The 56,084-nt window shown below is 74.6% G+C and carries 54 protein-coding genes (1 of these 54 running past the window's edge); 30 read left to right on the forward strand and 24 right to left on the reverse strand.

The window, feature by feature from the left end; genetic code table 11:
• Nucleotides 1-88: 88 nt before the first annotated feature.
• Genes ACI795_RS10390 through ACI795_RS10425 form a run of 8 tightly spaced genes read right to left on the reverse strand, consistent with a single transcriptional unit; the run spans nt 89 to nt 6,296 of the window.
• Nucleotides 89-1,030: an SDR family NAD(P)-dependent oxidoreductase gene (locus ACI795_RS10390; RefSeq protein WP_457075418.1), complete on the reverse strand. Its 942-nt coding sequence runs from the start codon at nt 1,028-1,030 to the stop codon at nt 89-91.
• A 2-nt stretch (nt 1,031-1,032) separates the two neighbouring features.
• A complete protein-coding gene (locus tag ACI795_RS10395; protein WP_457075419.1) occupies nt 1,033-1,263 on the reverse strand; it encodes a hypothetical protein in 231 nt (76 codons plus the stop codon).
• On the reverse strand, nt 1,260-2,336 hold the full coding sequence (locus ACI795_RS10400; RefSeq protein WP_457075420.1) for a hypothetical protein: 1,077 nt from the start codon (nt 2,334-2,336) through the stop codon (nt 1,260-1,262). The genes ACI795_RS10395 and ACI795_RS10400 overlap by 4 nt, the downstream gene beginning before the upstream one ends.
• Nucleotides 2,333-2,893, reverse strand: coding sequence for a UGSC family (seleno)protein (locus tag ACI795_RS10405; protein ID WP_457075421.1), 561 nt, complete (start codon nt 2,891-2,893; stop codon nt 2,333-2,335). The genes ACI795_RS10400 and ACI795_RS10405 overlap by 4 nt, the downstream gene beginning before the upstream one ends.
• Nucleotides 2,894-2,909: 16 nt before the next feature.
• Nucleotides 2,910-3,767 (reverse strand): SDR family NAD(P)-dependent oxidoreductase, encoded by an 858-nt coding sequence (locus ACI795_RS10410; RefSeq protein ID WP_457075422.1) that lies wholly within the window; start codon nt 3,765-3,767, stop codon nt 2,910-2,912.
• A complete protein-coding gene (locus tag ACI795_RS10415) occupies nt 3,764-4,639 on the reverse strand; it encodes an SDR family NAD(P)-dependent oxidoreductase (protein ID WP_457075423.1) in 876 nt (291 codons plus the stop codon). The genes ACI795_RS10410 and ACI795_RS10415 overlap by 4 nt, the downstream gene beginning before the upstream one ends.
• Complete coding sequence (locus ACI795_RS10420) at nt 4,636-5,727, reverse strand: hypothetical protein (protein ID WP_457075424.1); 1,092 nt, start codon at nt 5,725-5,727, stop codon at nt 4,636-4,638. Before ACI795_RS10420 ends, ACI795_RS10415 begins: the two co-directional genes overlap by 4 nt.
• A complete protein-coding gene (locus tag ACI795_RS10425; protein WP_457075425.1) occupies nt 5,724-6,296 on the reverse strand; it encodes a UGSC family (seleno)protein in 573 nt (190 codons plus the stop codon). Before ACI795_RS10425 ends, ACI795_RS10420 begins: the two co-directional genes overlap by 4 nt.
• A 336-nt stretch (nt 6,297-6,632) precedes the next feature.
• On the opposite strand from ACI795_RS10425, the gene ACI795_RS10430 reads away from it, so the two are divergent.
• Nucleotides 6,633-7,541, forward strand: coding sequence for an IclR family transcriptional regulator (locus ACI795_RS10430; protein ID WP_457075426.1), 909 nt, complete (start codon nt 6,633-6,635; stop codon nt 7,539-7,541).
• 150 nt (nt 7,542-7,691) lie between these two features.
• On the opposite strand, the gene ACI795_RS10435 is transcribed toward ACI795_RS10430, so the two are convergent.
• Nucleotides 7,692-8,435 (reverse strand): SIR2 family NAD-dependent protein deacylase, encoded by a 744-nt coding sequence (locus ACI795_RS10435; RefSeq protein ID WP_457075427.1) that lies wholly within the window; start codon nt 8,433-8,435, stop codon nt 7,692-7,694.
• A 161-nt stretch (nt 8,436-8,596) separates the two neighbouring features.
• On the opposite strand from ACI795_RS10435, the gene ACI795_RS10440 reads away from it, so the two are divergent.
• The 14 genes from ACI795_RS10440 to ACI795_RS10505 all read left to right on the forward strand — a co-directional run bounded on the left by ACI795_RS10440 (nt 8,597) and on the right by ACI795_RS10505 (nt 26,329).
• On the forward strand, nt 8,597-11,446 hold the full coding sequence (locus ACI795_RS10440) for an aconitate hydratase (protein WP_457075428.1): 2,850 nt from the start codon (nt 8,597-8,599) through the stop codon (nt 11,444-11,446).
• 7 nt (nt 11,447-11,453) lie between these two features.
• Complete coding sequence (locus ACI795_RS10445) at nt 11,454-12,215, forward strand: SDR family oxidoreductase (RefSeq protein WP_457075429.1); 762 nt, start codon at nt 11,454-11,456, stop codon at nt 12,213-12,215.
• A gap of 46 nt (nt 12,216-12,261) precedes the next feature.
• Nucleotides 12,262-12,987 carry a sirohydrochlorin chelatase gene (locus ACI795_RS10450; protein WP_457075430.1) on the forward strand — a complete coding sequence of 242 codons (726 nt, stop codon included), beginning with the start codon at nt 12,262-12,264 and terminating at the stop codon, nt 12,985-12,987.
• 107 nt (nt 12,988-13,094) lie between these two features.
• Nucleotides 13,095-13,577, forward strand: coding sequence for a hypothetical protein (locus tag ACI795_RS10455; RefSeq protein WP_457075431.1), 483 nt, complete (start codon nt 13,095-13,097; stop codon nt 13,575-13,577).
• Nucleotides 13,578-14,160: 583 nt separating this feature from the next.
• A complete protein-coding gene (locus tag ACI795_RS10460; RefSeq protein WP_457075432.1) occupies nt 14,161-14,667 on the forward strand; it encodes an FBP domain-containing protein in 507 nt (168 codons plus the stop codon).
• Nucleotides 14,668-14,827: 160 nt separating this feature from the next.
• The gene (gene treZ / locus ACI795_RS10465) at nt 14,828-16,582 is read left to right on the forward strand and encodes a malto-oligosyltrehalose trehalohydrolase (RefSeq protein ID WP_457075433.1); all 1,755 of its coding nucleotides are present in this window, start codon (nt 14,828-14,830) and stop codon (nt 16,580-16,582) included.
• Between the two features lie 2 nt (nt 16,583-16,584).
• Nucleotides 16,585-17,295, forward strand: coding sequence for a dihydrofolate reductase family protein (locus ACI795_RS10470; protein WP_457075434.1), 711 nt, complete (start codon nt 16,585-16,587; stop codon nt 17,293-17,295).
• Between the two features lie 149 nt (nt 17,296-17,444).
• Nucleotides 17,445-19,106 (forward strand): DUF222 domain-containing protein, encoded by a 1,662-nt coding sequence (locus tag ACI795_RS10475; RefSeq protein WP_457075435.1) that lies wholly within the window; start codon nt 17,445-17,447, stop codon nt 19,104-19,106.
• Between the two features lie 302 nt (nt 19,107-19,408).
• Nucleotides 19,409-20,497 (forward strand): ATP-dependent DNA ligase, encoded by a 1,089-nt coding sequence (locus ACI795_RS10480; protein ID WP_457075436.1) that lies wholly within the window; start codon nt 19,409-19,411, stop codon nt 20,495-20,497.
• A gap of 98 nt (nt 20,498-20,595) precedes the next feature.
• Complete coding sequence (locus tag ACI795_RS10485; protein WP_457075437.1) at nt 20,596-22,155, forward strand: alpha/beta hydrolase; 1,560 nt, start codon at nt 20,596-20,598, stop codon at nt 22,153-22,155.
• Nucleotides 22,156-22,231: 76 nt separating this feature from the next.
• Nucleotides 22,232-23,293 carry a DNA polymerase domain-containing protein gene (locus tag ACI795_RS10490; protein ID WP_457075438.1) on the forward strand — a complete coding sequence of 354 codons (1,062 nt, stop codon included), beginning with the start codon at nt 22,232-22,234 and terminating at the stop codon, nt 23,291-23,293.
• A gap of 49 nt (nt 23,294-23,342) precedes the next feature.
• Nucleotides 23,343-23,990 (forward strand): cyclodeaminase/cyclohydrolase family protein, encoded by a 648-nt coding sequence (locus tag ACI795_RS10495; RefSeq protein WP_457075439.1) that lies wholly within the window; start codon nt 23,343-23,345, stop codon nt 23,988-23,990.
• On the forward strand, nt 23,990-24,616 hold the full coding sequence (locus ACI795_RS10500; RefSeq protein ID WP_457075440.1) for a 5-formyltetrahydrofolate cyclo-ligase: 627 nt from the start codon (nt 23,990-23,992) through the stop codon (nt 24,614-24,616). Before ACI795_RS10495 ends, ACI795_RS10500 begins: the two co-directional genes overlap by 1 nt.
• Before the next feature lie 111 nt (nt 24,617-24,727).
• Complete coding sequence (locus tag ACI795_RS10505) at nt 24,728-26,329, forward strand: peptide chain release factor 3 (protein WP_457075441.1); 1,602 nt, start codon at nt 24,728-24,730, stop codon at nt 26,327-26,329.
• Here the strand turns inward: ACI795_RS10505 and ACI795_RS10510 are convergent.
• Complete coding sequence (locus tag ACI795_RS10510) at nt 26,322-26,468, reverse strand: hypothetical protein (RefSeq protein WP_457075442.1); 147 nt, start codon at nt 26,466-26,468, stop codon at nt 26,322-26,324. The two genes, ACI795_RS10505 and ACI795_RS10510, sit on opposite strands and share 8 nt — an antisense overlap.
• A 222-nt stretch (nt 26,469-26,690) precedes the next feature.
• Between ACI795_RS10510 and ACI795_RS10515 the strand changes: the two genes are divergently transcribed.
• From ACI795_RS10515 to ACI795_RS10525, 3 genes are all read left to right on the forward strand, one after another.
• Complete coding sequence (locus ACI795_RS10515; protein ID WP_457075443.1) at nt 26,691-27,788, forward strand: hypothetical protein; 1,098 nt, start codon at nt 26,691-26,693, stop codon at nt 27,786-27,788.
• Between the two features lie 131 nt (nt 27,789-27,919).
• Nucleotides 27,920-28,360 (forward strand): hypothetical protein, encoded by a 441-nt coding sequence (locus ACI795_RS10520; protein WP_457075444.1) that lies wholly within the window; start codon nt 27,920-27,922, stop codon nt 28,358-28,360.
• A gap of 140 nt (nt 28,361-28,500) precedes the next feature.
• Complete coding sequence (locus ACI795_RS10525) at nt 28,501-28,704, forward strand: cold-shock protein (RefSeq protein ID WP_093582180.1); 204 nt, start codon at nt 28,501-28,503, stop codon at nt 28,702-28,704.
• Between the two features lie 95 nt (nt 28,705-28,799).
• Here the strand turns inward: ACI795_RS10525 and ACI795_RS10530 are convergent, their stop codons facing one another.
• Complete coding sequence (locus ACI795_RS10530) at nt 28,800-29,282, reverse strand: hypothetical protein (protein ID WP_457075445.1); 483 nt, start codon at nt 29,280-29,282, stop codon at nt 28,800-28,802.
• Between the two features lie 88 nt (nt 29,283-29,370).
• On the opposite strand from ACI795_RS10530, the gene msrB reads away from it, so the two are divergent.
• Nucleotides 29,371-29,811 carry a peptide-methionine (R)-S-oxide reductase MsrB gene (msrB, locus tag ACI795_RS10535; protein ID WP_457075446.1) on the forward strand — a complete coding sequence of 147 codons (441 nt, stop codon included), beginning with the start codon at nt 29,371-29,373 and terminating at the stop codon, nt 29,809-29,811.
• A gap of 70 nt (nt 29,812-29,881) precedes the next feature.
• Here the strand turns inward: msrB and ACI795_RS10540 are convergent, their stop codons facing one another.
• Nucleotides 29,882-30,535 (reverse strand): hypothetical protein, encoded by a 654-nt coding sequence (locus tag ACI795_RS10540; RefSeq protein WP_457075447.1) that lies wholly within the window; start codon nt 30,533-30,535, stop codon nt 29,882-29,884.
• Nucleotides 30,536-30,712: 177 nt separating this feature from the next.
• On the opposite strand from ACI795_RS10540, the gene ACI795_RS10545 reads away from it, so the two are divergent.
• On the forward strand, nt 30,713-32,881 hold the full coding sequence (locus tag ACI795_RS10545) for a histidine kinase (RefSeq protein ID WP_457075448.1): 2,169 nt from the start codon (nt 30,713-30,715) through the stop codon (nt 32,879-32,881).
• Nucleotides 32,874-33,536 (forward strand): response regulator, encoded by a 663-nt coding sequence (locus ACI795_RS10550; RefSeq protein WP_457075449.1) that lies wholly within the window; start codon nt 32,874-32,876, stop codon nt 33,534-33,536. Before ACI795_RS10545 ends, ACI795_RS10550 begins: the two co-directional genes overlap by 8 nt.
• An 81-nt stretch (nt 33,537-33,617) precedes the next feature.
• Here the strand turns inward: ACI795_RS10550 and hemQ are convergent, their stop codons facing one another.
• Complete coding sequence (hemQ, locus tag ACI795_RS10555) at nt 33,618-34,334, reverse strand: hydrogen peroxide-dependent heme synthase (protein WP_457075450.1); 717 nt, start codon at nt 34,332-34,334, stop codon at nt 33,618-33,620.
• A 157-nt stretch (nt 34,335-34,491) separates the two neighbouring features.
• Here hemQ and ACI795_RS10560 point away from each other — a divergent pair, with 157 nt between their 5' ends.
• Nucleotides 34,492-34,962, forward strand: a complete 471-nt coding sequence (locus tag ACI795_RS10560) for a Dps family protein (protein ID WP_457075451.1) — start codon at nt 34,492-34,494, stop codon at nt 34,960-34,962.
• Between the two features lie 85 nt (nt 34,963-35,047).
• Here ACI795_RS10560 and hemG read toward each other — a convergent pair whose 3' ends face one another.
• Entirely contained in the window at nt 35,048-36,436 is a 1,389-nt protein-coding gene (gene hemG / locus ACI795_RS10565) for a protoporphyrinogen oxidase (RefSeq protein WP_457075452.1), read from the reverse strand.
• Nucleotides 36,433-37,479, reverse strand: coding sequence for a uroporphyrinogen decarboxylase (gene hemE / locus ACI795_RS10570; RefSeq protein WP_457075453.1), 1,047 nt, complete (start codon nt 37,477-37,479; stop codon nt 36,433-36,435). Before hemE ends, hemG begins: the two co-directional genes overlap by 4 nt.
• 138 nt (nt 37,480-37,617) lie before the next feature.
• Here hemE and ACI795_RS10575 point away from each other — a divergent pair, with 138 nt between their 5' ends.
• The 3 genes from ACI795_RS10575 to ACI795_RS10585 all read left to right on the forward strand — a co-directional run bounded on the left by ACI795_RS10575 (nt 37,618) and on the right by ACI795_RS10585 (nt 40,270).
• Complete coding sequence (locus tag ACI795_RS10575; RefSeq protein WP_457075454.1) at nt 37,618-38,244, forward strand: DUF3000 domain-containing protein; 627 nt, start codon at nt 37,618-37,620, stop codon at nt 38,242-38,244.
• A gap of 68 nt (nt 38,245-38,312) precedes the next feature.
• Nucleotides 38,313-39,023 (forward strand): LuxR C-terminal-related transcriptional regulator, encoded by a 711-nt coding sequence (locus ACI795_RS10580; protein WP_457075455.1) that lies wholly within the window; start codon nt 38,313-38,315, stop codon nt 39,021-39,023.
• Between the two features lie 50 nt (nt 39,024-39,073).
• Complete coding sequence (locus ACI795_RS10585) at nt 39,074-40,270, forward strand: HRDC domain-containing protein (protein ID WP_457075553.1); 1,197 nt, start codon at nt 39,074-39,076, stop codon at nt 40,268-40,270.
• Nucleotides 40,271-40,291: 21 nt separating this feature from the next.
• Here the strand turns inward: ACI795_RS10585 and ACI795_RS10590 are convergent, their stop codons facing one another.
• The 4 genes from ACI795_RS10590 to ACI795_RS10605 all read right to left on the reverse strand — a co-directional run bounded on the left by ACI795_RS10590 (nt 40,292) and on the right by ACI795_RS10605 (nt 44,492).
• Complete coding sequence (locus tag ACI795_RS10590; protein ID WP_457075456.1) at nt 40,292-41,122, reverse strand: hypothetical protein; 831 nt, start codon at nt 41,120-41,122, stop codon at nt 40,292-40,294.
• Nucleotides 41,123-41,255: 133 nt separating this feature from the next.
• Nucleotides 41,256-42,542, reverse strand: a complete 1,287-nt coding sequence (locus ACI795_RS10595) for a sugar ABC transporter permease (protein ID WP_457075457.1) — start codon at nt 42,540-42,542, stop codon at nt 41,256-41,258.
• A 1-nt stretch (nt 42,543) separates the two neighbouring features.
• Nucleotides 42,544-43,338, reverse strand: coding sequence for an ATP-binding cassette domain-containing protein (locus ACI795_RS10600; RefSeq protein WP_457075458.1), 795 nt, complete (start codon nt 43,336-43,338; stop codon nt 42,544-42,546).
• Nucleotides 43,339-43,409: 71 nt separating this feature from the next.
• The gene (locus tag ACI795_RS10605) at nt 43,410-44,492 is read right to left on the reverse strand and encodes a sugar ABC transporter substrate-binding protein (RefSeq protein WP_457075459.1); all 1,083 of its coding nucleotides are present in this window, start codon (nt 44,490-44,492) and stop codon (nt 43,410-43,412) included.
• Nucleotides 44,493-44,744: 252 nt separating this feature from the next.
• Between ACI795_RS10605 and ACI795_RS10610 the strand changes: the two genes are divergently transcribed.
• From ACI795_RS10610 to ACI795_RS10620, 3 genes are all read left to right on the forward strand, one after another.
• Complete coding sequence (locus tag ACI795_RS10610; RefSeq protein ID WP_457075460.1) at nt 44,745-45,968, forward strand: thiolase family protein; 1,224 nt, start codon at nt 44,745-44,747, stop codon at nt 45,966-45,968.
• Nucleotides 45,965-48,037 (forward strand): 3-hydroxyacyl-CoA dehydrogenase NAD-binding domain-containing protein, encoded by a 2,073-nt coding sequence (locus ACI795_RS10615; protein WP_457075461.1) that lies wholly within the window; start codon nt 45,965-45,967, stop codon nt 48,035-48,037. The genes ACI795_RS10610 and ACI795_RS10615 overlap by 4 nt, the downstream gene beginning before the upstream one ends.
• Nucleotides 48,038-48,151: 114 nt before the next feature.
• Nucleotides 48,152-48,445: a hypothetical protein gene (locus ACI795_RS10620; protein ID WP_457075462.1), complete on the forward strand. Its 294-nt coding sequence runs from the start codon at nt 48,152-48,154 to the stop codon at nt 48,443-48,445.
• Between the two features lie 25 nt (nt 48,446-48,470).
• Here the strand turns inward: ACI795_RS10620 and ACI795_RS10625 are convergent, their stop codons facing one another.
• From ACI795_RS10625 to ACI795_RS10635, 3 genes are all read right to left on the reverse strand, one after another.
• Nucleotides 48,471-48,773 carry a thiamine-binding protein gene (locus tag ACI795_RS10625; RefSeq protein WP_457075463.1) on the reverse strand — a complete coding sequence of 101 codons (303 nt, stop codon included), beginning with the start codon at nt 48,771-48,773 and terminating at the stop codon, nt 48,471-48,473.
• Nucleotides 48,770-50,692 carry a 1-deoxy-D-xylulose-5-phosphate synthase gene (gene dxs / locus ACI795_RS10630; RefSeq protein WP_457075464.1) on the reverse strand — a complete coding sequence of 641 codons (1,923 nt, stop codon included), beginning with the start codon at nt 50,690-50,692 and terminating at the stop codon, nt 48,770-48,772. The genes ACI795_RS10625 and dxs overlap by 4 nt, the downstream gene beginning before the upstream one ends.
• Nucleotides 50,693-50,805: 113 nt before the next feature.
• Nucleotides 50,806-51,174, reverse strand: a complete 369-nt coding sequence (locus ACI795_RS10635) for a hypothetical protein (RefSeq protein ID WP_457075465.1) — start codon at nt 51,172-51,174, stop codon at nt 50,806-50,808.
• A gap of 96 nt (nt 51,175-51,270) precedes the next feature.
• Here ACI795_RS10635 and ACI795_RS10640 point away from each other — a divergent pair, with 96 nt between their 5' ends.
• On the forward strand, nt 51,271-51,921 hold the full coding sequence (locus ACI795_RS10640; protein ID WP_457075466.1) for a class I SAM-dependent DNA methyltransferase: 651 nt from the start codon (nt 51,271-51,273) through the stop codon (nt 51,919-51,921).
• A gap of 1 nt (nt 51,922) precedes the next feature.
• On the opposite strand, the gene ACI795_RS10645 is transcribed toward ACI795_RS10640, so the two are convergent.
• Both ACI795_RS10645 and ACI795_RS10650 read right to left on the reverse strand, forming a co-directional pair.
• Nucleotides 51,923-53,212 (reverse strand): class I SAM-dependent RNA methyltransferase, encoded by a 1,290-nt coding sequence (locus ACI795_RS10645; RefSeq protein WP_457075467.1) that lies wholly within the window; start codon nt 53,210-53,212, stop codon nt 51,923-51,925.
• Nucleotides 53,205-55,193 (reverse strand): APC family permease, encoded by a 1,989-nt coding sequence (locus tag ACI795_RS10650; RefSeq protein WP_457075468.1) that lies wholly within the window; start codon nt 55,191-55,193, stop codon nt 53,205-53,207. The genes ACI795_RS10645 and ACI795_RS10650 overlap by 8 nt, the downstream gene beginning before the upstream one ends.
• Nucleotides 55,194-55,441: 248 nt before the next feature.
• On the opposite strand from ACI795_RS10650, the gene ACI795_RS10655 reads away from it, so the two are divergent.
• Nucleotides 55,442-56,084 carry the 5' portion of a potassium channel family protein gene (locus tag ACI795_RS10655; protein ID WP_457075469.1) on the forward strand. It continues 29 nt past the right edge of the window, so 643 of the gene's 672 nt are visible here — the first part of the coding sequence; it begins with the start codon at nt 55,442-55,444; the stop codon falls past the right edge of the window.

The following is a 56,084-nucleotide window of genomic DNA, read 5'->3' on the forward strand; positions in this document are numbered from 1 at the left end:
CGCCGCCCCGCCCGCCCCCCCGCCCCCCCCCCCCCCCCCCCCCCCCCCCCCCCCCCCGCCCCGTCGTGCGCCCGCGGGCTGCGGCAGGTCAGCCGGCGGGGGTCTGGTCCAGCGGGATGAGCGGGACCGGGCCGGCGAGCTCCTCGGGGTCGGCCGGGAAGTAGGCGAAGTTCTTCGCCCGCGCGCCCCCGTCGACGACCAGGTCGGTGCCGGTGATCAGCCGCGCGTAGTCCGAGCACAGCCAGGCGACGGCGTGGCCGATGTCGGTCGGCGTGCCGGTGCTGCCCATCGGCACCAGCGGCGGCCGCTCCCCGGTCCACCGCGCCGGACGACGCCACGGCTCCTCCCCCGCGCCGCCGCCGAGGCCACCACCGCCGCCGCCCTTGCGGCCGGCGTTGAGCATGTCGGCGGGGATGCCCCGCGCGGCCAGCTCGGCGAGCAGCTCCGGGTTGTCGATGGTCGGCGCGGTCGGCGTGTAGCTGTTGACCCGGATGCCGTAGGGCGCGAGGTCCATCGCGGCGGCGCGGACGAAGTTGTTCACCCCGCCCTTGTTGAACGCGTAGGCGATCACCCCGGCCGAGCCGTTCCAGCCGTTGGAGGAGGAGATGCACACGATCGACCCGCGGATGCCGCGCTCGGCCATCGCCCGGCCGACGATCTTGGTGTTCAGGAAGTAGCCGAGCCCGGAGACCTTGATCGACCGCTCGAAGGTGCCGGCGTCCTCGTCGAGCACGCCCTTGCCGCCGAGCATCGCGGCGTTGTTGACCAGGATGTCGATCCGGCCCCACCGCGCCAGGACGGCGTCGACGTACCCCTGCACCGCGGCCTCGTCGGTGACGTCGCCGGGAGCGGCCATCGCCTCCCCGCCGTTGCGCTCGATCCGGGCCATCGCGGTCTTGATGACGTCGTCGTTGACGTCGTTGCACGCCACCTTCGCGCCGTACCGGGACAACGCCAGCGCGATGCCGCTGCCGATGTTCGGCCCGACGCCGGTGACCAGCGCGACCTTGCCCTCGAGGCTGACCTCCACGCTCAGTGCCCGTCGACCGGGTAGGTGAGCTCGATGCTGGCCGGGTCGACACCGAGCACGGGGGCCAGCATCTGCTGCATGAGCGGCTTGGGTACCAGGCACTCCTCGCAGGCGTCCGGCCCGGCGACGATCCGGACGTCGGCCCGGTCGCCGGCCACGTCGACGTCGAGCCGGTAGTCGTCGGCCTGCAGCGTCTGCCGCAGCTGGTCCAGTTGCTTCTCGTCGACGGTCACGGGGCGCTCTCCTCGGTACGGCTGGGGCTCGGGCAGGACACGGGGACGGGGACGGGGACGGACCGGCCGGACCAGGTGGCCCAGCCGAAGGGGCGGAAGACCGCGGAGATGGCCGCGTTGGCCGCGCCGGCGACGATGATCGGGATCTCCGCCGGCGAGGGCAGCATCGGCATCGGGTCCGGGCCGGGGTCGACGTCGTGCGACTCCTTGCCGGCGGCGACCAGGTCGGCCTGCGGGCGGACGGCGCGCTCGAAGAGCCACTGCTGGACGTCGGCCCGCGAGTACCCGGCGGCGGCGAGCACCTGCGCGTGCTCGGGCCCCAGCAGCAGCCCGCCGGTGGAGTGCTTCATGCCCAGGTAGGCGCCGGTGCGGGCGAGGGTGTCGGCGAAGTCGCGCAGCAGCGCCTCGACGTCCTCGGTGTGCCGGTTGTCGACGTACTCGACGTCCCGGATGAGCATCGCCGACACCGCGGAGGTGCCGGCCGGCACGCCGCCGGCGACGCTGAACGGCTCCCACGGGGAGAGCTCCTCGTTCTCCCCGACGCACAGCGTCCAGCGGCCGGGCACCCCCTGGGTGGCCTGCTCCAGCTCCTGCGGCTTGATCCCGTACCCGTTGCGCACCAGCAGCCCGAGCGCCCGGGCGACGGTGGCGTTGGCCCGGAAGCCCGGGCCCAGCACGCCGCCGGCGCAGTTGACGCCCAGCTCGGTGCGGATCGGCCCGTTGACCACCAGCAGCGGCGCCGGTCCGCTGGTCGACTGCCAGGCGCCACCGCGGGACGACGGCTCCTCGCGGACCGCCTCCCAGGCGGCGAGCACCAGCGGGAAGTACGCGGGCAGGCAGCCGGCCATCACCGCGTTGACCGCGGCCTGGGCGACGGTGACCCGGCGGTCCAGGTGCTCCTGGGCGCCGATCACCTCATCGGGGTCCCGGTCGACGGTGGCGAGGAACTCCGCGACGTCGGCGGAGGTGGCCGGCACGACGGGCAGGCCGTCGCTCCAGCCCTGGGCGTAGCAGTGCTCGATCGCCTGCCGCACGACCTGCAGGCCGGCGGGGGCCTCCGGGGCGGCGGTCACGACGCGGCCGCCACGACCGGGCGGGTGAGCAGGGTGACGATCTCCGGGACGGCGCGCTCGGCGCGGGCGCGCACGCCCTCGCGGGACAGGCTGGCCACCGGGTGCGGAGTGGTCACGTACTCGTAGCCGGCGGTGCCCTGCAGCGCGGCCATCGCGTCGGCGCTGACCCGGAAGGCGTCGCTGACCAGCACGACGGCGGGGATGCCGGCGGCCTCCAGCTGCAGCCCGTCGGCGACGGCGGAGGCGCTGCACGAGCCGCAGTCGCCCACCCCCACGACGACGACGTCGGCCTCGGCCCGCAGCTCGGCGAGCATCTCCTCCGGCGCCGGGTGCACGATGCTCGGCTTCGTGCGCTGGATCGCGATGCGGGCGCCGTGCTGGGACTCCAGCAGCGCGGCGACCTCCTGCACGAACGCCTCGGCGTTGCGCTTGGTGTTCACCAGCAGCCCGACGCGCAGTCCGGCGAGGTCACCGGGGCGGGCGGCGAGCGTCGTCCGGCCCTTGACGCTGCCGGCGGGGCCGCGGGTGGGGTCGACGATGTCGTCGAAGAGGGACACGGGTGCCTCCAGGGGGTCAGCTGCCGGCGACGGCCGGCTCGGGGCGGCGCAGCGGGAACGGCGTCATCCCGCCGCCGTCGATGGGGATCGCCTGGGCGGTGATGTAGCCGGCCTCGGGCGAGGCGAGGAAGGCGACGGCGGCCGCGATGTCCTCGGCCTGCCCGGTGCGGCCGACCGGGATGTTGCGGCCGCGCTGCTCGAGCAGCGCCGCTTCGTCGACGTCCGGCGAGGCCGAGAGGAAGGCGCGGCTGGTGCCGACCAGCCCGGGGCACAGCGCGTTGACGGTGATCCCCCACGGCCCCAGGTCCATCGCCAGCGCGCGGGTCAGCCCGATCACCCCGGCCTTGGAGGCGGAGTAGGCGCCGGAGAACGGGGCGGCGGTCAGCCCCGCCATCGAGGAGATGTTCACGATCCGGCCCGAGCGCTGCGCGCGCATGACCGGTACCGCGGCGGAGCTCATCAGCCAGGGGCCGCGCAGGTTGACCGCGAGAACCCGGTCGAACACCTCGATGGGCACGTCGGCGACGTCGGCCCGGTCGGGGCCCTGCGGGGCGGCCGCGTTGTTGACCAGGACGTCGAGCCGGCCGTGCCGGTCGACCGCCGCGGCCACCATGGCCGCGGCGTCGTCGGGGTCGCTGACGTCGCCGAGCACGGCGAGGGCGTCCCCGCCGGCGGCGGTGATCTCCGCGGCCAGCGCCTCCACCCCGCCCCAGCCGGCGCCGCGCTGCTCCTGCCGGGCGTTGGGCACGCCGGCCGGCTGCAGGTCGGTGACGACGACGGCGTGCCCGGAGGCGGCGAGCCGGCGGGCGATGGCCTGGCCCATCCCGTCCGGCTTGCCGCAGCCGGTGACCAGGGCGACCCGGTCGGCGCTCACGCCTGCGCCACCGGCACGGCCTCGGGGGTGACGGTCGCCGGCACCTCGGGCGCGCGCGGCCGGGGCGGCTTGCCGACGGCGGGGCCGCCGTCGACCGAGAGGATCTGCCCGGAGACCCAGCGGGCGTGGTCGCTGGCCAGGAACAGCACGGCCTGGGCGATGTCCCAGGGGGTGCCCTCGGTGCCCAGCGCGGAGAAGCCCTTGCGGATCTCGCGCATGTCCTCGCTCATGTTGGCCGCGGCGAAGGCGCCCCAGATCGCGCCGACCTGCACGCAGTTGACCCGCACCCCCTGGTCGCCCAGGGTGTTCGCGGCGCCGACGGTGAGGTTCTCCAGCCCGGCCTTGGCCAGGTTGTAGACCATCGCCGGGCCGCGGGCGCGCACCCCGACGGAGCTGATGTTCACGATCGCCCCGCCGCGCGGGATCCGGGGCGCGGCGTGCCGGGTCATCTGCCAGGCGGTGGTCAGGTTGAGGTCCATCAGCTGGTGGAACCGCTCGGGGGTCACCTCGAAGACGCCGGCGCGGTCGCCGACGGCCACGTTGTTCACCAGGGTGTCGACCGCGCCGAACGCGGCCACCGTCTCCTCCACGGCACGGCGGCAGTCGTCGTCGTCCAGCAGGTCGGCGACGACGACCACCGCCTCCCCGCCGTCGGCGGTGATCCGGTCGACGGTGCGCTGGGCCGCCGCGGCGTCCCGGTCCAGGACGGCGATCCGGGCACCGTGCGCGGCGAGCACCCGGCTGATCGCGAAGCCGACGCCGGGCTGCTCGGTGCTGGTCTGGCCGCCACCGGTGACCAGCGCGGTGCGGCCGGTCATCCAGCGGTCGCCGGCGGCGCCGAACGGGTCCTGCAACGGGTCGGGCTGGGTCACGAGCTGCTCCCTGGTGCGGTGGTGGTGCCGACGACCGGTACCGAGCTGGCCGACCACCCGGAGAAGACCCGGACGACCATCGAGATGCCCGCGTTGCGGGCACCGGCGACGGCGATGGGCAGGACCTCGGGTCCGGCGGCGGCGAAGAGGGGGTCGAAGGCCTCGGGGTCGGTGGTGCCGTCGGCGAAGCGGACGCCGTTGTCGCCCACGCCGTCCTTGCCGACCCGGGCGAGGTCGGCCTTGGTGCGGCCGCACCGCTCGACCAGCCAGGCGCGGACGTCGGCGCGGCTCATCCCGGCGCCGGCGAGCAGCTGGGCGTGCTCGGGGCAGAAGACGATCCCGGCGGGGGCGTGCGCGAAGATCAGCGCCCCGCTGCGGGAGAGGGTGTCGGCGAAGTCGGCGAGCAGCTGCTCGGGGTCGGCGGTGTGCCGGTTGTCGACGTACTCGACGGTGCGGGTGAGCATCGCGGAGACCGCGCTGGTGCCGGCGGGCACGCCGCCCTCGACCGACATCGGCTCCCAGGGGCTCTCCTCCTCGTTCTCCCCCAGGCAGACCTGCCAGCGCCCGGGCAGCCCCTGGGTCGCCTGCTCGAACCCGTGCGGCACGACGCCGAAGGCGTTGCGGACCATGAGCCCGAGCGCCCGCGGGATGGTCGAGTTCGCCCGGAAGCCGGGCCCGAACACCCCGCCGGCGGAGTTGATCCCGAGCTCGGCGCGGACCGGCCCGTTGACCACCAGCAGCGGCGAGGGGCCGCTGGTGCTCTGCCAGCCGCCGCCGGTGGCCGACCGGTCGCGCTGGATCGCCGCCCAGGCGGCGAGCACCACCGGGAAGTACTCCGGCCGGCAGCCGGCCATCGCCGCGTTGATCGCGGCCAGCTCGACGGTGACCGTGCGGTGCAGGTGCGGCAGCTCCCCGATCACCTCGTCGGGCGCCCGGTCGACGGTGGCGAGGAACTCGTCGACCAGCGTCCGGGTGGCCGGCACCAGGGGCAGCCCGTCGGACCAGCCCTGCTCGTAGCAGTGCTCGATCGCCAGCCGCGCGGCGTCCGGGTCGGCGTCGACGGCGGGGCGGGACTCGACCGCGGTCACGAGGCGCGCTCGCGCAGCACCGCGGCGCCCTGCGCGGCGGTGACGGTGGCGACGACGGCCGGCACGAGACCGGCGGCCCGCTCGGCGACCGCGTCCGGGGTGAGGATCGCGACCGGGTGCGGCGTGGTCAGGTAGGCGTAGTCGGGGTCGCCCTGCACCTCGGCCATCCCGCTCGCGGTGGCGGTGAAGGCGTCAGAGCAGATGACCGCCGCCGGCACGCCGGCCCGCTCCAGGACGATCCCGTCGGCGACGGCCGAGGCGCTGCACGACCCGCAGTCCCCGACGCCGACCAGGACGACGTCGCACTCGCGGGTGAGCTCCTCGAGCAGCTCGGCGGGCATCGGCAGCGCGAACGCGGTCTTGGTGCGGCGCAGCACGGTGGTCGCGCCCCGCTCGCGCTCCAGGTGGCCGGCGATCTCGTCCAGCAGCAGGGCGGCGTTGTGCTTGGTGTTCTCCAGCAGCCCGATGCGGGCGCCGGCGAGGTCGGCGCGGCGGGGCGCGAGCGAGCTGCTGGCCACCCGGACCGCGGTCAGGCCGGTCGGGTCCAGGACGTCGGCGAGGGTCGCCATCACGCCTCCCTGACCCAGACGGGGCACGGGACGGGGCGGCGGCGCTGCTGCCTCTGACGGGACATCGGACGGTCCTCCTCGGGTGGAGCTCCGCCGGCGGTCCCGAGGACGTCGGGACGGCCGGACGGGCCGCGGACTGGTGGGTGACCGGGGTCACCTCAGCTCTGTGGATGATCGTGGTCCGGGCGCCGTCGGCGGAGCGAGATCGCTTCCCCCGGGCGGAAGCGCCGTCCGATCCGCGGTGCTTGACAAGCACCCTGGGACGACCGGAGATTTGTGATCGACTTCACCAGCCACCGCCGGTCTGCCCACCCCGGTCCGAGCCAGGAGGACGACATGCCGGCAACGATGCCGCTGCACTCGACCGCCACCGACGGGGCGCCCCGCCCCGACCGCCCCAGCCGGAAGTCCGCGACCGGCGCCACCCCAGGGGGCACCGCCCCCTCCTCACCGGCCACCGCGGCCGGCCGCACCCTCGCGGTGCTCGCCGCCTTCGGCCCGGAGCACGCCTCCCTGTCGCTGTCCGACATCAGCCGCCGCACCGGGCTGTCGCTGACCACCACCCATCGCCTGGTCGGCGAGCTGCGCCAGTGGGGCGCCCTGGAGCGCGGCCCCGACGGCCGCTACGCCATCGGCCTGCGCCTGCTCGAGCTGGGTGCCCTGGCGCCGCAGGGGCTGCAGCTGCGCGAGCTCGCGCTGCCCTTCCTCGACGACCTGCACCACGCCACCCGGGCCAACATCCACCTGGCGGTGCGCGACGGCCACGACGTCGTCTACGTGGAGGCGCTGCGCGCCCGCGGCGCGATCCGGGTGCTCTCCCGGCTGGGCGGGCGCTGGCCGCTGCACGCCACCGGCACCGGCCAGGTGCTGCTGGCCTACGCCGACCCGGAGGTCCAGCGCGAGGTGCTCGCCACCCCGCTGCGCCGGTTCACCGCCAACACCATCACCGACGTCGACAAGCTGCGCCGGGTGCTCGCCGAGGTGCGGCGGACCGGGGTGGCGATCGCGGAGAACCAGCTGCCGCCCGCCGGGGCGCTGGCCCTGGCCGTGCCGGTCCGTGGCCCGGGCGACGAGGTGGTGGCCTCCCTCGGGGTGACGGTGCAGCGCGAGGCGGTGAAGAGCCACGCCCTCATCCCGGTGCTCGCCGCCACCGCCCGCGGGATCAGCCGGGCGCTCGGTGCCCCGTCGGTGAGCACCGTCGACCCGCGCACCGTGCGCCGCACCATGGAGCCCGACCTCATCTGAGCGCACGCCCCGGCCGCCTCCGCCCGGGATCAGGTCAGCTGATCGTGGTTGCTCCTGGCTCACCGTCTGTGCTGAGCCAGGAGCGACCACGGTGAGCCAGGACGGGGCGGACCAGGACGGGACGACGAGTCAGGACCACCCGGCGCCGGGTCAGCCGGCCAGCAACCGCGGCAACGCCCTGCCGATCGGCTCCCGGACGACGAGGTCGGCGAGACCGTCGTAGGGCGTCGGCTGGGCGTTCACGATGACCACCCGGGCGCCGTGCGCGGCGGCCACCTCCACCAGCCCGGCCGCGGGGTGCACCCCCAGCGAGGTGCCCACGGCCAGGAACACGTCGCAGTCCGCGGCCGCCTGCGCGGCGGCATCGATGACGCCGGCGTCCAGCGCCTCACCGAAGTAGACCGTCGCCGTCTTCAGCACGCCTCCGCACCGGAGGCAGGCCGGGTCGGCGTCCCCGGCGTCGAGCCGGGCGAGCACCTCCGGCGTCGGCGTCCGCGCGCCGCAGGCGGTGCACACCACCTCGTGCACGGTGCCGTGCAGCTCGAGCACCCCGGTGGACCCGGCCGCCTGGTGCAGGCCGTCGATGTTCTGGGTCAGCAGCGCCCGCAGCCGGCCCTGCCGCGCCAGGTCGGCCAGGGCCGCGTGCCCGGCGTTGGGCCGGACGTCGGCGGCCGCGAGGTCCCGGCGCATCAGCCAGGAGCGGCGGCGGATCGCCGGGTCGGCCAGGTAGTACGAGAGCGTGACCAGCTTCTCCGCGTCGGGATCCCGCGTCCAGACGCCGTCGGGCCCCCGGTAGTCGGGGATGCCGCTGTCGGTGGAGACGCCGGCGCCGGTGAGCACGCAGATCCGCCGCGCGCCGGTCAGCCAGTCCGGGAGCGGCTCGGGGACGGTCATGCCGTGCCAGCCTAGAGGCCCGAGGCGGCCCGCACCCCTCACCGAGGGTGAGGAAAGGGTGGCCTTGGTCCGCATCCGCTGCGAGGGCCTGGGAAGATGACGGGTGGCACATCGAGGCGCAGTACAACGCGCGCAGGACCAGCGAGGGTGAGGCGCAAGCAGTGGCAGCCAGCAAGGACAGCTTCGGGGCCCGCTCGACACTCGACGTCGACGGCACCGAGTACGACATCTTCCGGCTCGACGCGGTGGAGGGCAGCGAGAAGCTGCCCTTCAGCCTGAAGGTCCTGCTGGAGAACCTCCTCCGCACCGAGGACGGCGCGAACATCACCGCCGACCACATCCGCGCCCTGGCCAACTGGGACCCGAACGCGGAGCCCGACCAGGAGATCCAGTTCACCCCGGCCCGCGTGGTGATGCAGGACTTCACCGGCGTGCCGTGCATCGTCGACCTCGCCACCATGCGCGAGGCGATGGCCGACCTGGGCGGCGACCCGAACAAGATCAACCCGTTGGCTCCGGCCGAGCTGGTCATCGACCACTCCGTCATCGCCGACGTCTTCGGCACCCCGGAGTCCTTCGACCGCAACGTCGAGATCGAGTACCAGCGCAACGGCGAGCGCTACCAGTTCCTCCGCTGGGGCCAGGGCGCCTTCGACGACTTCAAGGTCGTCCCCCCGGGCACCGGCATCGTGCACCAGGTCAACATCGAGCACCTGGCCCGCGTGGTCTTCCCCCGTCCCGAGGGTGACCGCGTCCTCGCCTACCCCGACACGTGCGTGGGCACCGACTCGCACACCACGATGGTCAACGGCCTGGGTGTGCTGGGCTGGGGCGTCGGTGGCATCGAGGCCGAGGCCGCGATGCTCGGCCAGCCGGTCTCGATGCTCATCCCCCGCGTCGTCGGCTTCAAGCTGACCGGTGAGCTGCCCGACGGCGCCACCGCCACCGACCTCGTGCTCACGATCACCGAGATGCTGCGCCAGCACGGCGTGGTCGGGAAGTTCGTCGAGTTCTACGGCGCCGGCGTCTCCGCCGTCCCGCTGGCCAACCGCGCCACGATCGGCAACATGAGCCCGGAGTTCGGCTCGACGGCGGCGATCTTCCCGATCGACGGCGAGACGATCACCTACCTGAAGCTGACCGGCCGCTCGCCGGAGCAGATCGCGCTGGTCGAGGCCTACGCCAAGACCCAGGGCCTGTGGCACGACGACTCCCGCGAGCCGGTCTTCTCCGAGTACCTGGAGCTGGACCTCGCCACCGTCGTCCCCTCGATCGCCGGGCCGAAGCGCCCGCAGGACCGGGTCGCGATGACCGACGCCAAGGAGGCGTGGCGCGAGGCGCTGCCGGCCTACGTGGCCGACGACGAGGTGGGCGGCGAGGACCGCAAGCCCGGCGTCCCGTCCAACGAGCAGCCCTACGGCGTGGTCTCCCCCGCCGACGAGGCCTCGGCCGAGTCGTTCCCGGCCAGCGACCCGCCGGCTCCGGGGTCGGACAGCACCGAGCAGGGCAAGCCGCACCCGTTCGTGGCCGACGACGTCCTCCCCGACCGGCCGAGCAAGCCGACCAAGGTCGTGATGGAGGACGGCACCGAGACCTTCGTCGACCACGGGCACGTGGTGATCGCCGCGATCACCTCCTGCACCAACACGTCGAACCCGTCGGTCATGATCGGCGCCGCGCTGCTGGCCAAGAAGGCCGTCGAGCTGGGCCTGACCACCAAGCCGTGGGTGAAGACGACGCTGGCCCCCGGGTCGAAGGTCGTCACCGACTACTACGAGAAGGCGCAGCTCACCCCGTACCTGGAGAAGCTCGGCTTCTACCTGGTCGGCTACGGCTGCACCACCTGCATCGGCAACTCCGGCCCGCTGCCCGAGCCGGTCAGCAAGGCGGTCAACGAGGCCGACCTCGCCGTCGTCTCGGTGCTCTCGGGCAACCGCAACTTCGAGGGCCGGATCAACCCCGACGTCAAGATGAACTACCTGGCGTCCCCGCCGCTGGTGATCGCCTACGCGCTCGCCGGGACGATGGACCTGGACCTGACGACGGAGCCGCTGGGCAAGGGCACCGACGGGCAGGACGTCTACCTGCGCGACATCTGGCCCTCGCCGCACGAGGTGCAGCGGGTCATCGACGCGTCGGTGTCGGCCGAGCAGTTCGGCGACAGCTACCAGGACGTGTTCGCCGGCACCGAGCAGTGGCAGAACCTGCCCACGCCGACCGGTGACACCTTCGCCTGGGACGCGGAGAGCACCTACGTCCGGAAGCCCCCGTACTTCGACGGCATGCCCGCCGAGCCCGCCCCGGTGCAGGACATCACCGGTGCTCGCACGCTCGCCGTGCTGGGCGACTCGGTGACCACCGACCACATCTCGCCGGCCGGCTCGATCAAGGCCGACAGCCCGGCCGGGAAGTACCTGCAGGAGCACGGCATCTCCCGCCGCGACTTCAACTCCTACGGGTCCCGGCGCGGCAACCACGAGGTGATGATCCGCGGCACCTTCGCCAACATCCGGCTGCGCAACCAGCTGGTGCCGGGCACCGAGGGCGGCGTCACCAAGAACCACCTGACCGGCGAGACCACGTCGATCTACGAGGCGTCGCAGGCCTACCAGGCCCAGGGCATCCCGCTGGTCGTGCTGGCCGGCAAGGAGTACGGCTCCGGTTCCTCCCGTGACTGGGCGGCCAAGGGGACGGCGCTGCTGGGCGTCAAGGCGGTCATCGCCGAGAGCTACGAGCGCATCCACCGGTCGAACCTGATCGGCATGGGCGTCCTGCCGCTGCAGTTCCCCGAAGGCACCGACCGGGAGTCCCTCGGCCTGACCGGGGACGAGGAGTTCACCATCACCGGGATCACCGAGCTGAACGACGGCTCGATCCCCCGCACGGTGAAGGTGCAGGCCGGCGACGTGCAGTTCGACGCCCGGGTGCGCATCGACACCCCCGGTGAGGCGAACTACTACCGCAACGGCGGGATCATGCAGTACGTGCTGCGGTCGCTGCGCGAGAGCTGAGCCCCGCATGGACCTGGGGCTGGGCGGCCGCGGGCTCCTGCTCACCGGCGCGAGCCGGGGGCTGGGGTTCGCGACCGCCCGGGCCCTGGTCGACGACGGCGCCCGGGTGCTGATCAGTGGCCGGAGCGCCGACTCCGTGGACGCCGCCGTGTCCTCCCTGGGTGGAGGGCCGGCGGCGTTCGGCGTCCCGGCCGACCTGGCCCGGCCGGACACCGCCGAGTCGCTGGTCGGCGCGGCGCTGGACCGGCTGGGCCGGGTCGACGGCGCGCTGATCTCGGTCGGCGGGCCACCTCCCGGCTCGGTGCTCGACGTCGGCGAGGACGCGTGGCGCGCGGCCGTGGACGGCGTGCTGCTCGGCCCGCTGCGGCTGGTCCGCGCGCTCGTGCCGCACCTGGCCGAGGGCGCGGCGATCGGCTTCGTGCTGTCGACGTCGGTGCGCCAGCCGATCGGCCACCTGGCGATCTCCAACGGGCTGCGGCCGGGCCTGGCGATGACCGCGAAGGCGCTCGCCGACGAGCTCGGCCCGCGCGGGATCCGGGTGTTCGGCCTGCTGCCGGGCACCATCGCCACCGATCGGGTCACCGAGATCGAGGCCGCCTCCGGCGACCCCGCGGCGGCCCGCGCCCGCACCGAGGCCTCGATCCCGCTGCGCCGGGTGGGGCGGCCGGAGGAGTTCGGCCGGGTCGCCGCCTTCGCCCTCTCCCCCGCCGCGTCCTACGTCACCGGCACGATGCTCGCCGTCGACGGCGGCGTCACCCGCGCCCTCTGAGCGCGCTTGCGCCACGAAGCACCCATCCGAACCCCGGGAGAGGCACATGAGCGCGCACTCGCAGCCGGTGCTCGTCGCCTGCGCGCACGGCACCCGCAACCCCACCGGACGGCGGCTCATCGCCGAGCTGGCCCTGGCGGCGCGGGCGGAGCGTCCCGGCACCCGCACGACGGCGGCGTTCGTCGACGTCCAGCCACCGACCGTCGTCGACGTGGTGCGCGGGCTGGGCGACGACGGCACCCCGGCGGTCGTCGTCCCGCTGCTGCTGTCCGGCGGCTACCACGTGCACGTGGACATCGCCGGCGCGGTCGAGGCGCACCCGCAGGCGGTCGCGGCCCGGCCACTCGGCCCGGACCCGCGGCTGGCCGCCGTCCTCACCGACCGGCTGCGCGAGGCGGGCACCGACTCCGGTGACCCGCTGACGGCGATCGTGCTGGCCGCCGCCGGGTCCAGCGACGCCCGCTCGGTCGCCGACGTGGAGAGCACCGCCGACCTGCTGCAGCGCGACTGGGCCGGGCCGGTCACCACCGGCTACGGCTCGGCGGCCCAGCCGACGGTGCCGGACGCCGTCGCCGCCGCCCGCAAGGCCGGCGCGGAACGGGTGGTCGTGGCGGCCTACCTGCTTGCGCCGGGACACTTCCACGACAAGCTCCAGGGCGCCGGCGCCGATTCCGTCACGGCACCGTTGCTGCCCGACGAGCGGATCGCCGCGGTCCTGCTGGACCGCTACGACGCCGCCGTCACCACGGCGCCCGAACTCAGCGCCGGCTGACCCGGACCGAGGCGACACGCGCAGTCCCGGATCCCCGACCGTGCGGTGCACGCGTCGTTACAGTGCGCGCGATGAGCGCCCGCCGAGCTGGGCCCGGAGGTCCGCCGATGTGGCGCCGGAGCGAGCCGTGGGGCCTGCTCGCCCTCATCTCACTGCTCCCGCTGCCGGTCCTGGGCGTCGTGGGTTGGCTGAGCTCGCCGTTCATCCACGTGCCCGCGGCACAGAAGTGCAGCAGGGTCCGGGCGGATGGCGGTACCGGGTTGACCACCCCGGCCGAGGGCCTGTTCTCGCATCCCTTCTCCACCCCGTGCCCGGGAGGCCGCAACGCAGTCCCGTGGTTCGTCAACCCGGGCATTTGGCTCTGCGTCACGCTGGTCGTCGTGGGCGCCGTCCTGTGGTTGGTCCTGGCGCTGCGCGAGTGGGTGCGGAACCCAGACTGGGGCTCTCCCCCCGGCGGCGGCAGGACGACCACCGACCGCGGGGCCGAGTCCGACGGCATCGGGCCACCGGACGTCGACGACCCCGAGGACGAGACCGCCCGGTCGCTCCCGCGCGTCAGCTCACCGCCAGCGCGGGGGAGCGCCGGCTGAACGGGCGCGCGCCGGAGGTCGGCTAGCCTCCCGCCTCATGCTGCAGTTCTCGGCGCTCGCCCTGTACCTCGTGCTGATCGCCGCGGCTTCTTCTTCCTGCTGTACTCGGTGGTCAACCGGGCCGTGCTGAACGCGCTGCGCACGCACCGTGCCGAGGTGCGGGCCGAGGAGGAGCGCTCCGCCCGGACCGAGTGAGCCGGCGCCACGAGGGCACAGGCGCCCTGCCGCCTCGGCACCGGCCCCGCCGGCTGCCCGCGGAAATCCGCTGGGCGGACGATCCGGCGGGGCGTACCGTCGACCGGCCGTCATCAGGCGACCGACCGGGACGAGAGGTGGACGCGTGCGCAGCGTGGCCGCGGGGAGTGAGGTGGCCGTGCTGGCCTGCCCGACCGCGAGCCGGACCCGCGTCCGGCGCCCCTGACCCTCCTCCCAGCACGTCCCGTCCAGCGGTGACGTGTCCGCGGCGAGCGGTCCTGCGGGCGTGGGCGCGGCAGCGTCCCGTTCTCCCCGCCCGCCCGGCGCCGCGCTGTCCGCAGTGACGGCGGCCCGGCGGTGCGGCCCACTCGCCTGGAGCCGAATCCGCATGAACCCCCTGACCGAGAAGCAGATCCGCACGTCCTTCGTGAACGCCAGCCGCCGTGAGGCCGGCTCGGCCGTCCTCCCCGACCTCGACGCGGTGCCCTGGGACCGCCTGGACTACCTGGGCTGGCACGACCGCAAGGCCCCGCTGGCGGCCTACGCGGTGCTGGAGCTGGCCGGCGAACCGACCGGCGTCCTGCTGCGCGCCGGTGCCGCGCCGGCGAGCGGCGTCCGCCGGAAGGCGCTGTGCGCCTGGTGCCGCGACCTGTCGTCGGTGCGCGCCACGCTGTACGTGGCCCGTCGCGGCGGCGCCTCCGGCCGTGCGGGCAACACGCTGGGCACGCTCGTCTGCGAGGACTTCTCCTGCTCGGCTAACGTCCGCCGGCCACCGACCAGCTCGGAGGCGGGCGACGGCGTCGAGGCGATCAGCGAGCAGCTGGTCGCCGAGCGGGTCGCCGGTCTGCGCGAACGCGCCACCGCGTTCGTCCGGCAGATCGCCGAGACCAGCTGACGCCCCGGGTGGGGGGGGGGGGGGGGGGGGGGGGGGGGGGGGCCCCCCCCCCCCCCCCCCGGCTCCGGCGGGTGTCGCGCGGCACGGTTGACCGGCCGCCGGGCGGGCATGATCGGGCAGCCAGCCGGCCGAACACCCCGCCCCCTCAGGAGGCCCCCGCATGTCCGAGCCCGTCGAGTTCTCCGTCTGGGCCCCGCTGCCCGAGCGGGTGCGCCTGCAGGTCGACGGCCAGGTGCACGACATGCAGCGCGACGACGAGGGCTGGTGGCGCGCCACCGTGCCCGCGGAGCCCGAGAGCGACTACGGGTTCCTGCTGGACGACACCGAGACGCCCCGTCCGGACCCGCGCTCCCGCCGGCAGCCCGACGGGGTGCACGGGCTCTCCCGCCGCTTCGACCCCGCCACGTACTCCTGGGGCGACGCCGCGTGGACCGGCCGGCCGCTCGCCGGGGGCGTCGTCTACGAGATGCACGTCGGCACGTTCACCCCCGAGGGCACGCTGGACGCCGCCATCGACCGGCTCGGCCACCTGGTCGACCTCGGCGTCGACTTCGTCGAGGCGCTCCCGGTGAACGCCTTCAACGGCACGCACAACTGGGGTTACGACGGCGTCGCCTGGTACGCCGTGCAGGAGACCTACGGCGGTCCGGCCGCCTACCAGCGGTTCGTCGACGCCTGCCACCAGCGCGGGCTCGGCGTCATCCAGGACGTCGTCTACAACCACCTCGGCCCGTCGGGGAACTACCTGCCGGAGTTCTTCCCGATCTTCGCCGAGGGGGGCGCGAACACCTGGGGCAACTCGATCAACCTGTCCGGCCCCGACTCCGACGAGGTGCGCCGGTACATCCTGGACAACGTGCAGATGTGGCTGCGCGACATGCACGTCGACGGGCTGCGGCTGGACGCCGTGCACGCGCTGGTCGACGAGCGCGCCACGCACGTGCTCGAGGAGATGGCGATCGAGACCGAGAAGCTGTCGGTCGCGCTGGGCCGCCCGCTCACGCTGATCGCCGAGAGCGACCTCAACGACCCCCGGCTGGTGACCCCGCGGGTGGCCGGCGGCACGGGCATCGACGCGCAGTGGAGCGACGACTTCCACCACTCGCTGCACACCCAGCTGACCGGTGAGGCGCAGGGCTACTACGCCGACTTCGCCGACGCCGGCCTCGAGGGTCTGGCCCGCGTGCTCACCGGCGCCTACTTCCACGCCGGCGACTGGTCGAGCTTCCGCCGTCGGCACCACGGCCGGCCGGTCGACACCACCCGGCTGCCGGGCTGGAAGTTCCTCGGCTACCTGCAGGACCACGACCAGATCGGCAACCGCGCCGTCGGCGACCGGATCTCCGCCTCCCTCTCCCCCGGCCTGCTCGCCGTCGGCGCCACCCTGGTGCTGACCAGCCCGTTCACCCCGATGCTCTTCATGGGCGAGGAGTGGGGCGCCTCGACCCCGTGGCAGTTCTTCACCAGCCACCCGGAGCCGGAGCTCGGCAAGGCCACCGCCGAGGGCCGGATCGGTGAGTTCGCCGCGCACGGCTGGGACGCCGCCGTCGTCCCCGACCCGCAGGACCCGGAGACCTTCACCCGCTCCAAGCTGGACTGGTCCGAGCTCGAGCGCGAGCCGCACGCCCGGCTGCTCGCCCTGCACAAGACCCTGCTGGCGCTGCGCAAGCAGCACCCCGAGCTGCTCGACCCCGACCTGTCCGCGACCGGCGTCACCTGGGACGACGAGGAGCGCTGGCTGGTCGTCGAGCGCGGCTCGCTGCGCGTGGTGGCCAACCTGTCGGGCGAGGAGCGGCGGGTCGAGCTCGACGCCCCGGCCGGCGAGGTGCTGTTCACCACCGGCGACGCCCCCCGGTTGGACGGGGAGACGGTGACCGTGCCCGCCGAGAGCGCGGCCGTGGTCAGCACCCGCTGACGGTGCGCGAGCTCCCCCGCGACCCCGCCGGCCTGGCCGACGCCTACCGTGTCGCGCCGGGCCGGCACCTGCGCATCGACTTCATCGCCTCGCTGGACGGCGCGATCAGCGTCGACGGGCGCAGCGGGCCGCTGGGCTCCGACGGCGACCGCCGGGTGTTCCGCACGCTGCGGGCGCTGGCGGACGCCGTGCTCGTCGGGGCCGGGACGGCGGCGGCCGAGGGGTACCGCCCGGTGCTGCCCGACTCCGCCGTCGGCCGGCTGCGCACCACGCTGGGACGCGAGGCGGTGATGCCGGTGGTGGTCGTGTCACGGCGGGCGTCGCTCCGCCCGGACGACCAGCTGGTGACCGACGCCGTGGCGCCCACGGTGCTGGTCACCTGCGCCGCGGCCGACCCCGCGCGCCGGGTCGCGCTCGCCGGCGCCGGGGTGGACGTGCTGGTCTGCGGCGACGACGACGTCGACCTGCCCGCGGCGCTGGACGCCCTGGCCGAGCGAGGGCTGGTGCAGCTGGTCTGCGAGGGCGGCCCGGCGCTGGTGCAGGCCGCGCTGACCGCCGGGGCGGTCGACGAGCTGGACCTGTCGATCTCCCCGCTGCTGGTCGGCGGCGGGCCCGGGCTGGTGCCGCACGCGCTGCCGGGGACCGTGCGCGCCGAGCTGCTCCAGGCGCTCACCGAGGAGGGCGTCCTCTTCACCCGCTACGCGCTGCGCTGATCTCGCGACCAGCCGCCGCAGGTGGCGCGACCCTGCGTCCGCCGAGCCCCATCCTGGTGCGGATCAACGGTCGGACGGACGGAACCACGGTGCGACCACCGCTTGACCGACCTGCCGGAACTGTCGTACCTCGAACGTATGTTCGAGTCATGTCGCGGAGGCGTGGTTCGAGCGTGGTCGAGGGGCTGGTGGTGGACTGGACTCTCGAGCACCCCGTCGAGCCCTCCCGGCTGCCCGCTGCCTGGCTGACCGACGAGGGGCTGGCCGAGGAGCTGCAGCGGGTGCAGCGGCGCCGCGCGCAGGACACCGCGCACGAGGCGGAGCTGATCCTGGCCTTGGCCGCTGATCGTCCCGGGTCGGCGGATCCGGCACCGGACCACCCGGGTGCCCGCCGGGCAGGTTGGACGGCGCAGCCGGGCGAGGGTGAGATCAGCGAGTTCTTCACCGCCGAGCTGGCCACGGTGCTCAACGTGGGGCGGGGGACGGCGGCGATCCGGCTCACCCGGGCGCTGGTGTGGCGGGACAAGCTCCCGGCCACCTTCGCCGCGCTGCGGGCCGGGGAGCTGGACGAGCGGCGGGCGCAGCAGCTGGCCGACGCGCTGAAGTCCACTCCCGCCGAGGTGGCGGGGCGGGTAGAGGAGGCGCTGCTCCAAGAGGCGGCCGACTTGTCGGTGTCGGCGGTGAAGAAGCGTGCCACCGAACTCGTGCTGCAACTGGACGCCGACGCCGCGGGAGAGGCGCGGGCCGGGGCGGAGAAGACCGCTGACGTGCACGTGTACCCGTCTGCCTCGGATGGGCGGGCGGTGCTGGCGGTGGACCTGCCCGCCGATCAGGCCGCCCAGGCCCACGACCTGCTCGACCAGCTGGCCCGGATGCTCAAGGCCGACGGGGACCCCCGGCCCATCGGTCAGCTGCGCACCCTCGTGGCCGCGGCGCTGATCCTCCGCCCCGCCGACAACGGCCTGCCGCTGCTCACCGCGAACCTGACGGTCACCGCGGCGCTGGAGGCCCTGGAAGGCGGGGTCACCCCGGGTGAGGTGAACGGGCTGCCGATCACCGCCGCCCACCTGCGCGACCTCCTGGCCCGGGTCGGCGCCCTCGGCCTCACCGCACCCGACGGCGGCACGCTCAGCTACGCGATCACCGGCCTCGACGGCGAACTGCTCGCCACCGTGACGCCGGCCGAACTCGCCCGGCTCGCGAAGCGCGGCTGCCCCGACCACCGCGACACCGCAGGCGACAACTGCACCGGCGGGCGCGGCGGCGCCGAACGGGATGGCGACGGCGCCGACTCAGGGCGCGATGGCGACACCGGGCCCGACAGCGACGACGGCGCACCCTGCGACTGCCCGGTGCTCGGGCCGCCGCCACCCACCGAGCGGTACGAGCCCACCGAGCGGCAGCACGCCTTCGTCACCACTCGCGACCGACGCTGCCGGTTCCCCAACTGCGGCCAACGCGTCGGCTGGGCCGACCTCGACCACGTCATCCCCCACGCCTGCGGCGGCGCCACCGACTGCACCAACCTCTGCTGCCTGTGCCGCAGCCACCACCGGCTCAAGACCTTCGCCCCCGGCTGGCGATTCGCCATGGCCCCCGACGGCACCCTCACCGTCACCACCCCGAGCGGGGTCACCCGCACCACCCGACCACCCGGCCTCCGACCAAGGGAACCCGAGTCACCCGGCGCGCGACCACCCGATTCGGCCCCCGTGCAGGGTCCCGACGCGAGCTCGCCAGTGGCCGAGGGCACGGGGGTCCTTCAGCCGCCACCGCGATCGCAACCGGCCGACGAACCGCCGCCCTTCTGAGCCGCAGGTCGGTGCCGCCATGTCGCCACCACGCCATGTCGCCACCACGCCATGTCGCCACCACGCCATGTCGCCACCACGCCATGTCGACGTGGCGCGCCCGGCCAGCTGCCCCGTCGTCAGGGACGGGAGGTCATCGCCGGCTCGACGGCGACTCAGCGGTGGCCGGTGTCGTCCCGGGAGGGCGTCGACGTGTGCGCTGCTGTCCCGCGGGCGGCCGATCCACTGCCCCGCTGGACGAGCTCGGAGCACGCCGGGATCGGTCCGCTCCCCGACCGCTCCGGGCTGCTTGACTGGCCGGCATGGACCTGCCCGTGCTGCCCCCGGTCAAGCCGATGCTCGCCAAGCCCGCGGCCGCGCTGCCCACCGGCGCGAACTGGTTCTACGAGCCCAAGTGGGACGGGTTCCGCTGCATCGTCTTCCGCGACGGCGACGAGGTCGAGCTGGGCAGCCGCAACGAGCGCCCCCTCACCCGCTACTTCCCCGACGTCGTCGCGGCGGCGAAGGCCCAGCTGCCCGAGCGGTGCGTGGTCGACGGCGAGATCGTCGTCCCCCGCGGCGACCGGCTGGACTTCGAGTCGCTGCTCCAGCGGATCCACCCCGCCGCCTCCCGGGTCGACCGGCTGGCCGCCGAGACCCCGGCGTCCTTCGTCGCCTTCGACCTGCTCGCCCTCGGCGACGAGTCCCTGCTGGAGACCCCGTTCGCGCAACGCCAGGCCCGCCTGCGGGAGGCGCTGGCCGCCGCCCGGGCACCGGTGTACGTCAGCACCATCACCACCGACGCCGACACGGGCCGGCGCTGGTTCTCCGAGTTCGAGGGTGCCGGCCTGGACGGCGTCGTCGCCAAGCGGGGCGACCAGCCCTACTCCCCCGACCAGCGGGTGATGACCAAGGTCAAGCACGTGCGCACGGCCGACTGCGTGGTCGCCGGGTTCCGCTGGCACAAGAGCGGCCCGGTCGTCGGCTCGCTGCTGCTGGGCCTCTACGACGACGCCGGCACGCTGCAGCACATCGGCGTCGCCGCCTCCTTCACCATGAAGCGCCGCGCCGAGCTGGTCGAGGAGCTCGCCCCCTACCGCGCCCAGGCCCTCGACGGCCACCCGTGGCAGGACTGGGCCAATGCCTCGACATCGGCAGCAGGGCCCGACGGCGAGGGCGAGCACCGGATGCCCGGCGCGACCAGCCGCTGGAACGCCGGCAAGGACCTCTCCTGGGTGCCGCTGCGCCCGGAGCTGGTGGTGGAGATCAAGTACGACCAGCTGGAGGGCAGCCGGCTGCGGCACACCGGGCACTTCCAGCGCTGGCGCACCGACCGGGATGCGCGCTCCTGCACCTACGACCAGCTCGAGGTCCCGGTCCGCTACGACCTGGGCGAGGTCCTCGGCGGCTGACGCCGTCCGGGCCGGGGCCTCAGCTGCCGCACAGCTGAGGTGTTCCCCACGGTGGTTGCGGCTGCCACCTCCGCGATCGCCTCCTACGCTGGACGATCATGGACGCGCACCGCCGACCGCTCGCCGCCCTGGGCGGGGCCCTCCTCGCCGCCGCCGTGGCGCTGACCGGCTGCACCTCCTCCGGCGAGGACTCGGAGCAGGCCAGCAGCTCTCCCACCGCGCCCGCGGAGCCCGAGGCCCAGCCGATCGAGTGGACCGACTGCGACGCCGACATCGACCAGATCATCGCCGGCCGCCCCGGCTCGGACCGCGAGCTGCTCTTCGAGTGCGGCACGACCACCGTGCCGGCCGACTACGACGACCTCGACGGCGGCGACCTGCAGCTGTTCCTGGTGCGCGCCGCAGCCGCCGGTCAGACCGACCGGATCGGCTCGCTGGTGGTCAACCCCGGTGGGCCGGGCATCTCGGCCAGCGACGCGGCCATCCAGGCGGCGCTGACCCTGCCGCCGGAGATCCTCAACCGGTTCGACATCGTCGGCGTCGACCCGCGCGGGGTGGGGCTCTCCACCCCGGTGGAGTGCATCACCGACGAGCAGAAGGACGCCCTGTTCGCCAGCAACCCGCGGGCGCTGGACGAGCCGTCCCTGACGGCCACGTTCGACCGGGTCGACGAGGTCGCCGCCGCCTGCAGCGAGGAGTACGGCGAAGCGCTGGGCGCGTTCAACACCGTCGACACGGCCCGGGACCTGGACCTGGTGCGGCAGTCCCTCGGCGACGAGCAGCTGAGCTTCCTCGGCTACTCCTACGGGACCACGCTGGGCTCGACCTACGCCGAGCTGTTCCCCGACCGGGTGCGCGCCCTGGCCCTGGACGGCGCGGTCGACCCCGACGCCACCGCCCAGGAGCGGGCCGAGGCGCAGGCCGCCGGCTTCGAGACCGCCTTCGACGCGTTCGCCGCCAACTGCACGAGCCTGATCAGCGGGTGCCCGCTGGGCGACGACCCGCGGGGCGCGCTCAACGCCCTGCTGGACCAGGCGGCCGCCACCCCCGTCCCCAGCTCGCGGGAGGGCGAGACCCGCCAGGCCACCGCGGGCCTGGTGCTCAACGGCGTCCGCTCCGCGCTGTACCAGCCCAGCGCGTGGCCGCAGCTGGCCCAGTCGCTCGCCGCCGCACGCGACGGCGACGCCGCCGGCATCCTCACCCTGGCCGACACCTACACCGGCCGCAGCGACGACGGCAGCTACAGCAACGTCGTCGACGCCAACCTGGCGATCAGCTGCGCCGACGGCCAGGAGCAGTTCGGCACCGAGGAGGTCTCGGCGCTGGCCGCCGACTGGAACGCCCGGTTCCCGCTCTTCGGCGCGGACGCCGCACTGGGGCTCTACACCTGCTCGGCCTGGGACGCCCCGACCACGCCGCTGCCGGAGCGGGACGCCGAGGGCAGCGCGCCGATCATGGTGATCGGCACCCAGGGCGACCCGGTGACACCGCCCCAGGGCGCCGTGGACATGGCCGCCGAGCTGGCCAACAGCACCCTGCTGACCTGGGAGGGCAGCGGGCACACCGCCTACCCCAAGACCGAGTGCGTGACCCAGGCGGTCAACGCCTACCTGATCGACCTGGTCGCGCCCCCCGAGGGGATCACCTGCGCCCCCTGATCTTGCGCTGCTGGCCGCCGGGCCCGAAGCTGGCCAGCCGGAGGACGACCCAGACCAGGTGACCGGACGGAGCCCGATGGCCAGCAGCAAGGACGCCGTGGTCCTGGAGGTCGACGGGCACGAGGTCCGGGTGAGCAACCCGGAGAAGCCGTACTTCGGCGCCTTGGGCATCCGCAAGATCGACGTCGTCCAGTACTTCGTCTCCGTCGGGGAGGGCATCCTCTTCGCGCTGCGCGACCGGCCGACGACGCTGGAGCGCTGGCCCGGCGGCGTCTTCGAGGGCGCCCGGATCTCCACCCGGGTCGACAACACCGGCGACGCGTTCTACCAGAAGCGGGTGCCGAAGAACGCCCCCGACTGGGTGCCGACCGCGCACATCACCTTCCCCAGCGGGCGGAGCGCCGACGAGATCGCCCCGGACTCGGTCGCGGTCGTCGCCTGGTGCGCGAACCTGGGCACGCTGACCTTCCACCCCTGGCCGGTGTCCCGGAGCGACGTCGAGTCCCCCGACCAGATCCGGATCGACCTGGACCCCCAGCCGGGCACCGACTTCGCCGACGCGGTGTGGGTCGCCCCGCACGTCCGCGAGCTGCTGCACGAGTTCGGCATGGAGGGCTGGCCGAAGACCTCCGGGGGCCGCGGGGTGCACGTCTACGTGCCGATCCTGCCGCGCTGGACCTTCCCCGAGGTGCGCCGCGCGGTCATCGCCTTCGGCCGGGAGCTGGAACGGCGCATCCCCGACCGCGTGACGATGAACTGGTGGAAGGAGGAGCGCGGCGAGAAGATCTTCATCGACTACAACCAGATGGCCCGGGACCGCACGATCGCATCCGCCTACTCCATCCGGCCCAAGCCGCACGCGCCGGTCTCCGCCCCCGTCGACTGGGACGAGCTGCCCGACGTCTCCCCGTTCGACTTCGACGTGCTGACCATGCCGGCGCGGTTCGCTGCGGTCGGGGACAAGCACGCCGGGCTGGCCGACCACGCCTTCGACCTCACGCCACTGATCGAGCTGGCCGACCGGCAGGAGCGCGACCTCGGGCTGGGCGAGCTGCCCTATCCCCCGGACTACCCGAAGATGCCCGGCGAGCCGACGCGGGTGCAGCCCAGCCGGGCGAGGAAGAGCCCGACCGCCTGAGGCCCGCCGACGAGTCGCTGGGCGGGCGGATGGCTGGCACAGTGACCGCATGACGACGTCGGCGGAGGTCCCCGAGGTCGACGTCCAGCCGCTGGGTGACTTCCTGGGCCAGCTCGCGGCCCGGCTGCCCGCGCCGGGCGCCGGCGCCACCGCGGCGATCGAGGCGGCGCTGGCCGCGTCGCTGGTCGCCATGGTCGGCCGCTTCACCACCGGCGAGCGGTACGCCGAGCAGCACGACGTCGTCACGCGGGTGATCGCGGAGGCCGACGCCGTCCGCGCCAGCTGCCTGGCGGCCGCGGCCGCCGACGAGGTCGCGTTCACCGGCGTCACGGAGGCCTACCGGCTGCCCCAGGGCACCCCGGAGCAGCAGGAGTCGCGGCGCGCGGCCGTCCGGGAGGCCCAGCTGCAGGCGGCCCAGCCGCCCCGCGACGTCATCGAGGCGGCCGTCACCCTCCTCCCGCTGGCCGAGCAGCTGCTGCCCATCGCCAACCCGAACGTCGTCAGCGACGTCGCCGCAGCCACCGCCGCCGCCCGCGCGGCAGCGACCACCGCCCGGCTGGCCGTCGAGGTCAACCTCCGGGGCATCACCGACGAGGCGGCCCGGGCCGACCTGGGCGCGTCCGTGGACCGGGTCGAGGAGCTGCTCCGCCGGGCCGACGCCGTCGAGGCCGCGGTCCGCGAGCGCCTCGCCCGCTGATGACCTCGCCGGGTGGGTGGGCAGCCGCCTCGGGCGGGGACCACCAGGACGAGGCGCTGGCCAAGGCCGCCTACCGGCGCGGCCTGCTGGCCCGTCGCGCGGCCCGCCCCGCCGAGGAGCGGACCGCGGCCGCCGCCTCGATCACCGAGGCGCTGCTGCCGGGGCTGGCGGGTGCGGGCACGGTCGCCGCCTACGTCCCCGAACCGGTCGAGCCGGGCGCCCCGCTGCTGCCGGCCGCCCTGGACCGGCTCGACGCCCGGGTGCTGCTGCCCGTCGTCCCCGCCGTCGGCCGCCAGCTGCAGTGGGCGGTGCGCACCGACCAGCTCGTCGTGGGGCGGTACGGGCTGTCCGAGCCGGTGGGCCCCCGGTTCGGTCCGACCGAGCTCGCCACCGCCGACGTCGTCGTCGTCCCGGCCCTCGCGGTGTCGCGGGCAGGCGTCCGGCTCGGCCGCGGTGGGGGGTACTACGACCGCGCGCTGCAGCACGCCCGGCCCGATGCCCTGCTGGTGGCCCTGGTGTTCGACGACGAACTGGTCGACCACCTGCCCGCCGAACCGCACGACCAGCCCGTGGCCGCCGTGGTCACCCCGTCCACCGGCTGGCTGCGGCTGCCGGCGCCCGCGTAGCCGCCCACCGATCGGGAGCGCCGCTCCTGCGCCGGTCCGCACGGCCTACCATCGGGTCACCGGCGCACGTCCTCCCTGGCCGACGCATGCCCGGCCGAGGAGGAGTGCAGCGTGAGCGAGCAGGCAGTGCTGGAGCAGGCGCGGCGGCGGCGGACCTTCGCCGTCATCAGCCACCCGGACGCCGGGAAGTCGACGCTGACCGAGGCGCTGGCGCTGCACGCCCGGGTGATCGGGCAGGCCGGCGCCGTGCACGGCAAGGCCGGCCGCCGGGGCACCGTGTCGGACTGGATGGACATGGAGCGCGACCGCGGCATCTCCATCACCTCGGCGGCGCTGCAGTTCGAGTACGGCCCGGCCGGCGGGGACAAGGCCGTGATCAACCTGCTGGACACCCCCGGCCACGCGGACTTCTCCGAGGACACCTACCGGGTGCTCACCGCCGTCGACGCCGCGGTGATGCTGGTCGACGCGGCCAAGGGCCTGGAGGCCCAGACCATGAAGCTGTTCGCGGTGTGCAAGCACCGCGGCATCCCGGTGATCACCGTGGTGAACAAGTGGGACCGGCCGGGCATGGACGCCCTCGCCCTGATGGACGAGATCGCCGACCGCACCGGGCTCACCCCCACGCCGCTGACCTGGCCGGTGGGCATCGCCGGGGACTTCCGCGGTGTGCTGGACCGCCGCGACGGCAGCTACCGGCACTTCACCCGCACCGCCGGCGGCGCCACCATCGCGCCCGAGGAGGTCCTCTCCGCCGACGACGCGCTGCAGCGCGAGGGCGACGCCTGGGCCACCGCGGTCGAGGAGTCCGAGCTGCTGGCCGAGACCGGCCAGGTGCACGACCAGGAGCTGTTCCTCGCCCACGCCACCACCCCGGTGCTGTTCGCCTCCGCCGTCTCCAACTTCGGCGTCGGCCAGCTGCTCGACGTGCTGGTGACGATGGCGCCGGCACCGGCCGACCGGCCCGACGCCGAGGGCAAGCCGCACCCGATCGACGCCCCGTTCAGCGGCTTCGTGTTCAAGGTGCAGGCCGGCATGGACTCCGGGCACCGCGACCGGCTGGCCTACCTGCGGGTCTGCTCGGGGACGTTCGAGCGCGGCATGGTCGTGACCAACGCGCGCACGGGCCGCCCCTTCGCCACCAAGTACGCCCAGCAGGTGCTCGGCCGGGAGCGGGAGACGATCGAGACGGCCTACCCCGGCGACGTCGTCGGCCTGGTCAACGCGGCGTCGCTGGGCATCGGCGACACGCTCTACGCCGACCACCCGGTCAGCTACCCGCCGGTGACCACCTTCGCCCCGGAGCACTTCGCGGTGGTCCGGGCCGCGGACACCAGCAAGTACAAGCAGTTCCGCAAGGGCATCGACACCCTCGGCGGTGAGGGCGTCGTGCAGGTGCTGGTCTCCGAGCGCCGCGGGGACGGCGCCCCGGTGTTCGCCGTCGTCGGCCCGATGCAGTTCGAGGTGGCCGCGCACCGCATGGAGCACGAGTTCGGCGCGCGCATCGCCCTGGAGCCGCTGCCCTACCAGATCGCCCGGATCACCGACGCCGAGTCCGCTCCCGAGCTGGCCAAGGCCCGCGACGTCGAGGTCATGACGCGCGCCGACGGCGAGCTGCTGGCGCTGTTCACGAACAAGTGGGCACTGGGGGTGCTGGAGCGGAACAACCCGCACCTGACGCTGATCCCGATGGTCGCCGCGCAGCTCAGCTGACCCGCCGCCGGACCACGGTCAGCCGGCTGCCGGCGTTCGCGCCGACGATCGCGGCGATGCCCAGCCACACGTCCCAGCCGAGGTCCTGGCCGAGCACCACCAGCCCGACCAGCGCGGCGAGCACCGGGTGGACGCTCATGGACAGGCCGTAGGCGCCGGTCGCTGCGCCTGGCCGGGCTCGGCGGACGGCTGCTCCTCGGCGACCTCGGCCGCGATCGAGCTGCTCACCGAGCTCTACCGGCGCCCCTGAGCGTGCCGGGCCCACGCCCACCGCGGGCACCTCCGCCGCGCACAGCCCCATCTCAGGTCACCAGGCGATCGTGCCCGCATGACGACCGCCGACCGCCGGACGCGGTAGCCCGTGGCCGACCGCGTCCTCCTCCACCTCGGTACGCCCAAGAGCGGCACCACCTACCTGCAACAGCTGCTGTGGGACAACCGGCCTGCGCTCGCCCGGTCCGGTGTCAGCTACCCGGGCTGGGCCCCCGAGGCCCATTTCCTCGCCTGCCAGGACCTCTGCGGCGCCGCGTTCAACGACTGGCCCGATCCCGCCGTGCAAGGGAGCTGGGACCGGCTGCTCCGGCGAGTCCGCCGCACCCCGGGCACGGTCGTCCTCAGCCACGAGCTGTTCGGCGACGCCACGGCGGAGGTGGCCGCCCGCGCGCTTGCCGACCTGGCGCCCGCGGAGGTGCACCTGGTGGTGACCGCCCGTGACCTCGCCCGCCAGCTCCCCGCCGTCTGGCAGGAGGATCTGAAGAACCGGCACGCGGTGCCCTTCGCCGACTTCCTGGCCAGCGCCGACGAACGCACCGGCGTGCGGACGTGGTACGGCGATGCCTTCTGGCACCGCCAGGACGTCCCCGCCGTGCTTCGGCGGTGGGCCGGGACCCTGCCCGCGGACCGGGTGCACGTGGTGGTGGTGCCCCCGCGGGGCAGCGAGCCCACCGAGCTCTGGCACCGGTTCGCCGCCATCCTGGGCGTGGAACCGGACGTCGCCGTCCCGCCGCCCGCCCGGGCGGCGAACAGCTCGCTGGGGGCGGTCGAGGCCGAGCTGCTCCGCCTGCTGAACAGCCGCCTGGACGGCCGGGTGCCGTGGCCGGTCTACGCCGAGCGGGTCAACCGCCGGCTCGCCCCGGACGTGCTGGCGCTCCGCCCGGGCCCGGCCATCGTCCTCCCGCCGGAGCACCACGCCTGGGTCGCGGCACGCTCGGCGACCCTCGTCGCCGAGCTCACCGCGGCCGGTCACCACGTGGTGGGGGACCTCGCAGAACTGCTGGTGCCCGCCGAACCGTCCGTCCCGGCGCCGGTCGCCGCCCCCAGCGAGGAGGAGCTGCTGGACGCCGCCCTCGACGCGCTCACCTGGCTGGTGGCCGCCGAACACCCGCCACCCCCGCAGCCGAAGCACCCCCGGCTGTCGAGCCGGGTGAGCCGCCGGCTGGCGGTGCTGCTCGACCGCTGATCCCCGACCGCTGCCCCCGCCTCCTCCCCCCTTCGGGTGATCCGCGGCCGCGGGGGTGCGTCCGGGCCTCCCGGAGGGCACCTGGGCTGCCGTTGACCTTCCGGTCAGCGACGATCGGCGGGGAGCAAGGGATGAGGGTCTCGTTCTTGGTGTACGGCGTGCTGTACGTCGTCATCGAGGTCATCGGGCACCAGCTGGAGAGCGTCGGCTGGCCGGAGCTCACCCCGCTGGACGTCGCGACCGCGGTCACCGACGCGATGCTGGCCGTCGCGGTGATCGTCGGCGCGCTGGTCGCCGCCGACCTGCTCGGACACCGCTGGCGCCGCTGGGTGCGCGCCCACCGCGAGGAGCAGGCGCGGCTCGCCCAGGAGCGCTGGGCCGCCGAGCAGGCGCCGATCGGCGTGCCGTCCTGGCGCCCGGCCCGGTGGGCGCTGCCCGCCGCGGGCCCGGCGCTGCCCTGGTCGCCCGCCGACCGGCCGGCCGGGGACTCCCCGGCACCCCCGGTGAACGCGTACACGCCCGCGTCCGGCACCGCCCGCGCCTTCCCCGCGGACGACGGCCGGCTGCTCTGATCGGCGTCCTGATCGACGAGATGCCGTCGAATCCGCGCTCGATCCCCCACGGAGCGCCCGGAGCCGCTAGGGTTCTGTCTGTCGGGAAGGCCCTGCGCACTGGCAGGACCCCGATGCACCACCGCAGCTAGGAGCGAGCAATGCCCGAAGGAACAGTGAAGTGGTTCAACGCCGAGAAGGGGTTCGGCTTCGCCACCCCTGATGGTGGCGGCCCGGACGTCTTCGTCCACTACTCGGCCATCCAGACCAGCGGGTACCGCTCGCTCGACGAGGGCCAGCGCATCGCGTTCGACGTCGAGCAGGGCCAGAAGGGCCCGCAGGCGGCGAACGTCACCCCGCTCTGATCTTCAGAGCGCTGGGCTGATCGCGGCCCCTGGAAGACCTGACAGCGCCCCCACCCGGTACGCCGGGTGGGGGCGCTGTGCTGTTCCCGGTGGGCTCAGTGGGCCCGCGGCACGTACCCGCCCACCAGCGCCTGCATGAGCAGCGCCCCGTCGTGCGCCGGGATCGCGGCAGCGGCGTCGGCCAGGGCGCGCCAGCGCTCCCGCTCCGCGTCGCTCAGTGCGTTCGCCGCCCGGACCTCCAGCTGCTCGCGCAGCCGCTCCCACTCCCCCTGCGGCGTCGGCCACAGGCCCGCCAGCCGGCGCGCCTCCGCCGACGCCGAGGTGAACCGGACGACGTCACCGGCGTGGTTGGTGAGCGCCACGACGTAGCCGGCCGCGACCAGGGCGTTGGCCGCCGACACCACCTCCGGCTTGGTCAGCCCGCTGGCCGGCACCACCGCGCCGAGGTAGGGCGCGCTGCCGTGCGGTGGCTCGTCCAGCAGCCGCACGATCGCCCGGAGCACCGGCAGGTCACGGGTGAACCACACGTCGGAGAGGGGCTGCTGGGGATCGGGCTGCTGCGGGCCGGGCGGGGTCACCGGACCAGTGTCCGCCGTCCCGGCCAGGGCCGGGCACGAGGGTCACTCGGCGGGGTGGCCGGTGGCGCGGCCGCCGTACCGTGGAGCCATGACCACATCCGCCTCCCAGCCGACCACACCCGCCGCCCAGCCCCAGGTCGTCAAGAGCGACGAGGAGTGGCGCGCCCAGCTGTCGCCGGAGGAGTACGCCGTCCTCCGCCAGGCGGGCACCGAACGGCCGTGGACCGGTGAGTACGTCGACACCAAGACGGTCGGCACCTACTCGTGCCGGGCGTGCGGCGCCGAGCTGTTCACCTCCGGGACGAAGTTCGACTCGCACTGCGGCTGGCCGTCGTTCTACGAGCCCTCCGCCGCCGACAACGTCGTCCTCCGCGAGGACACCAGCTACGGCATGGTGCGCACCGAGGTGCTCTGCGGCACTTGCCACAGCCACCTCGGCCACCTCTTCGACGACGCGCCGCAGACCCCGACCGGCGACCGGTACTGCATCAACTCGGTCAGCATCCGGCTCGAGCCCGCCGAGGGCTGAGCCACCTCGCCACGCGACAGCACCCCCGCCCGGGAGCACGGGGCGGGGGTGCTGTCGCGTCGGCGCCGGGTCAGTCGCCGGCGCCGGTCAGCTCCGGCCGGCGGGCCAGGACGACGCCCAGGGCGGCGTACCCCAGGAGCAGGTGCGCGGCCGCCACCGGGCCGGCCACGTCGGGCAGCACGGCGCTGACCGGGATGACCACCGGCGCCCAGCTCTCCGCCCCGAGCGGCCAGAACCGCGCCGCTCCCCGCCACCGGCCGGCGATGGCGATCCGGATGCCGATGGCGAACATGCCGATCATCGACAACGGCCAGCAGGAGTCCAGCAGCAGGAACCACGTCGCCTCGCGCTGGGCCTCCGAGGTGACCATCCAGGTCACCGTGGACGCGATCGCCAGCACGAGCAGCACGTGCTCGGCGTGCAGCAGGCCGCGGGCCAGGCGGCCGGTGCCGATGGCGCCGGTGCGCAGCTGGACGGTCACCAGGGCGACCAGGCCCAGCTGGAACGCCAGCGACGACAGGTCGTAGGCGATGCCCTGCCAGCCGTCGACCGGGTCGAGCCCGAAGGCCAGGATGCCGGCGGCCCAGGCCGCGGATCCGGCAGCGACCCCTGCCCCGGCCCTTCGGACCATCCGTGTGGAGATCGTCGACGAGGGCGGCGTGGTCGCCCGGTCGGGGCCGGGCAGGTCGGTGCGGGCGGGGGCGGGGTTGGTGCTCAGCGACATCGGAGCTCCTCCGTGCTGCAGGCGGTGCCCGGTGCACCGCGACGGGAGGAACCGTCGCGGGACGGCGTCCCGGGCCCCCAGAGCGCAGCGCCCCGTTCTAGGTCCCGTTCCCCGTCCCGGGCCGACCGGGACACCTGCCCCTCCCCGTCGGGACGCCGGACCGGCGATGATCCGCAGGTGCACAGCCAGACCACGGACGCCGACCCCCCGGCGCCCGGCCGGACCCCGGCACCGGCCCCCGCGGCCCGGACGGCTGAGCCGGACGCCGCGGCGGTCACCCCGCGGGCCGAGCCGAGGTGGGTGCACGTCGTCGCATGGGTGGTCCCGGCGACCTGCCTGCTGGCCATGGCCGGCGCGGTCGGGCTGGACCTCGTCACCCCGCCCGCGGCCCGGGCCGCGACGGAGAACGGACCGGGCTGGCTGATCGCGCTCCCCGGCGTGCTGCTGGTCGTCCCCACCCACGTGCTGCTGCGCCGGGCGCACCGGAACCCGCTGTCCTGGGTCCTCGCCGCCACCGCGCTGCTGTGGGCCGTCGACGGGCTGGCCGGCTCCTGGCTGACCTGGGCGCTCTGGCACGAGCCGGTGCTGCCGTTGGCCACGGCCGCCTTCTGGGTGGTCCAACGGCTGGGGGCGTCGCTGCTGCTGTGCCTGCCCTTGCTGCTGCTCCTCTACCCCGACGGGCGGCTGCCCCGCGGTGGGTGGCGGGTGGTGTCGGTGGTCAGCCTGGCGCTGACGTCGCTGCTGCCGCTGCTGCTGCTCGTCGTGCCGGCGGAGATCGCCGACGCCCGGGCGGGGACGTCGCTGCCGCCGGTCTACCGCCGTATCGACGTCGACCCGACCAGCCTGCCGCTGCCGGCCGATCTGGTGCTGCCCCTGCTGCACCTGGCCTTCCCGGCCGCGCTGCTGGGTGTCGTGGTGCCGCTGCTGGTGGTCCTGGGCCGGCACCGGCGGGCCCACGGCGAGCGACGCCGGCAGATGCGGTGGCTGGTGTGGGCCGGCGTCGTCGACCTGCTGGTGATGCTCGCGACGCTGCTGACGCCGGGCGATGCCGCGTCCCTGGGCCTGTCCCTGGCGGTGGGGCTCACCGGGCTGGCGGTGACCGTCGGCATCGTGCGGCCGCAGGCCGTCGACATCGACCGGCTGCTCGGCGGGACGCTGGTCTACGGCGGGCTCGCGGTCGCCGTCGTCCTGCTGGACCTGGCCGTCGTCGCGACCACCGGGGCGCTGCTGGGCGACCGGTTGGAGCAGCGCGACGTGGCGCTGCTGGCGCTGCTGCTGGTGACCGCCCTCTACGTGCCCCTCCGGGCACAGTTGTGGCGGGCCGTGCGCCGTTGGGTGCTCGGCGAGCGCGAGGACCCCTACCGGGTGGTCTCCGGCCTCGCCGAGCAGCTGGAGCGGTCCACCGATGCCGGCGAGCAACTGCTGACCGTCGCCCGGACGGTGGCGGAGGCCTTCCGCTCGCCTTACGTCGGTGTCGTGGTCGACCACGCCGAGGGCGACCAGCTGGTCGCCGAGCACGGCACCCGGCCCGCCGAGGTGCAGTCGCTGCCGATCTCCTTCCGTGGCCAGCAGGTAGGCCACCTCCTGCTCCCCCGCGCCGGCCTGCGCGCCTCCCTGCTCGGGCGGGACGAGCGACTGCTGGCCGACGTCGTCCGGCAGGCCGCGGCAGCCGCTCGGGCGAGCGCGCTCGCGGCCGAGCTGCAGGCCAGCCGGGAGCAGCTCGTGACCGCCCGGGAGGAGGAACGCCGGCGGCTGCGACGGGATCTGCACGACGGGCTCGGCCCGAGCCTGGGCGCCGTCGTGCTCCGCATCGACACCGCCCGCAACCTGGCGGCCACCCGGCCCGAGGAGGCCGACCGGGTCCTCCGGCAGGCGCGCGAGGAGGTGGCCACTGCCCTCGCCGACGTGCGCCGGCTGGTGCACGACCTGCGCCCGCCCGCGCTCGACGACCTCGGCCTCGTCGGCGCGGTCCGGCAGCAGGCGGAGCGCCTCCTCGCGCCGCGGGTGGCCGTCGCGGTGGCCGCCGGCCGGGAGGTCGACCAGCTGCCCGCGGCGGTCGAGGTGGCTGCCTACCGGATCGCGTCGGAGGCGCTGGCGAACGTCGCCCGGCACGCCCAGGCCGACCACTGCCGCGTCGAGCTGGACCGGGTCGATGGCGCGCTGGTGGTCACCGTGACCGACGACGGCCGTGGGATCGGCCCCGACGCCCCGGCCGGGGTGGGGCTGGCGTCACTGCGCGAGCGGGCCGCGGAGCTGGGTGGCTGGGGAACCGTCGGGTGCCCGGCGGACGGTGGGACGCAGGTGCGGGCGGTCCTGCCCGTGGCGGGAAGGAGCGCTGGTGGCTGATCCGGTCGTCGACGAGGCGCTGAGGGTGGTGGTCGCCGACGACCACCCGGTCTACCGGGAGGGGCTGGCCGCCCTGCTCTCGTCCGTGCCGGGCATCGCCGTGGTGGGCACGGCAGCCGACGGCGCGGAGGCGGTGGCCCTCGCCCGGCAGGAGCAGCCGGACGTCGTGGTCATGGACGTGCAGATGCCCGGGCTGGACGGGATCGAGGCGACGCGGCGGGTCACCGCGGAACAGCCGTCGGTCGGGGTCGTCGTGCTCACCATGAGCGAGGACGACGGCACCGTGTTCGCCGCCGTCCGGGCCGGCGCCCGCGGCTACCTGCTCAAGGGCGCGGACCAGGAGGAGGTCGTCCGCGCGATCACCACGGTGGCGGCGGGCGGCGCGGTGTTCGGTGCCGCCCTGGCCCGGCGGATCGCCGAGTTCTTCACCGCCGGCTCGGCCGGCCCGGCCACCGCCTTCCCGCAGTTGACCGCCCGGGAGCGCGAGGTGCTGGACCTGGTCGCCGCCGGCCGGTCGAACGCCCAGATCGCCGCCGCGCTGTACCTGTCCCCGAAGACGGTGCGCAACAACGTCTCCAACGTGCTCGCCAAGCTCCAGGTGGCCGACCGGGCCGAGGCGATCGTCCGCGCCCGCGACGCCGGCCTGGGCCGCTGAGCCCGCATCGATCCGGCGTCGCCGGCCCCGTCCAGAGGCTCGCCCCGAGCCGGCGAGGGGTGAGGAGGACGGGGTCCGTCTTCAGGGCAGGTCGGCGACGAGCTCCGCGACCGCCTTGCGGGTGCCGGTGTAGAACGGCACCTCCTCGCGCACGTGCCGGCGGGCGCGGCTGGCCCGGAGGTCCCGCATCAGGTCGACGATGCGGTGCAGCTCGTCCGCCTCGAAGGCGAGCATCCACTCGTAGTCCCCGAGCCCGAAGGAGGAGACGGTGTTGGCCCGCACGTCCGGGTAGGGGCGGGCCTGCATGCCGTGCTCCTTGAGCATGTCCCGCCGCTCGTCCTCGGGCAGCAGGTACCACTCGTAGGACCGGACGAAGGGGTAGACGCACACGTAGCGGCGCGGCTCCTCCTCGGCGAGGAACGCCGGGACGTGACTGCGGTTGAACTCCGCCGGCCGGTGCAGCGCCAGCTGCGACCAGACCGGCTCCAGGTGCCGGCCGAGCGCGGTGCGGCGCAGCCGGGTGTAGGCCTCCTGCAGCGCCTCCGGGGTCTCGGCGTGCCACCAGACCATGACGTCGGCGTCGGCGCGCAGGCCGGCGACGTCGTAGACGCCGCGGACGACGACGTCCTTGCCGGCGAGCTCCTCGAACAGCCCGGTGACCTCGTCGGCGGCCGCGGCCCGCTGGTCGTCGCCGAGCGGGCGGGCCAGCTTGAACACCGACCACATCGTGTAGCGGATCTGGGCGTTCAGCTCGTTCGCCCGCTTGCCGATGCTGCGCTCTCCGGTCTGCTCGCTCATGACCCCATTGTCGCCCCGCCCGCCGCGGAACGGTCAGGGACCTTGGTCGGTCGCGGTCGTGAAGCCCGCCACGGGCGTTTTCCCCGGCCGGCGGGAAGGGTAGCGACCACGTGGATCTTGTACTGGCTGCACCGTCAGCCCGATTCGAGGAGGACAGATGGCCGTCATCAAGAGCCCGTTGCCCGAGGACGTGCAGAAGGTCGCCGGCGAGGCGCTGCAGGGCGCCGTCGTCGACCTGATCGACCTGAGCCTGGTCGCCAAGCAGGTGCACTGGACGCTGGTGGGCCGCAACTTCCGCAGCATCCACCTGCAGCTGGACGACGTCGTCGACACCGCCCGCGAGTACCAGGACACCGCCGCCGAGCGCGCCGCCGCCATCGGCGTGCTGCCCGACGGCCGCACCGAGGCGCTGCGCGCCACCGCACTCCCCCAGCCGCCGGTGGCCTGGATCCACGCCGACGACGCGATCCGCTACTTCGTCGAGGTGTTCGAGGTCGTCGTCGCGCGGATGCGCGAGCGGATCGAGGCGACCGAGGAGGACGAGGTCACCCAGGACCTGATGATCGAGATCACCGGTGCACTCGAGAAGCACTGGTGGATGTGGCAGGCCGAGGCCGCCCAGGACTGAGCGGCAGGTCCGAGCAGCAGGGTCCGAGCGACCCGGTACGACGCCGGAGGCCGGTTCCCCCCACGGGGAGCCGGCCTCCGGCGGTTCAGGCGATCGCGGCGACCGCGCGGCGGGCGTCGCGGATGCAGGCCGGCACCCCGACGCCCTCGTAGGCGGCGCCGGCGACGGCGAGCCCGGGCACGGCGGCGACCGCCGAGCGGATCGCGGCGACCCGCCCGGGGTGCCCGACCAGGTACTGCGGCAGCCCGTCCACCCAGCGCACCAGGTGGGTGTCGACCGGCTCGGGCCGCGCCAGCCCCAGCAGCTCGGCGACGTCGGCCACCACCGCGGCGGTCAGCTCGGCGTCGTCGCGGTGCAGGTCGGCGTCGTCCCCGAACCGCCCCACCGAGGAGCGCACCCGCAGCACCCCGCCGCCGGAGAGGTGCGGCCACTTCGCCGAGGAGACGGTGACGCCCTTGACCAGCCGCCCGGTCACCGGCGGCACCAGCAGCCCGGACCCGGCGGGGACGTCCTGGGCCGGGAAGGCCATCGCCACCACGGCCATCGACGCGTACGGGATGCCGCGCAGCGGCTCCACCGCGTCGGGCGCGACGTCGGCGAGCAGCGCGGCCGTGGGTGCCGCCGGGGTGGCCAGGACGACGGCGTCGGCGATCAGCTCCTCCCCGCCGGCCAGCTCCACGACCAACCCGCCGGCGGTGCGCCGCAGCCGCTCGGCGCGGGTGCCGAGCCGGACGTCGGCGCCGCTGGCCGCGACGAGCGCGGCGGGGAGCGAGCCGATGCCGGGCGCCACGGTCATGAAGACCGGGCCGTCGACGTCGCCGCGGCTGCGCGCACCGGCCTCCCGGGCGGCGGTGGCCGCGCCCAGCACGGAGGTGGACCGCCGGAGGTGGGCGGCCAGGCCGGGCATCGTGGCGTCCAGCGAGAGCTCGTCCGGCCGGCCGGCGTAGACGCCGCCGAGCAGCGGCTCGACCAGCCGGTCGACGACCTCGTCGCCGAGCCGTTCGCGCAGCAGCCGGCCGACCGAGACGTCCCCGTCGAGGTGCAGCGGCGGCAGGTCGGCCTCCGCGGCCACCCGGGCGACCCCGGCCGGGGTCAGCACGCCGTCCAGTCCCTCGGCGGAGGTGGGCACGCCCTGCACGGTGCCCGCGGGCAGCGCGAAACGCCCCTCGGGCAGCACGATGGACGCCTGGGTGGTCTGCGGCTCGACCAGCTGGTCGCCCAGCCCGAGCGCCCGGACCAGCTCGATCGCCTCCGGCACCCGGGCGAGCATCGCCTCGGGCCCGGTGTCGTACCACTGGCCGGCCAGCTCGACCCGGTCCAGCTTGCCGCCGAGCCGCGCGTCGGCCTCGAGCACCACGATCTCGTCGTCCGGGTGCGACTGGCGCCACTCCCAGGCCGCGGCGAGGCCGGTGAGGCCGCCACCGACGACGACCAGGCGAAGGGTCGCTGGGGTGGTGCGGGCGGGAGGGGTCACCGTGCGGTGAGCTCGTGCACGAGCTCGACCACCCGGGTGAGCGCGTCGGGGTCGGTCTCGGGGAGCACGCCGTGGCCGAGGTTGAAGACGTGGCCGCGGGCGGCGCGCCCCTGGTCGACGACCCGGCGCACCTCACGCTCCAGCGTCTCCCGGTCGGCCAGCAGCACCGCGGGGTCGAGGTTGCCCTGCAGCGAGTAGCCCGGGCCCACCCGGCGGGCGGCCTCGTCCAGCGGCACCCGCCAGTCGACGCCGACCATGTCCGCGCCGGCGTCGCCGATCAGCGGCAGCAGCTCCCCGGTGCCCACCCCGAAGTGGGTCCGGGGGACGTCCCGGTCGCCCAGCCCGTCGAACACCGCGCGCGAGTGCGGCAGCACCCGGGCGCCGTAGTCGGCGGCGGAGAGCACCCCCGCCCAGGAGTCGAACAGCTGGACCGCGCTGGCGCCGTTGTCGACCTGCACCCGCAGGAAGGTGGCCGCGCTCACCGCCAGCCGCTCCAGCAGCCGCTGCCACGCCTCCGGCTCGGCGTACATGAAGGCCTTGGTCCGGGCGTGCTCCTTGGAGGGGCCGCCCTCGATCAGGTAGGTGGCCAGCGTGAACGGCGCGCCCGCGAAACCGATCAGCGGGGTGCTGCCGAGCTCGCCGACCAGCCGGCGGACCGCGGTGGCGAGGAACTCCAGGCGCTCGGGCTCCAGCGCCGGCAGGGCGTCGACGTCGGCGACGCTGCGGATCGGCTGCGCCACGACCGGCCCGACACCCGCCTTGATCTCGATGTCCACCCCGGCCACGACCAGCGGCAGCACGATGTCGGAGAAGAGGATCGCCGCGTCGACCCCGTGCCGGCGCACCGGCTGCAGGGTGATCTCGGTGACCAGGTCGGGGTCCTGGCAGGCCGCCAGCATCGCGGTGCCCGCCCGCAGCGCGCGGTACTCGGGCAGCGAGCGGCCCGCCTGGCGCATGAACCACACCGGGGTGCGCGAGACCGGCAGCCCCCGCGCCGCCCGGACCAGATCGGAGTCGGCGGCCGGTGCCGCTGGGATGCCCACGGCTGCCGATCCTCCCAGACGCGCCGGGGACCGCTGCGCCGCCTCTCGGTGGCTCGGTGGCCTGCGCAGCAGGTCACGGCTGGGTCGCGCCGCGCGTCGGGCGCTCCCGGACCGTCGTCCGCGACCTACCCTGCGGGCGTGGTTCAGCAGCGCACGCGCGCGGAGCAGGGGCGCCAGCCCGAGGAGGCCCCGGCGCGCCCGCCGGAGTTCGTGGCCGCGCTCGCTGCCCTGGCCACCGTCGCCCCCCGCCCCGAGGTGGAGCTGGAGCACATCCCGGCGCCGCAGCGGCTCGCGCCGTTCGCCCACGCGATCGGTGCCCGGGTGGCGGCGCCCGACGACGAGGACGACGACCTGGCCAGCGGCCGGTTCATCGTGCTGTTCGACCCCGAGGGCCACGAGGCCTGGGCGGGCACGACCCGGTGCGTCGGCTTCGTCTCGGCGCTCACCGACGAGCACCTGGTCGACGACGCGATGTTCTCCGAGGTCGCCTGGAGCTGGCTCACCGACGCGCTGGCCGACGCCCGCGCCGGTCACCACTCGGCCGGTGGCACCGTCACCCGCACCGCCTCCACCCGGTTCGGCTCGATCGCCGCACCCGAGCACACCGTCGAGGTGGAGATCCGCGCCTCGTGGACGGCGGAGGGCACCGACCTGGACCGCCACCTCACCGCCTGGCTGGAGGTGCTGGGCAACGCGGCCGGACTGCCGCCGCCGGGGATCCGCCTGCTCGGTGCGAACGGGCGGGCCGACGACGACCGCGCCTAGACTCTGCGGCGTACTCCACTCGGCGTAACGGTTCTGCCGCCGAGTGATCGGACACGCCGGGAGGATCGATGAGGGCAGGCGGGACATGGCCCGACGGCGCCCTCTTCGGTCCGCACGCCGGCGCGCTCGTCGTCGACCCCTCCCCGCTGCTGCGGGAGGCGCTGGCCGGGCGGCTGCGTGCGCTGGGCGCCCGGGAGGTCGAGGAGGCCGCCTCGCTGGAGGAGGCCCGGGTGCGGGCGCACGTCTCCGGCCCGCGGGCACTGTGCGTGCTGGAGGTCGACCTGCCCGAGACCGGGCCGGAGACCGCCGGCCGCGGCGGCGACCCGGGGCGGGGTCTGGAGCTGCTCCCCACCCTGCGCACCGAGGGCTGGCCGGTGACCGTGGTGCTGACCGCCGTCACCGACCCGGCGGTGGTGCGCACGGCCTTCCTGGCCGGCGTGCAGGGGTACGTGCTGAAGACCAGCCCGCTGGCCGTGCTCACCGACGGGCTGCGCGCCGCGCTGTCCGGCGACGTGTACGCCGACCCGGGGATCGCCAGCAGCCTCGCGCAGGGTCTGACCCAGAGCGGCGTCGAGGAGGCCGTCGGCGAGCTGTCCCCGCGCGAGCGGGACATCCTGCGGCTGGTGGCCGACGGGCACACGAACAAGGAGATCGGCGAGAAGGTGGACCTGTCCGCATTGACCGTGAAGAGCCACCTGGCGCGCATCGCGCGCAAGCTGGGCACCGGCGACCGGGCGCACATGGTGGCGCTCGGCATCCGTTCGGGGGTCATCAACTGAGCACCGATCCGCAGTCCACTCCCCCGGCCGACCCCGTCGCCGAGGAGACGCTGCCCGAGGCGGTCCCGCTGCTCGCTCCCCGCGACGGGCTGCCCCCGGTCGTCGAGACCTCGACGGCGCTGGTCGCCTACGCCGACGCACTGGCGGCCGGCACCGGGCCGGTCGCCGTCGACGCCGAGCGGGCGTCGGGCTACCGCTACGGCCAGCGCGCCTACCTGGTGCAACTGCGCCGCGAGGGCGCCGGCACCGGCCTGATCGACCCGGTTCCGCTGCCCGACCTCTCGGTGCTGCAGGCGGCGATCGCCGACGCCGAGTGGGTGCTGCACGCCGCCAGCCAGGACCTCCCGTCGCTGGCCGAGATCGGGCTGGTCCCGGCCCGGCTGTTCGACACCGAGCTCGCCGCGCGGCTGGCCGGTCTGCCCCGCGTCGGCCTGGGCGCCGTGGTCGAGTCGCTGCTGGGGTTCCGGCTGGAGAAGGGGCACTCCGCGGCCGACTGGAGCACCCGGCCGCTGCCCGAGGACTGGCTGGTCTACGCCGCGCTGGACGTCGAGGTGCTGGTCGACCTGCGCGACGCCCTCGCCCGCCTGCTCGCCGACCAGGGCAAGACCGAGTGGGCCCGGCAGGAGTTCGAGGCGATCCTCGCCGCCGGCCCGCCCGCGCCGAAGGCCGACCCGTGGCGGCGCACCTCGGGCATGCACGGGCTGCGCAGCCGGCGGCAGCTGGGCATGCTGCGGTCGCTGTGGCAGGCCCGCGACGACCTGGCCCGCCGCCGCGACGTCGCCCCCGGGCGGGTGCTGCCGGACGCCGCGATGGTCTCCGCGGTGCAGGCCGACCCGAAGAGCGAGGGCGCGCTGCTGGAGCTGCCGGTCTTCCGCGGCCGGGCCAACCGCAAGCTGGTGGGCACCTGGTTCGGGGCGCTGGTCCGGGGGCGCGAGCTGCCGGAGAACGAGCTGCCGCTGCACAGCCGCCCCGGCGAGGGGCCGCCGCCGGTGAACCGCTGGGCCGACCGCGACCCGGCCGCCGCCGCCCGGCTCAAGGCCGCCCGGGCCGGGCTCGCGCAGGTCTCCGAGCAGTGGTCGGTGCCGGTGGAGAACCTCCTCTCCCCCGACCTGGTCCGGCGGCTGATGTGGACCCCGCCGCCGGCCGACGCCGACTCGGTGGCCGCCGCGCTGCGCGCCGGTGGTGCCCGCGAGTGGCAGGTCGGGCTGACCCGGGACCTGCTCACCGAGGCCATCGCCCAGGGCTGAGTCCCCGGTCGAACGGCGGGCTCAGCCTCTCGCGGGGTGGGCCGGCCTGGTCCGCAGCTCGCGGACGAGGCGGCGGGGGTCGTCGGCGAAGAGCGCGACGGCCTCCGCCGGCACGGCCTGCCCGTCCAGGTCGACCGCCGCACCGGGGCGCAGGGCCAGCCGGACGCTGGTCTCCCCCATGACGCTCAGGGCGACCAGCCCAGCGGCGACCTCCAGGTTCCGCTTCGCCCCGTCGGTGGCGGCGACCCGGGCCTCGGCGACGTCGGCGAGCCGGACCCGGACCGTCCGCAGCCGCCCGAACCGCAGGGTCAGCACCTCGGCGCCCAGGGTGTGCGGGTTCTGCCGCAGCGACAGCGCGAACCCGATCAGCCAGACCATCCCCCACACCGCGAGTGCGAACACCACCCAGCGCACGGTGGGCCAGGGCAGCAGCAGGTGGACGACGCCGATCTCCACCGGGGTGAGCCCGATGACCGTCCCGAGCATCACCCCGATCCGTGAGGTGTAGGGGAACGCCTCCGCCCCCGGCTCGACCACGGTGCGCCGGCGCACCGCCCACCCGAGTGCGCGGAGGACGCCGAGCTCCGAGCGGACCAGCCAGTACACCGGCCGCGGCAGCGCCGCCTCGGCGCCGGCCAGCACCGCCGTCCCCCGGGTTTCCCCGGCCTGCCGGGTCCGGCGGTACGCCCGGCGGAACAGCCGCACCTCGGCGAGGAACACCCCGGCCAGGAGGAGTTCCAGGACGACGGCGACGGTGACCGCGGTGCGCACCGGGAGCGCCCCGGTGACCGCGAGCGCGGCGTTGACCAGCGGGACGAGCAGGGCCAGCCACGGCACCACCCTGGCTCGCATCGCCACTCCCTGTCCCAGCACCGCGAACCTAGCGGACGGTCCCGTCCGATGGGGCTGTCCCGGGACGGCACCCCGACGACGAGGGGCGGCCACCGGGGCGCCCGGTGACCGCCCCTCGGAACGGGGTGGCGCGCTAACTTCGCCCGGCGGCCGCGCGGCGGCGGGCCAGGGCGTCCACGGAGGCGGCGAGCAGCAGCACGCCGCCGGTGATGATGTAGTTCAGGTACGCCGACACCCCGAGCAGCCCGAGGCCGTTGTCGATGATCGCGATCACCAGGCCACCGAGCACCGCGTCGCGGACGCGGCCCCGGCCGCCGAAGAGGCTGGTGCCGCCGATGACCGCCGCACCCACCGCGTACAGCAGGGTGTTGCCGCCACCGGAGCCCGGCGTCACCGAGCTCAGCCGGGCCGCCGCGACCAGGCCGCTCACCGCGGCCATGGACGACGACAGCACGAACACCATGATCCGGATCCGGACCACGTTGATGCCCGCCCGGCGGGCGGCCTCCTTGTTGCCGCCGACCGCGTAGACGTGCCGGCCGAAGGTGGTCCGGCCCAGCAGGAAGGTCAGCGCCAGCAGCAGGATCACCACGACCGGGATGGCGTACGGGATGCCCTGGAGGTCGATCGCGGCCGACAGCGCGCGGTCGGCGTTGAGGATCCAGGTGAGCACCACGACGACGACCGCGATCAGCGCGATCCGGGCCAGCACGATGCCCAGCGGCTGGCTGTCCAGCCCCTTGCTGCGCTGCCTCCGCCAGCGGTTCAGCGTGAGCGCCGCGTAGAGCACGATCACCGCCGCGGCCAGCAGCCAGCCGATCCCCACCGGGATGTAGCTGTTGGTCAGCGCCCGGATCACGTCGTCCCGGATCGGCACGGTGCCGCCCTGCCCGATGATGCGCAGCGTGACGCCCTGGAAGGCGAGGAACAGCGCCAGCGTCACGACGAAGGACGGGATGCCGATCATCGCGACCAGCGTGCCGGTGAACATGCCGATCACCGCGCCGGTGACCAGCGCCCCCAGCACCGCGACGTACCAGGGCACCCCGACCTCGGCCAGCAGCTGGGCGAGCACGGCGGCCGCCACCCCGCTGACCACACCGGCGGACAGGTCGATGTCCCCCAGCAGCAGCACCCAGACCAGCCCCATCGCCAGCAGCGTGATCGGCGCGGCTTGGATGAGCAGGTTGGTGATGTTCAACGGGGTGAGGAACGTCTCCGGCCGCAGCGCGAAGAACAGCAGCGTGAGCACGACGATGCCCAGCACCGCCGGCAGCGCACCGAGGTCACCGCCGCGGAGCCGGTCGACGTACCCGCGCACGACGCCGCCGACGGTGGTCTGCGTGCGGTCGGCCTCGAAGCCGGACGGCGCCGACGCACCGGGCTCGACGTCGCTGGTGGGGATGGTCTCGCTCGCCATCTCAGGCCCCCTCGAAGACGGACTGGTCCAGGCCCAGGTCGCCGGACCGCCCCGAGGTGATGAGCTCGATGACCTGCGTCCGGTCGACCTGGGAGATCGGGACGTCGGCCGCCATCCGGCCCAGGTAGAGCGCGGCGACGCGGTCGGCGACCTCGAAGACGTCGACCATGTTGTGGGTGATGAACAGGACGGCGTGGCCGGTGTCGGCCAGCCGCCGCACCAGGTCGAGCACCTGCCGGGTCTGCGCGACGCCGAGGGCCGCGGTCGGCTCGTCGAGGATGACGACCTTGGACTCCCACAGCACGGCCTTGGCGATCGCCACGGTCTGCCGCTGGCCACCGGAGAGGCTGGACACCAGCTGCCGGACCGACTTGAGGGTGCGGACCGAGAGGGTGGTCAGGGTGTCCTTCGCCGCCTGCTCCATCGACGCCTCGTCGAGCACCGGCCCCTTGGTCCGCTCGCGCCCGAGGAACATGTTCTGCACGACGTCGAGGTTGTCGGCCAGCGCGAGGTCCTGGTAGACGACCTCGATGCCCAGGTGCGCGGCGTCCCGGGGCCCGGTGACCTGCACCTGCTCCCCGTCGAACCAGAACTCACCGCTGTCGATCGGGTGGATGCCGGCGATGGACTTGATCAACGTGCTCTTGCCGGCGCCGTTGTCGCCGACGAGGGCGGTGACCTGCCCCGGGAAGACCTTCAGGTCGACGCCGTGCAGCACCTGGTTGGCGCCGAAGCTCTTCTTGACACCGCGGAGCTCGAGGATCGGTGTGCCGTCCTCGGAGCGCGGATCGGACATGGGGGGTCCTTCCTGACGACACGCCTGCGGGGCGCCCTCCCCGGAGGGAGAGCGCCCCGAGACGGATGGGCTTACTGGATGCCGAGCTCGGTGCAGGCGGCGGCGTACTCGCCGGTGCACAGGTCCTCAGCGCTGACCTGGCCGTCCTCGACGACCCGGCTGACGTTGTCGCGGGTGATGGAGACCGGGTCCAGCAGCACCGAGGGCACCGTGCGGTCGCCCTCGGGGTCCTCGGACTCGCCGTTGACGATGGACGGGTCCTCCTCGCCGTTGATCAGCGCGATGGCCAGCTCGGCCAGCGCGTTGGCCTCCTCCGCGGCCGGCTTGTAGACCGTCATGCACTGGCGGTTGGCCAGGATGTTCTGCAGGCCCTCGACCGAGGCGTCCTGCCCGGTGACCGGCACGGTCCCGGCCTGGTTGTTCCGCGCCAGCACCTGGATGACGGCGTTGGCCAGCGTGTCGTTGGCGGCCAGGACGCCCTGGATGTCGCCACCCTGCTGGGTGTACATCTGCTCGAAGCGCGTCAGCGCCTCGTCGGGCTCCCAGCCCGGCACGGCCTGCTCGGCCACCTGGGTGTACTGGGTCATCGGGTCGAGCACCTCGTGCGCGCCGTTGGCGAACAGCGTGGCGTTGCTGTCGTCGGGCGAGCCGTTGAGGAAGGCGATGTTCGCCGGGTCGTCGCCCAGGCAGTCGGCCAGCCCCTGGCCCTGCAGCCGGCCGACCTCGGTGTTGTCGAAGGAGACGTAGTACTCCGCCGAGCCACCGAGGGTGAGCCGGTCGTAGTCGATCGTCGCCACGCCCTGCTGAGCGGCCTGGTCCTGGATCTGGGCACCCGAGGCGTTGTCCAGGTTGACGATCGCCAGCACGGTCACCCCGCTGGTGATCATCTGGTTGGCGATGGTCTGCATCTGCTGGGCGTCGCCCTGCGCGTTCTGGATGTCGGCCTCGATGCCGGCCTCATCGAAGGCGGCCTCCAGCAGCGGGCGGTCGAAGGACTCCCAGCGTGGCGAGGACTCGGTGTCGGGGAGGATGACGCCGACCTTGCCCTCGGCCTGCGCGCCGCCGTCGCCGCCACCGTTGGTGCCGCCACCGTCGTCGCCGCCGCCACCGCAGGCGGCGAGGGGGAACACGAGGGACGCTGCCAGAGCAGTCATCAGGGTGCGCCGTCGCGCCATGAAGGTTCCTGCCTTTTCGTCGAGGTACCGGAAAGTGCCGTGGGGGATCGTGCGCTCCATCACATGTGGTGGCAAGCACACTGCAGGACCGTTGCGGGACCGTGATCAAGAACTGACCCGGCCCCTCACCCCGCCGGGGGTGGAGGTCGCCCTCGCGGTTACCAGCCGGTAACTTGCTCCGCGGCCGGTTCGCCACCCGATCCGGTGCCCGGACTCGACGCGGAGGTCTGCGTGTCCCACCCCCAGCAACGGCCCCGTCCGCTGCGTGAGGTCGTCTTCGTCGACGGCGTGCGCACCCCGTTCGGCAAGGCCGGCCCCACGGGCCTCTACGCCGAGACGCGCGCCGACGACCTGGTCGTGCGCTGCATCCGCGAGCTCATGCGCCGCAACCCGACCCTGCCGGCCGAGCGGGTCGACGAGGTGGCGATCGCCGCCACCACCCAGATCGGCGACCAGGGACTGACCATCGGCCGCACCGCCGCGCTGCTCGCCGGGCTGCCGGCGACGGTCCCCGGCTACGCGATCGACCGGATGTGCGCCGGCGCCATGACCGCGGTGACCACCACGGCCTCGGGCATCGCCTTCGGCGCCTACGACGTCGCGATCGCCGGCGGGGTCGAGCACATGGGCCACCACCCGATGGGCGAGGGCGTCGACCCGAACCCGCGGTTCGTCAGCGAGCAGATCGTCGACGGCTCCGCGCTGGTGATGGGCTCGACCGCGGAGAACCTGCACGACCGGTACCCGCACCTGACCAAGGAGCGGGCCGACGCGTTCGCCGTCGCCAGCCAGCAGAAGTACGCCGCGGCCGTGGCCGAAGGCCGGATCGGCCCCGAGCTGGTGCCGGTGGCCACCCGCTCCGCCGAGCACGGCTGGGGGCTGGCCACCGTCGACGAGCCGCCGCGGCCGGGCACCACGCTCGAGGGGCTGGCGACGCTGCGGACGCCGTTCCGCCCGCACGGGCACGTCACCGCCGGCAACGCGGCGGGGCTGAACGACGGCGCCACCGGCTGCCTGCTCGCCGCCGAGGAGGTGGCGCAGGAGCTGGGCCTGCAGGTCGGCATGCGGCTGGTCGGGTTCGGCTTCGCCGGGGTCGAGCCCGAGGTGATGGGCGTCGGCCCGGTCCCCGCGACGGAGAAGGCGCTGGCCCGCACCGGGCTGACCATCGACGACATCGGCCTGTTCGAGCTCAACGAGGCCTTCGCCGTCCAGGTGCTGGCGTTCCTCGACCACTTCGGCATCGCCGACGACGACGAGCGGGTCAACCCCTGGGGCGGCGCGATCGCCGTGGGCCACCCGCTGGCCTCCTCCGGGGTGCGGCTGATGACCCAGCTGTCCCGGCAGTTCGCCGAGCGGCCCGACGTCCGCTACGGCCTCACCGCCATGTGCATCGGCATCGGCATGGGCGGCAGCGTCATCTGGGAGAACCCGAACTGGAACGGAGCACGGGCATGAGCGCCCCCACGGAGGTCGTCACGCGGTCACTGGTGCGGTACCTCGCCGTTCCCGGCCTGGCCGGGGAGCTGGCGCTGATCACCCTGGACAACGGGCACGACCACACCCGGCCCTCGACCTTCGGCGCCGGCGGGCTCGCCTCGCTGGACGCCGCGCTCGACGAGATCGCCGCGCACTCCCCCGCCCCGGCGGCGATCGCGGTCACCGGCAAGCCGTTCGTCTTCGCCGTCGGCGCGGACCTCTCCGGCGTGCCGGGCATCACCTCGCCCGCGCAGGCCCGGGAGATCGCCGAGACCGGGCACCGGGTGTTCCGCCGGCTGAAGGACTCGCCGATCCCGACCTTCGCGTTCGTCAACGGCGCGGCGATGGGTGGTGGCCTGGAGCTGGCGCTGCACTGCCAGCACCGGACGATCGCCTCGACCGCCGTCGTCGCCTTCCCCGAGGTGTTCCTCGGGCTGGTGCCCGGCTGGGGCGGCACCCAGTTGCTGCCGAACCTGATCGGCATCGACGCCGCGGTCACCGTGATCGTGGAGAACGCGCTCGCGCAGAACAAGGTCACCCCGGGGCCGAAGGCGGCCCGGCTGGGCATCGCCGACGCGGTGTTCGAGCCGGCCGACTTCCTGGAGCGGTCGCTGGAGTGGGCGGCCGGAGTCATCACCGGCGACGTCGCCGTCCGCCGTCCGGAGATCGACCGCTCGGCCTGGGACGGCGCGATCGCCCACGCGCGCGGCGTCGTCGCGGCCCGGACCCGCAACGCCTCCCCCGGCGCGCTGCGCGCGGTCGAGCTGCTCGACCTGGCCCGGGCCGGCGACGCCGGGTTCACCGCCGGCACCGCCGCCGAGGACGACGCGCTCACCGACCTGCTGATGAGCGACGAGCTGCGGGCCGGCCTGTACGCGTTCGACCTGGTGAACAAGCGGGCCAAGCGTCCCGCCGGTGCCCCGGACCGGAAGCTGGCCCGGAAGGTCACCAAGGTCGGCGTCGTCGGCGCCGGGCTGATGGCGTCCCAGCTGGCGCTGCTGTTCGTCCGGCGGCTGGAGGTGCCGGTGGTCCTCACCGACGTCGACCAGGCCCGGGTCGACAAGGGCGTCGGCTGGGTGCACGGCGAGCTGCGGAAGCTGGCCGAGCGCGGGCGGCTCTCCCCCGATGCGCTGAACCGGCTCACCGGCCTGGTCACCGGGTCGCTGGACAAGTCCGCCTTCGCCGACGCCGACCTGGTGATCGAGGCCGTGTTCGAGGAGCTGTCGGTCAAGCAGCAGGTGTTCGCCGAGGTCGAGGCGGTCGTCTCGGCGGAGTGCGTGCTGGCCACGAACACGTCCGCGCTGTCGGTGACGGAGATGGCAGCAGGGCTGCGGCACCCGGAGCGCGTGGTCGGGCTGCACTTCTTCAACCCCGTCGCCGTCCTGCCGCTGCTGGAGGTCGTTCGCGCCGAGCGCACCGACGACGCCACGCTGGCCACCGCGTTCGCCGTGGGCAAGACGCTGAAGAAGTCGTGCGTGCTGGTCGCCGACGCCCCGGCGTTCGTGGTGAACCGGCTGCTCACCCGCTTCCTCGGCGAGGTCACCGCGGCGGTCGACGCCGGCACACCGGTCGCCGTCGCGGAGCGCGCGCTGGAGCCGCTGGGCCTGCCGATGACGCCGTTCGAGCTGCTGACGCTGGTCGGCCCGCCGGTGGCGCTGCACGTGGCCGAGCGGATGCACGAGGCGTTCCCGGAGCGGTTCGGCGTCGGCGCCGGGCTGCGGCGGATGGTCGAGCTGGGCAAGGCGTCGGTGTTCACCGAGCCCGGTGTGATCGACCCCGACCTGGCCGGCATCGACGCCGGCGACTCCCCGCTGACCGAGGACCAGCTGCGGGAGCGGGCCGAGCGGGCGCTGGCCGAGGAGATCGGTCTGATGCTCGACGAGGGCGTCGTCCAGGCCGTGCAGGACATCGACCTGTGCATGATCCTCGGCGCCGGCTGGCCGTTCTGGCTGGGCGGGATCTCCGCGTACCTGGACCGGGCCGGGGTCGCCGAGGCGGTCACCGGCGCCCGGTTCCTGCCGCGCGGGGTGGCGTCCCTCCCCGCCTGATCCCCGCCGGGATCAGGTGACCTGATCGTGCGTGCTCCTGGCTCAGCCCCCACGGTGAGCCAGGAGCACGCACGGTGAGCCCGGACGGCGGCCCATCGGTGCGAGCATGCGGGCATGAGCAGCGACGTCGACCCCGAGGTGAGCGCCCTGGCCATCAACGTCACGGTGCCCGAGGCGCTCCGCTGGACGGACACCCGACGGGGCGAGGAGTTCGTGCTGACCACGCTCAACGTCCGGCTGCTCCCGGACGGGCACGTCGCGGCCAAGGCCTACGGGCGACCCACCGCCGGCGGCCGCGGCGGATACGTGTCGTTCCCCGTGCCCGCCCGGGCCGAGCTCACCGCTCTGGTGGCCACGGCAGCCGACCGGGCGGCACAGCTGTGGGCGGCCCACCGCGGACTCGGCTGACGCCAGCGGCCCCCGGCCGCCGAGCTCAGCCGAACTTGTGCGTGAGGCTGTCCATGGTGCGCTGCACGGAGGCGATCTTGACGTGCGACAGCCCGCCGTCGGCGCCGGCCAGCATCATCGCCTCGTGCGCGGCCCGCAGGGTGTCCCAGACGACGTCCGCCGGCCCCTCCAGCGTGGTGCCCAGGGCGCCGACCTCGTACCGCAACCCCGAGCCGGCGATCGCACCGATGGCCGCCTCGACGTGCGCATGGGGGTCGGCCGCGGTGCCCGGCGGCGAGGGAGCCACCTGGATCTCGGCGATCACCCACTCGCCGGTCGGCTCGCTCACTGCTGCTGACCCTCGATGTCGGCCACCCGGTTCTCCCCGGCGCTCCGGTCGGCGACCCGGGCCGCCCACTCCACGATCCGGCGGGCGACGTCCTGCTCGGTCAGGCCGGCGTCGGCCAGCACCTGCCCACGGCTGCCGTGGTCGAAGAAGCGCTGCGGCAGGCCCAGGGTGCGCACCGGCACGTCGCAGTCGCGGTCCTGCAGCGCCTGGGTCAGCGTCGTCCCCACGCCACCGGCGCGGCCGCCGTCCTCCACGGTGACGACCAGCCGGTGCTCACCGGCGAGGGCGACCAGCTCGTCGGCGACCGGGAGCACCCACCGCGGGTCGACCACCGTGACCTCGATGCCGTGGTCGGCCGCGCGCTCGGCGACCGCCAGGCACATCGGCACCAGCGAGCCGACGGCGACGAGCAGCACCTCCGGGGACGCCGCCCGGCGCAGCACGTCGACGGGGCCGCGGCGCTCCAGCGCGGGCACCTCGACCGGCAGGGCGCCCTTCGGGAAGCGGACGACGGTGGGCGCGTCGGCGACCTCCATCGACTCCCGCAGCGCCTCGCGCAGGGTCGGCTCGTCGCGGGGCGCGGCCAGGTGCAGGCCGGGGACCACGGAGAGGATCGACATGTCCCACATGCCGTTGTGCGAGGCGCCGTCGGATCCGGTGACCCCGGCGCGGTCGAGCACCACGGTGACCGGCTGCCGGTGCAGGGCGACGTCCATCAGCAGCTGGTCGAACGCCCGGTTGAGGAAGGTCGAGTAGACGGCGACGACCGGGTGCAGCCCCGCCATCGCCAGCCCGGCGGCCGAGGTGAGCGCGTGCTGCTCGGCGATGCCGACGTCGTAGGTCCGCTCGGGGAACCGCTCGGCGAACGGCGCCAGCCCGGTCGGGTGCAGCATCGCCGCGGTGATCGCGACGACGTCGGAGCGCTCGGCGCCGATGCGCACCAGCTCGTCGGCGAAGACGTCGGTCCACTCCGGCCCCTTGGCCGCCGAGGAGAGCCCGCTGTCGGGCTCGAAGACCCCGGTGGAGTGCCAGGCGTCGACGGTGTCGGTCTCCGCCGGCGGGTAGCCGAACCCCTTGGTGGTCACCGCGTGCACGATGACCGGCCCACCGAAGGACCGGGCCCGGCGCAGCGCGTGCTCCATCATCTCGACGTCATGGCCGTCGACCGGGCCGACGTACTTCATGCCGAGGTCCTCGAACATGCCCTGCGGGGACAGGACGTCCTTGAGGCCCTTCTTGATCGCGTGCAGCGCGTCGTAGAGCTTCGTGCCCACCACCGGGGCCTTGTGCAGCGCCTGGCGGACCGCGGCCAGCGCCTCCTCGTAGCCCGGGCGCAGCCGCAGGCTGGCCAGCGCATCGGCGACCCCGCCGATGGTCGGCGAGTAGGACCGGCCGTTGTCGTTGACCACGATGACGACCGGGCGGTCCTGGGCGGCGGCGATGTTGTTCAGCGCCTCCCAGGCCATCCCGCCGGTCAGCGCGCCGTCGCCGATGACCGCGGCCACCGGCCGCACGTCCCCGCGGACGGCGAAGGCCTTGGCCAGGCCGTCGGCGTAGGACAGCGACGTCGAGGCGTGGCTGTTCTCCACCCAGTCGTGCTCGCTCTCCGCCCGGCTCGGGTAGCCGGACAGGCCGCCGCGCTGGCGCAGCTGGGCGAAGCCGTCGAGCCGCCCGGTGAGCAGCTTGTGCACGTAGGCCTGGTGCCCGGTGTCGAAGACGATCGGCTCGCGCGGGGAGTCGAAGACCCGGTGCAGCGCGATGGTCAACTCGACCGCGCCCAGGTTGGGGCCGAGGTGCCCACCGGTCTTCGCCACACTGGCGACCAGCGCGTCGCGGATCTCGGCGGCCAGGACCGGCAGCTGGTCCGGCCGCAGCGCCCGGAGGTCGGCGGGCCCGGTCAGCGAGCTGAGCAACGACACGACGGGGCAGGGTCCTCTCGACGACGGCGGCGCCCGGGGGGCGCTGCCGGTGGGGCTCCCACTGTAACCGCGCACGACCGATCTCCCCCGGTGAGCAGAGGAAGCTCGTCTCGCTACAGCCGCGGCACCCAGCGTTCCCCGCGCAGCGCGCCGCCGACCACCTCCACCCCCCGGGCGGCGCGGTTGAGCCGGGCGCCCTCACGCTCGTAGGCGCTCATCGCGGCCTCCATCGCCTCCGGCGGCAGCTCGTCGGCCAGCTCGACCCGCACGGTGCGCCAGCCTGTCCGGGCGGCCTCCAGGCCCGCCGCCACGTGGTCGGCGGCGAAGCGTGCCAGCAGCACCGGGTAGCGGCGCAGCACCTCGTGGGCGCGGTAGTCCGGCGGCACCAGGTCGTAGAGCCAGGCGACGGCGGTCTGCTCCCAGTCGGGGACACCGGGTGGTGCGACCTCGTCCGGCCACCCGGGGGGAAGTGCGTCGCTCACCCGCCCAGTGTGCGGCCGGGCCGCCTGCGCACCGACACCGGATCGCACGTGTGTTCGAAGCGTGATCTGTCGGTACCCGGTCGTAGCGTGCGGTGGGTGACCGAACCGGACCACGTGACCGAGGCCCGTGCCGCCTACGACACCGTGGCCGTCTCCTACGAGGAGCTGGTCCGCACGTCGCTCGCGGAGAGCCCGATGGACCGGGCGCTGCTGGGCGTCTTCGCCGAGCAGGTGCTGGGCCGCGGTGGCGGCCCGGTCGGCGACCTGGGGTGCGGGCCCGGCCGGATCACCGCCCACCTCGCCGGGCTCGGCCTGGACGTCTTCGGCGTCGACCTCTCCCCGGGCATGGTCGAGGTGGCCCGGCGGAGCCACCCGGACCTGCGCTTCGAGGTCGGCTCGCTGACCGCGCTCGACCTGCCGGACGGCGGCCTGGCGGGGGCACTGGCCTGGTACTCGGTGATCCACACCCCGCCCGGGCGGCAGCCGGCGGTGTTCGCCGAGCTCGCGCGGGTGCTGCGGCCCGGCGCACCGCTGCTGCTGGCGTTCCAGGCCGGCACCGACGAGCCGGTGCACCACCGGCAGGGCTACGGCCACGAGATCTCGCTGCACGTGTGGCGGTCCGATCCCGACCGGGTCGAACGACAGCTGACCGATGCCGGCCTGGCCGTGCGCGCCCGGGTCCTGCGCGAGCCCGAGACCGGGTACGAGAAGTCCCGCCAGGCGTACCTGCTGGCCGTCCGGCAGTAGCTCAGGCCGGGACGAGCAGCGCGACGCACTCCACGTGGGCGGTCATCGGGAAGGCGTCGAAGGCGCGCAGGTCGGCCAGCCGGTAGCCGGCACCGGCGAGCGCCGCCACGTCGCGGGCCAGCGACGCCGGGTCGCAGGCCACGTACACCACCGCGCGCGGCTGGGCCCCGGCGATCACCCGGCTCACCTCCGGCCCGGCGCCCGCCCGCGGCGGGTCCAGCACGACGACGTCCGGCCGGCCCAGGTCGCCCAGCAGCTCGGTGAGCCCGGCGGCGTCGACATCGCCCTGCCACACCTCGGCCTGGGGCAGGTCGGCCAGGTTGGCGTCCGCGGCGGCGCAGGCGGCCTCGTCGGACTCCACGCACACCACCCGCCCGCGCTCCCCCACCGCGGGCGCCAGCGCGCCACCGAACAGACCGGCGCCGGCGTAGAGGTCCAGCACGGTCTCCCCCGGCACCGCCGCGGCGAACTCCTGGACGGCGCCGACCAGGGCGTCCGCGGCAGCCGGGTGCACCTGCCAGAAGCCGGTGCCCTCGACCTCCCAGTCCCGTCCGCCCGCGGTGCGCTGCGCGCGGCCGGCGGGCTCCTCCGGGACGTCGGCGCCCGGGCGCAGCACCTGGGTGTCCAGCGGCCGACCGCGGCGGTCCAGCGTCGTCGTCGTCACGACCCCGACCGAGTCCAGCGCGACGTCCACCGCGCCGGCGTCCAGCCAGCGGCGGGAGAGCACCGCCTGCGCGGCGGGCTCGGCGGTGATCGGGCAGTCGTCGAGCGGGACGACGTCGTGCGAGCGGTGCCGGCGCAGCCCGGGTGACCCGGTCCGGTCGACCGCGAACCGCGCGCGGGATCGCCAGCGCAGCGGTCCGCCCGGCAGCGGCTCGACGGTCACGTCGACGTCGAGGCCGGCCAGCCGGGACAGCTGCTCCCGGACCACGTCGGCCTTCAACCGCAGCTGGCCCTCGTGGCTGACGTGCTGCCAGTCGCACCCGCCGCAGCGGCCCGGGCCGCTGTACGCGCACGGCCGCTCGACCCGGTCCGCCGCCGCCTCGAGCACCTCGACGGCGTCGGCGCGGCAGAAGCCCTTCTGCCGGTCCTCGGTGACCTCGACGACCACCCGCTCGCCGGGCAGCGTGTGCCGGACGAACACCACCCGGCCCTCGTGCCGGGCCACGCAGTGCCCGCCGTGCGCCACCGGCCCGACGGTCACCTCGAACCGCCGCCCGACCCAGCCACCGGTCGCGTCGGGCGCCTGGCGCTGGGGGCGGGACGGCGGGCGCCGGCGGCGCTCAGCCATACGGCGTCTGCTCGGCGTCGGTCGTCAGCCCGCGGCGCAGGTCACCCGGCGCGGGACCGGCCCCGGCCCTGGCCCCGCCGTCACGGTCGTGGTCCAGCGAGCTGTCCAGCTGCCACGGCACGCTGGTGATCATCACGCCGGGCTGGAACTGCAGCCGGCTGCGCAGCCGCAGCGCGCTCTGGTTGTGCAGCACGTTCTCCCACCAGTGGCCCACGACGTAGTGCGGCACGAACACCACCACCAGCTCCCGCGGGCTGGAGCGGCGGATGTCCTTGACGAAGTCGACCACCGGCCGGGTGATCTCCCGGTACGGCGACTCCAGCACGGTCAGCGGAACCGGGATGTCGTAGCGGTCCCAGTCGGCCTGCAGCGCGCGGGTGTCGGCGTCGTCGACGTTGACGGTGAGGGCGGTGAGCACGTCCGGACGGGTGGCCCGGGCGAACGCCAGCGCCCGCAGCGTCGGCTTGTGCACCTTGGAGACGAGCACCACCGCGTGCACCTTGCTGGGCTTGGTCCGCGCGTCGGTGTCGGGGACCAGCTGGGCGGCGACGTTCGAGTAGTGCCGGTTGATCGCCTTCATCAGCCAGTAGATCACCGGCATCGAGGCGATGACGATCCAGGCGCCGCCGGCGAACTTGGTGATCACCACGATGATCAGGACGACGGTGGTCATCGACCCGCCGGTGGCGTTGATCAGCCGGGAGCGCTGCATGCGCCCGCGCGCGCGGGGGTCGGTCTCGCCGCGCAGCTCGCGGTTCCAGTGCCGGACCATGCCCCACTGACCGAGGGTGAAGCTGGTGAAGACACCGACGATGTACATCTGGATCAGCTGGGTGGAGTCCGCCTCGAAGACGACCAGCAGCAGGATCGCGAAGCCGGCCAGCAGCAGGATGCCGTTGCTGTAGACCAGCTTGTCGCCGCGGGTGTGCAGCTGGCGGGGCATGAACCGGTCCTGGGCGAGCACGGAGCCCAGCAGCGGGAAGCCGTTGAACGCGGTGTTCGCCGCGAGGATGAGCACCAGTGCGGTCGCCGCCTGCACCGCGTAGAAGCCGATCGAGTCCGGTCCGCCGAAGACCGCCGCGGCGACCTGCGCGATCACCGTGCGCTGCGGCTGGGTCTCGCAGTCGGTGAAGCCGACCAGGTCGCAGGTGTTCTCCGCGTACTTGACGTCCGACATCAGGGCCAGCGCGGTGACCCCGGCGAACATCGTGGCGGCGATGCCGCCCATCAGCGCGAGCGTGGTCGCGGCGTTCCTGCTCTTCGGCGGGCGGAACGCCGGCACCCCGTTGGCGATCGCCTCCACCCCGGTCAGCGCGGTGCACCCGGAGGCGAACGCGCGCAGCACGAAGAAGATCAGCGCCATCCCGGTGACCTGCTCGTAGCCGGGTTCCGGCTCGATCAGGTAGCCGGCGCTCTCGGCCACCGCCGGGGCGTCGGTGAAGAACTCCCGGACCAGGCCGGTGCCGATCATCACCATGATGCAGGCGATGAACGCGTAGGTCGGGACCGCGAACGTCCGGCCCGACTCCCGGACCCCGCGCAGGTTCATCGCGACCAGCAGCAGCACCAGGCCGACCGCGATCAGCACCCGGTACTCGTTCAGCGCGGGGAACGCGGAGATGATGTTGTCGGTCCCGGAGCTGACCGACACGGCCACGGTGAGCACGTAGTCGGTCAGCAGCGCGCTGGCCACCACCAGACCGGCGAGCTGGCCGTGGTTCTTCATCGCGACCTCGTAGTCGCCGCCGCCGGACGGGTAGGCGTGCACCACCTGGCGGTAGGACAGCACGACCACGCCGAGCAGCAGGACGACGACGGCCGCCAACCACGGTGTGAGGAACAGGAACGACGTCCCGGCCAGCGTCAGGAAGATCAGGATCTCCTGCGTCGCGTAGGCCACCGAGGACAACGGGTCGCTGGCGAAGATCGGCAGCGCCAGGTGCTTGGGCAGCAGCGACTCACCGACCCGGTCGCTGCGCACGGGGCGTCCGAGAACGAGTCGTTTCGGGAGTTGTCCGAGGTCGGACAGGGATGGCACGGCGGCGATGGTACGGACGCCGGGGCCCGCTGGAGGCCGGGACGGGGCGACCTCACTCACACGGGCCCCCCGGGCGGGTCACGAGCGGCCCTGCGCGGCCACTCCCGGCGACGTGCGGGTGTAGCTTCGCCCGCTGGAGCCCGGGGCGGTCCGCACGGGCACGAGACGTCGATCAGGCGGGGTGGGACAACGTGCACGTGGTCGTCATGGGCTGCGGCCGGGTCGGGTCGGCGATCGCCCGGCGCCTGGAGACGATCGGGCACAGCGTCGCGGTCATCGACCAGGACCCCGAGGCCTTCCGCCGGCTGGGTCCTGAGTTCGGCGGGCGGCAGGTGACCGGACTCGGCTTCGACCGGCAGACGCTGCTGGACGCCGGGATCGACTCCGCCGGCGCCTTCGCCGCGGTCAGCAGCGGGGACAACTCGAACATCATCAGTGCCCGGGTCGCCCGGGAGACGTTCGGCGTCGAGCACGTCGTCGCGCGCATCTACGACTCCAAGCGCGCCGAGGTCTACGAGCGGATGGGCATCCCCAGCGTCGCCACCGTCCCGTGGACGGTGAACCGGCTGATGCGCGAGCTGCTCTCGGTCAAGGTCACCGAGATCTGGCGCGAGCCCACCGGGCAGGTGCTGCTCATGCGGGTCACCGTCACCGACAGCTGGGTCGGCCGGCCGCTGAGCGAGCTCGAGGCCGCCTCCGGCGCCCGGGCCGCCTGGGTGGTCCGCTTCGGCGACGCCCAGCTGCCCACCCCCACCACCGTGCTGCAGACCGGCGACCACCTCGTGGTCGCCGCCACCGACGACATCACCGACCGCGTGCACCAGGCCGTCGCCC

Source organism: Modestobacter sp. SYSU DS0290, assembly GCF_054050955.1.

Bases quoted from the DNA above. Each gene is read 5' to 3' on its own strand.
- ACI795_RS10425 (WP_457075425.1), bottom strand. From the start codon at position 6,296: ATGGCGACCCTCGCCGACGTCCTGGACCCGACCGGCCTGACCGCGGTC.
- ACI795_RS10430 (WP_457075426.1), top strand. From the start codon at position 6,633: ATGCCGGCAACGATGCCGCTGCACTCGACCGCCACCGACGGGGCGCCC.
- ACI795_RS10435 (WP_457075427.1), bottom strand. From the start codon at position 8,435: ATGACCGTCCCCGAGCCGCTCCCGGACTGGCTGACCGGCGCGCGGCGG.
- ACI795_RS10445 (WP_457075429.1), top strand. From the start codon at position 11,454: ATGGACCTGGGGCTGGGCGGCCGCGGGCTCCTGCTCACCGGCGCGAGC.
- ACI795_RS10450 (WP_457075430.1), top strand. From the start codon at position 12,262: ATGAGCGCGCACTCGCAGCCGGTGCTCGTCGCCTGCGCGCACGGCACC.
- ACI795_RS10455 (WP_457075431.1), top strand. From the start codon at position 13,095: ATGTGGCGCCGGAGCGAGCCGTGGGGCCTGCTCGCCCTCATCTCACTG.
- ACI795_RS10460 (WP_457075432.1), top strand. From the start codon at position 14,161: ATGAACCCCCTGACCGAGAAGCAGATCCGCACGTCCTTCGTGAACGCC.
- treZ (WP_457075433.1), top strand. From the start codon at position 14,828: ATGTCCGAGCCCGTCGAGTTCTCCGTCTGGGCCCCGCTGCCCGAGCGG.
- ACI795_RS10475 (WP_457075435.1), top strand. From the start codon at position 17,445: ATGTCGCGGAGGCGTGGTTCGAGCGTGGTCGAGGGGCTGGTGGTGGAC.
- ACI795_RS10480 (WP_457075436.1), top strand. From the start codon at position 19,409: ATGGACCTGCCCGTGCTGCCCCCGGTCAAGCCGATGCTCGCCAAGCCC.
- ACI795_RS10485 (WP_457075437.1), top strand. From the start codon at position 20,596: ATGGACGCGCACCGCCGACCGCTCGCCGCCCTGGGCGGGGCCCTCCTC.
- ACI795_RS10490 (WP_457075438.1), top strand. From the start codon at position 22,232: ATGGCCAGCAGCAAGGACGCCGTGGTCCTGGAGGTCGACGGGCACGAG.
- ACI795_RS10495 (WP_457075439.1), top strand. From the start codon at position 23,343: ATGACGACGTCGGCGGAGGTCCCCGAGGTCGACGTCCAGCCGCTGGGT.
- ACI795_RS10500 (WP_457075440.1), top strand. From the start codon at position 23,990: ATGACCTCGCCGGGTGGGTGGGCAGCCGCCTCGGGCGGGGACCACCAG.
- ACI795_RS10510 (WP_457075442.1), bottom strand. From the start codon at position 26,468: ATGAGCGTCCACCCGGTGCTCGCCGCGCTGGTCGGGCTGGTGGTGCTC.
- ACI795_RS10520 (WP_457075444.1), top strand. From the start codon at position 27,920: ATGAGGGTCTCGTTCTTGGTGTACGGCGTGCTGTACGTCGTCATCGAG.
- ACI795_RS10525 (WP_093582180.1), top strand. From the start codon at position 28,501: ATGCCCGAAGGAACAGTGAAGTGGTTCAACGCCGAGAAGGGGTTCGGC.
- msrB (WP_457075446.1), top strand. From the start codon at position 29,371: ATGACCACATCCGCCTCCCAGCCGACCACACCCGCCGCCCAGCCCCAG.
- ACI795_RS10540 (WP_457075447.1), bottom strand. From the start codon at position 30,535: ATGTCGCTGAGCACCAACCCCGCCCCCGCCCGCACCGACCTGCCCGGC.
- hemQ (WP_457075450.1), bottom strand. From the start codon at position 34,334: ATGAGCGAGCAGACCGGAGAGCGCAGCATCGGCAAGCGGGCGAACGAG.
- ACI795_RS10560 (WP_457075451.1), top strand. From the start codon at position 34,492: ATGGCCGTCATCAAGAGCCCGTTGCCCGAGGACGTGCAGAAGGTCGCC.
- ACI795_RS10580 (WP_457075455.1), top strand. From the start codon at position 38,313: ATGAGGGCAGGCGGGACATGGCCCGACGGCGCCCTCTTCGGTCCGCAC.
- ACI795_RS10590 (WP_457075456.1), bottom strand. From the start codon at position 41,122: ATGCGAGCCAGGGTGGTGCCGTGGCTGGCCCTGCTCGTCCCGCTGGTC.
- ACI795_RS10595 (WP_457075457.1), bottom strand. From the start codon at position 42,542: ATGGCGAGCGAGACCATCCCCACCAGCGACGTCGAGCCCGGTGCGTCG.
- ACI795_RS10600 (WP_457075458.1), bottom strand. From the start codon at position 43,338: ATGTCCGATCCGCGCTCCGAGGACGGCACACCGATCCTCGAGCTCCGC.
- ACI795_RS10605 (WP_457075459.1), bottom strand. From the start codon at position 44,492: ATGACTGCTCTGGCAGCGTCCCTCGTGTTCCCCCTCGCCGCCTGCGGT.
- ACI795_RS10615 (WP_457075461.1), top strand. From the start codon at position 45,965: ATGAGCGCCCCCACGGAGGTCGTCACGCGGTCACTGGTGCGGTACCTC.
- ACI795_RS10620 (WP_457075462.1), top strand. From the start codon at position 48,152: ATGAGCAGCGACGTCGACCCCGAGGTGAGCGCCCTGGCCATCAACGTC.
- ACI795_RS10645 (WP_457075467.1), bottom strand. From the start codon at position 53,212: ATGGCTGAGCGCCGCCGGCGCCCGCCGTCCCGCCCCCAGCGCCAGGCG.